Origin of the sequence: Kribbella lupini, from assembly GCF_039529595.1 — a bacterium.
Classification (GTDB): domain Bacteria; phylum Actinomycetota; class Actinomycetes; order Propionibacteriales; family Kribbellaceae; genus Kribbella; species Kribbella lupini.
Genome location: NZ_BAAANC010000001.1, coordinates 1038971 through 1093983 on the forward strand (window position 1 = coordinate 1038971; position 55013 = coordinate 1093983).

Consider the following 55013-nt stretch of genomic DNA (forward strand, 5'->3'; position numbering starts at 1 on the left):
CCGGCATTCGGGCGAGCGCTCCCGAGCTACCCGACCCGTGGGACACGCTCGAGGAAGAGGCCCGACGTAAGAAGTCGCGCCGTGGTTCGGCGGACGAAGAGCCCGATCCGTGGGATTCGCTCGAGTCCGGTACGACGTCCAGCCGGCAGGAGGCGACGTCGGAAGAAGCGGACCCGTGGGATGCCTTGGACGCTGAGTCCGCCAAGGCCAAGCCCGCGGGCGACGAGGTCGATCCCTGGGATCTGCTGGACAGCGAGAGCGCTCCGGCGAAGTCTGGCGGGCGTCGACGCCTGGGCTCGCCGAGCGACGATGAACGCACCACGAGCGGCGACGCTTACGGGGCGCGTGGCGATGAGCATGCTGTGCGTGGTGGCAATGCGGCGACCCGAAGCCGGGGTCCGGCCCGCGGCTCCTCGAACTCCACCACCGCTGCGCCCGAGGAAGTGGGAGTTGAGCCGGCGGCAGAAGTCGTCTCGACCGAGCGTGAACTTGTGAAACGCCAGGCCGCGAAGTCGGCGAACACCGGCCGTGGGGGCAAGGAAACTACGCCTGTCCCCAGCCGACCTGCGGAGGCCGGAGCCGCAGAGCGTGGGGTCGCGGAGCCGCGGTCTGCGGGAGCTGGGTCTGTGGGACGCCGACCTGCAGGCGTTGCCGCGGAGCGCGGGACTGAAGAGCGTGTGGGTCCTGAGCGGCATGTTGGCGAGCACGGGGCTGGAGGGCGTGCGGCTGCTAAGCGGCAGGTCGTTGAACGCGGAGCGGTAGAGCGCCAGGTTGGTGAGCGTGGGGCGGCGGAGCACCAGGTCGCTGAAGATCGGGCGGCAGAGCAACAGGTTGCCGAGCATGGCGGTACGGATGCTCGGAGTACGGAACCCGGCTCGTCGTCGGAGCGTGAGTCGGCTGGCCGCTCGAGTCGGAATGGGCGTTCTGGGCGGAGGCCGACTCGTGGGTTTGGCGGGCGGTCGCGGCGAGGGGCGCGGGACGGGGACGGACCGGGTTCGCCGGCGGACCCGGCGCTGGATCGGGATGCTGATCCGCATCAGGTTGCGCGGACGATCTTGTTGGACAAGCTCACGGGGCAACCGCGGACCCGGGCCGAGTTGGCCGACGTACTGGCTGATCGGGAGATCGCGGACGAGGTCGCCGACGAGGTGCTCGATCGGTTCACCGAGGTCGGGTTGATCAACGACGCGGCGTTCGCCACAGCTTGGGTTGAGTCCAGGCATCGAGGGCGCGGGCTGGGCAAGCGGGCGCTGGCGCAGGAGCTTCGCCGCCGAGGGGTGGACGACGAACTGGCTCGCGATGCCTTGGAAGAGCTTGACTCGACCCAGGAGGAAGAGACCGCGCGCGAGTTGGTGCGCAAGAAGTTGCGTTCGATGCGTTCCCTTGACCGGCAGGTCGCTATGCGCCGTCTGATCGGCATGCTTGCGCGCAAGGGGTACCCGGGTGGTTTGGCGATGACCGTCGTCAAGCAGGAACTGGCTGCCTCGGACGAGGAGCTTCCCCTCCTGAACGACTCGGGGCTCGAAGCCGAGTAGGTAGGGCACACACTGCAGTTCGGGCCATGAACTGGTGGCGACCGGCGAAAGCCGTCAAATCTGTGGGCCGGTTGGCGCGTGCGTCGGTGCCGGTGCCTGGTCGGCAGGCCGAACGGGCTGGCTATCGCGAGGGCCCTGACGCTGTGGCCGCACGACAGCCGAAACGCCTTGCAACCTGTTGCAGGCTGCAAGGTGTTCGAGTCAGTGCTGGTCAGTCGGCCTTCTTGCCGAACCGACGGCAACCTCGCGTTCTGCCTGCACGGCGACTTCGCGGTCACCCTCGTCCCTGACCTGGACACGCTCCAGAAGCATCGTCAGGCGTCGGCGTACTGCGCGAGTCGAGCCAGGAGGGGCCGAGGACCGAGCCGAGCTCCTGCACCGCGCTGACCATTCCGAGCGGGAGCTCGCGTTTGGCGGTGAGTCGTACCGGTTCAATCGGTTGTTGGCAGCAACTAGTCGCGGGGGATCACCCGCGCTCCCGAACCTGAGTTTGTCGGGGCCTGCGGCAACCGACTACTGGCTGAGTAGGGGTAGCAGCCCGAGCCGGTCACCCCCGCGATCCACGGCAGCGACCCGGCCCAATCGCGCCAACCCTACGACGCCCCACGGACAAGCCGCGCCGCCCGACCCCGCAGCCTGTGCCGAGCCATCCGTCGGTCCAGGTCGCCGACGAGAGTGCCGCTGACGGCCTGCCGGGACGGAGCCTGGGAGAAGGTGGTCGGGGTCGGCGTCCTGCATGTGGGGGAGCAGTTCGTGCGCGGGCTGGGGTGAGGTGGCGCGCTCTGTGGGGTGGCGGAGAGCAGATCGCGCGGGCGCCTGGCGTTGGGACGGTGGTCTGTGGGGAAACGCGCCGCGATCCGGCCTGAACGACGGCGGCTCGAGCTGACCGGCGGGCTGACCAGTGCGGAGGCGCACGCGCTGGCGGTGGAGCTGGCAGCGTCGACGCGGCCGACGGCCTGGAGGCCAAGCTCGTCGGGCGGCAGCGCGGCGGCTACTACCCCGGTGCTGTCCGCGGCCTGTAGCCGGCCTGAGCACCCGCGACGAACTCTTCGACACAGCCGGCCCGACGAGCGGGGCCGGCACCGACTAACCACCCGCGCCACCATTCGCACCCCCGAAGTACACGCTGCGGCGGAGCTGGTGCGGCACCGACTAACCACCCGCACCACCATTCGCACCCCCGAAGTACACGCTGCGGCGGAGCTGATGCGGCACCGACTAACCACCCGCACCACCATTCGCACCCCTCAAGCACACGCCGCGGCGGAACTGGTGCGGCTTGAGCTTGTGCTGTGTCCGGGCGTGGGGCGGGGCGCCACTGCGGAGGTTGCCGGAGCAGATTGTGCGGGCGGGTGGCCTTGGACTGCGGGGAGCGCGTCGGGATCGGGGTCGGCATTGCGGGGAGCGCGTCGGGATCGGGGTCGGCAATGCGGGGAGCGCGTGGGGATCGGGGTCGGCATTGCGCGGAGGTGGCACGCCTTGAGCGTGTGCTGCGCCTGGGCGTGGGGCGGCAGACTGCTGGGATGGGATATGTGGGGTCTTACACGTGGCAGCTTCGGCAGCAGGTGGGGAACGGGTTGTTGTTGATGCCGGGGGCTCAGGTGGTGGTGGTTGGGGTGGGGGAGCGGGTTCTGTTTCAGCGGCGGCGGGATTCGGGGTTGTGGGAGATTCCGGCGGGGGCGGCGGAGCCGGGGTCGAGTTTTCGGGGGACCGCGGCGCGGGAGTTGTTCGAGGAATCGGGGTTGCGGGTGCGGGAGGAGGATTTGGTGCCGTTCGCATCGTTGTCCGAGCCGGAGGTGCATGAGATCACGTATCCGAACGGCGATCGGATGCACTGTTTCGCGCTGTGTTTCGAGGCTCGGGTGTGGGAGGGGGAGGTGCAGGTGGAGCCGGAGGAGGTGATCGAGGCTGGGTTCTGGGCGGTGGACCAGCCGCCGGGGGAGTTGCAGCCGCAGACCGAGGTGGTGCTCGGGCTTTATCAGGCGTACCTGGCGACCGGGCGGTTCCAAGGGCGGTGAGATGCCGTTCGTTGGTACGCGGAGATGGGCGATTTTCGGCGGTTTCGGGCGGAAAATCGCAGGTCGCGGGGTGATGGAGGCGCGGGTTGCAATGCGGGGGGTGGACGGCGAGGGATGTTGACGGGTGTCGGTGACGGGTGTGTCATCCGAAGGAGAGATCGGCTTGGCGCCGGTCGTAGGCTGGGATTTTTCGTTGAGATCCGCCCCTGACACCTCTTTGGAGGGTGCAATGAACGATTTCCAGGAACAGGCGAAGAACTGGCTCCGGAACGTCGTCAAGGAGAACCCGGACAAGATCAAGGCAGGTGTGGAGAAGGCCGGCGATCTGATCGACAAGCAGACCGGCGGGAAGTACGCGGAGAAGGTCGACTCGGTCCAGCAGAAGGTCGGCAGCTACGTCGACTCGCAGTCGGGCGGAGCCGCGGGCGACCCGGCTGGGCCGGGCGACCAGGCGGGGCCGGACGGTCAGGCGGGGTCGGGCGGGGCCGCGGGCGATCAGGCTGGAGACACAGCCGGCACCCAAGCGACGACTGATCAGGCGGAAAGCCCCGCGGGCCAGACCGAAAGCCCAGCGGGCCAGGCCGACGCTCAGCCGCCGACCGGGCCGGACGACGGCGCCCCGGACGCGGCGACCCAGTCCCCGGACGGCGCCGACTCCGCGGCGGGTGACGCCGGAACGGTCGACCCGGATCCGGTCGATCCCACTGGAGACGATGAGGGCGCCGCATCCGCGGACGGCCGGGTCGTCGGTGGGCAGGCGCCTGATGTGAGTGAGAGCGACGCCAGCTCGGCCGGTTCTCGGACCGAGGGAGCCGAGACCGGAGGTACGGCGACCGGTACGGCGGACGGCGGGCTTCCCGGCCCCGGGTAACCGACGGCTCAGTACGCCGCGAGGTACGGCGACCGGCGGGCCGCCCAGCCCCAGGTAGCCAGCGGCGCTCAGCACGCCGCCGGATGCGTCGTACCCGGCGGGACAGTCCCCCGCACCCCGGCTCACGGACGGCGTACGCGCCTCCGGGCCGGGGTGCCGGCGTTTGCGGGTCGTGGTGGGAGTGTGTCCGTCTTGACCCTGTGGATAGGCGCGCTTAGCCTCGGAATCAGTAAGGGGACCGTCCACCCGGACGGTTGATGACATCGCAGAGGTCGGCCGGTTGGCCGAGGGCCGGGACGCGCGCAGGCGCGGACCGGGGATACGAGACCAGAGCTCTCCTGAGCTTGCCGGTGGCGGGCGTACTGCCCACCGCCGCATAGGAACGGACCCGGCGCTTACCGGGGAGGAACGCCATCGGCGGACAGCCGACGGCTCAATCCCGGTTGGCGCGTTCCGGCGTACCGTCTTCTGGCTTCTGGCCGCTGTGTGGTGCTCCCTTCGACCAGAGCTGGTCACGCCCGAGGCGTGACTCGATGAGGGGAGACGCCGGTGCCGCAGCTTTCGGCCGGGCCGTACGCCGTGATCTCGTACGCCGCGACGCTGACGGCGACGTCCGTCGGTCTGGTGGTCGTCGGTCTCCTCGTGGTCGGATTGCTCGCCTGGATCGGGTTGACGCTGACGCGGCGCAAGGGCGCCGAGGTGGCCGCGGCCGAGGCGAACGCGAAGCTCGAGGCCGCGACCGCGGTGGCCGAGGCGAAGTCGGTCGGCGACCGGATCCGGCGCGAGGCCGAGGACGAGGCCGCGCTGATCAAGACCCGCGCCAAGGAGTCCGAGCAGCGGACCGAGGAGGTTCGCCGTCAGGCGGAGCAGCAGGCCGAGGAGCTGCGTCGTCAGTCCGAGTTGCGGGCGAAGGAGATCGAGCAGCGCGCCGACGAGGTACGCCGGCAGTCCGAGGACCGCGCGTCGGAGATCCGGCGGGAGGCTGAGCAGCGGGCGTCCGTCGTACGGCGGGATGCCGAGACCGAGGCGCAGTCGATTCGTGACGATCTGCGCGAGCAGCGGCTCGAGATGGAACGGCGCGAGCACCGGCTGACCGAGCGGGAGGAGCGGCTCGACGAGCAGCTGCGCGGGATCGAGGAACGGCAGAACGAGCTCACGGCCCAACTCGCCGAGCTCGACCGGCAGCGCGCCGAGATCCGCGACCTCGAGGACGAGCGCAGGCGAATCCTCGAAGGCGTCGCGAACCTGACCAGCGAGCAGGCCAAGACCGAGCTGGTCGCCGCGCTCGAGGCCGAGGCGAAGCGGCACGCGCACACGATCGTTCGCGACATCGAGCGCCAGGCCCAGGACGAGGGCGAGATCAAGGCCCGCAAGATCATCACCGGTGCGGTCCAGCGGCTCGCGTCGGAGCAGACCAGCGAGTCGGTCGTCTCGGTCGTGCACCTGCCCAGCGACGACATGAAGGGCCGGATCATCGGCCGCGAGGGCCGCAACATCCGGTCGTTCGAGCAGACCACCGGCGTCAACCTGATCATCGACGACACCCCCGAGGCGGTGCTGCTGTCCTGCTTCGACCCGGTACGGCGGGAGACCGCGCGGCTGACGCTGGACTCGCTGGTGCTGGACGGCCGGATCCACCCGAGCCGGATCGAGGAGATCTACGAGCGCAGCAAGGGTGAGGTCGCCGAGCTGTGCATGCGCGCGGCCGAGGACGCGATGGCCGAGGTCGGGATCACCGACCTGCACCCGGAGCTGGTGCGGACGATGGGGTTGCTGCGCTACCGGACGTCGTACGGGCAGAACGTGCTCAAGCACCTGATCGAGTCGGCGCACATCGCGTCGATGATGGCGGCCGAGCTCGGGCTGGACCCGAAGCTGTGCAAGCGCGGCGCGTTCCTGCACGACATCGGCAAGGCGCTGACACACGAGTCGGAGGGCAGCCACGCGATCGTCGGGGCCGACCTGGCGCGCAAGTACGGCGAGAACGACGACGTCGTGCACTGCATCGAGGCGCACCACAACGAGGTCGAGGTCCGGACCGTCGAGGCCGTGCTGACCCAGGCGGCGGACGCGGTCAGCGGTGGCCGGCCGGGTGCGCGACGGGAGTCGCTCGAGGCGTACGTGCAGCGGCTCGAACGGCTCGAGGAGATCGCGATGCACCACGACGGCGTCGAGAAGGTGTTCGCGATGCAGGCCGGTCGCGAGATCCGCGTGATGGTGCTGCCGGACGCCGTCGACGACATCGCCGCCCAGGTGATGGCGCGCGACATCGCCAAGCAGGTCGAGGAGGAGCTCACCTACCCCGGCCAGATCCGCGTCACCGTCGTCCGCGAGTCACGCGCGACCGAGGTCGCCAAGTAGGAGGCCGGTCTGACAGCCGTCATTCCGACGGCGCCGCGCCGGAAATCGGGCTGCGGCAGATAGGCCGAGGTGGCTACGGTCGTGGCGTGCCCGAGATCAGACCCGCGACGCGCCAGGACGTTGACCGACTGCTCGCCGTCGCGGGATCGTCTGCTCGGCGGGCGCATCTGGAGAGTCGCTGGGTCGAGCAGGAGCGCGGCGATGCGGCGTTCCTGCTCGCGTACGACGGGAGCGGGATCGTCGGTCAGGCCAGTTTGCTGCGTACGTCGAAGTACGCGGAGGTCGTGGCGGCTCACGATCCGGCGGAGATCAACGGGTTGCACGCCTTCGTCCAGGGCGCCGGCGTCGGGTCCGCGCTGATCGCGGCGGCCGAGGACCTTGCGCGCAGCTGGCAACGGGATGCGATCGGTCTTGCGGTGGAGCTGGACAACTCGGGTGCCACGCGGTTGTACGTGCGGCTCGGCTATCGGCCCGCATCCCTCAGGGTGATCGACGAGTGGACCGAGGTGGATGCCGACGGCATCGTTCTCGTCGCGCACGCGGATCCCTGCGACTACCTGCTGAAATCCCTGGCGCCCTGAGCCGCGCCAGGCGCAGCCGAGGGTCAGGCGACGCGCGCCGGAGGACCAGTAAAGGTGTTGCAGGCGGCCGGGTCGGCAGTGTTGAAGCCGCGCAGCGACCAGTACGCGTGGTTGGTCGGACTGCCGTGCGAGCGGGTCGGGTTCCAGGCGTCGCCGCGGTTGCGCACCAGCCAGCGCCACTTCGTCAGCCAGGCACCCTTGGCGGGGAAGAAGGATCGGTCGCCGCCGAGGTAGACGCCGCTCAGGCACGAGGCCTGCAGTTCGCGGCGACGACTCTCGGTCAGCCGGCCATCAGTACTGGCGGCGTAGCTCGCGCGGCTGTAGGAGGAGCGCATGATGCCGACCAGATCCTGCACGTGATGGCCGTACTCGTGCCCGATCAGGAACGACATCCGGGTCCGGACCCACATCCGGTCGAAAGCCCGGTAGTCGGCGATGTCGGCGTTCGCATCCATGTAGATGACGTTGGCGCAGTACGCCGCCTTGTCACTCACCTGGCAGACGTTGGCCGGCTGCTGACCGGCGTGGACGACGAGCTCCGGCGGTGTGAACGGGTAGCCCGCCTTGCGAATCGCCGGCCCCCAGACCTTGTTCAGGCAGGCGACGGACTGGGTGTAGTACGCACGGACGTTGGCGACCGACGTGGGGCGGACGGCCGGCTCCTTGCACTGGGACGCGGCGATCCGGCCGACTCGGTACAGCGGGTTGAAGGTCACGTCGCGGTCGTACCGCTCGGTCACCGGGCGGGTGGTTGCGGGAGTGCTCGGCGAAGGGGAGGTCGGAGCCGGCGTCGGAGCCGGCGTTGGCGTCGGTGTGGATGAAGCCGAGGGAGAGGACGAGGGCGTCCCGGTAGCCGCCGGGTCGTGACCATCAGTACGCCGCACGACGACCACCGCGACCGCTCCGACCAGGGCGACCGCCCCGCAGACCAGAACGGCCTTGCCCCATCGATTCATGCCGGGGACTGTAGTGCGCGAACGGCTCAGCGGTGGTGTGGGTCAACTCGTGTACGACGCTCGCCAGGCCGGTGGGTCGAACGGCGAACCGTAGATCCGCGTCTCCCGGGCGATCAGCCCGTCGCGAAACTCCACGACGTTCGCCACGTAGTAGATGTCGCCACCGTAGTCCGAGCGCCCGAGAACGACGAAGTGGTCACCTTCGCCCACGATCCGCTGGATCTCGATCGACGGCGGGTTCGGGTACTCCGACTGCAGCGCCAGCATCTTGTCCCGGCCGACCAGGCGCTCACCGGATTGCGGCATCTCCAACACGTAGTCCTCGGCGCGCAGCGCGTGCTCGTCCTCGGCCGACAGCGTCACGACCCCGTCGACCGGCCACAACCCCTCCAGCACCTCGCGATTGCGATCGGTCATCGCGACCCACCCCCTTCCCGTGCTTCAGCATGCGCGTCGAACGCCGCCGTACGGAAGGGTCAGCGGCGCTCGCTCGGGTGGTCCTTGTACTCCGTCGGGGTCACGTCGATCTCGTGGTCGAGCGGGTAGGCGTGGGGCTCGGTGCTGTACTGCTCCTCGACGCGCGGCTTGATGATCGCGGTGTCGTCGTGCTCGAGGTGGTTGCGGTTCGCGACCCGGTACGACAGCCACATGCCGGCGAGGCCGGCCAGCATGATGACCACGCCGACGACGGTGAAGTCGATGGGGCCCGAGGTGTCGCGGACGGCGAACGCGATGATCGCGCCCACGGTGACCAGAAAGATTCCGACGCCGATTCGCATCCTGTGCCTCCGTCTCCTGGCCGCACGCGGCCGGTCGCTTGGGCGGGGGATGGGGTGACGTTGCGTTGTCCTTGCTCACTCCCAGTACCCATCTAGTCCAGTTGCCATGCACAACCGCCTGGGAGGGACCTGTCAACTTTAACGACTGATCGGCTGGCGGCGCGGTCCGGCGCCGCGCGTCAGGCTCGTACCGCGTCCAACTGGCGGACGACGGCTGCCGGAATGCGCAGACCGGTCGCTTTGGCGTTCGTCACGAACTGCGCCACCAGTACGTCGGCCCGTCCGGTCGTCAGCGCGACGACGTCCCGCGCCTGCGGCGGGTCGAGCCGGTGCACGGTCCCCGCGAACCCGGCCGGGACGCTGCTCACCGGTACGACGGCCGCTCCGAGTCCGGCCGCGGCCAACGCCGGCGCCGAGGTGATCTGGCGGGTGCGGATCACGGTCTCGGGCACCACCTGATGCTCGGTGAGGAGTCCGTCGAGCCAGCTGGCCAAGCCGTAGGGACCGGCGTACTGGATCAGGGGGTAGCCGTGCAGCGCGCTGATCGGGATGGGGCCCGGCGTGCTGCCGAGTGGGTCGCCGGTGGGGAAGACGACGACGAGCTCTTCGCTCGCGATCAGGTCGACGGCGCCGTCCCAGCGGGTCGGGCGCGGGCTGATCGCCACGTCGATCTCGTCGTTGGTGATCATCATGGCGAGCGCGTCGGCGCTGTTCTGCTCCTGCAGGACCAGTCGCACGCCCGGATGGCGCCGTCGCCAGGCGCGCAGCAGAGGTGCCAGCAGAGTGGCGGTCATCGAACCCGCGCAGCCGATGCGTAGCTGCCCTTCATCCAGGGCGCTGACGGCACGGCCGGCTCGCACGACGCGGTCGGCCGCCTCCAGAGCATCCTCAGCGTGGCGCAACGCTTCCCGGCCGGCGGAGGTCGGGCGGATACCGCGGGGGAGTCGTTCGAGCAGCGGGGAGCCGAGTTCGTGCTCCAGGACTGCGATCTGGTGCGAGAGCGCGGGTTGCGACAGGTGAAGCCGTGCCGCCGCGCCGGTGATCGACCCGGCCTCCACGACCGCGACGAAGCACTCGAGGGCCCGCAAGGTAGGCATAGAAGGATCCTATGGCAGGGATCAACAATCGGTCTTTGTGTGGATGGCTTCGTCCCGCCAGGGTTGAGGCATGACAACAGCGACGGAACTCAAGGGCAAGCACGTGGTGATCGTGGCGGGTGGTTCCGGGATCGGCAGACAGTTGGCGCAGGACGCCGTCGACCAGGGCGCACTGGTGACGATCACCGGGCGCAGCGCCGACGCGGTCCGGGCGGTGGCGGACTCGATCCAGGGCTCGGTGGCGACGGCGGTCGTTGATCTGGGCAACGAGGAGTCGATCGCCGAGCTGGCCACCGAACTCACGCGGCGCGATGTGGTGGTCGAGCACCTGATCTCCCTGGCCAACGCGCCGGCGAAGGGACCGGTGGAGAAGCTGGAGCGGGAGGCGATCACTCGCGCGTTCGACGCGAAGGTGATCGGTGCGCTGCTGCTGGTCAAGCACCTGCGGCCGGTGGGCTCCGTGACGCTCTTCTCCGGCATCGTCGGCTGGCGGCCGAAGCCGGGGATGGTGGTGACGGCGACGACGAACGGCGCGGTCGCCTTCCTCGGGCAAGCACTGGCCGTCGAGCTGGCTCCGGTCCGGGTCAATGCCGTGTCGCCGGGCATCGTCGACTCCGGGGCCTGGGACGGGATGGGTGCGGACCGCGACTCGTTCTTCAGCGGCGTGGCCGCGAAGAATCCGGCCCGGCGGATCGGTAGTACCCAGGACATTTCGCAGGCCGTCCTGAGTGCGATCACCAACCCGTTCCTGACCGGCACGGTCCTGCACCTCGACGGCGGCGCCCGCCTGGTGTGACATCCAGCCGACTGGCTCTCCGGCGCCGCGGACGGCTCAGCGGAAGGCGGACTGTCCGGTCAACGCCTGGCCGATCACCAGCTGGTGCACCTCCGACGTGCCCTCGTAGGTCAGTACGGACTCGAGGTTGTTGGCGTGCCGAAGTACCGGGTACTCCCCGCTGATCCCGTTCGCGGCCAGGATCGTGCGGCACTCGCGGGCGATCGCGATCGCCTCACGGACGTTGTTGAGCTTGCCGACGCTGACCTGCTCGGGCCGCAGCGAGCCCTTTTCCTTCAGCCGGCCGAGGTGGACGGCGAGCAGGACGCCCTTGTTCAGCTCGACGGCCATGTCGGCCAGCTTGGCCTGGGTCAACTGGTACGCGGACAGCGGCTTGTCGAACACCTGCCGCTCACCGGCGTACGAGACAGCGGTCTCGAGGCAGTCGCGGGCCGCGCCCATCGCGCCGAAGATGATGCCGAAGCGCGCCTCGTTCAGGCAGCCGAGCGGACCCGACAGTCCGCGCGCCTCGGGCAGCATCGCCGAGGCCGGCAGCCGGACGTCGGTCAGGATCAGCTCGGACGTCACCGACGCCCGCAGCGACAGCTTGCGGGTGATCTCCGGTGCCGAGAACCCAGCCGTCGACGTCGGTACGACGAAGCCGCGTACGCCGTCGTCGGTCCGTGCCCAGACCACCGCGACGTCGGCCACCGAGCCGTTGGTGATCCACATCTTCGACCCGTTGAGGATCCAGTCGTCGCCGTCGCGCCGTGCGTTGGTCCGCATCCCGCCGGGGTTGGACCCGAAGTCCGGCTCGGTCAGCCCGAAGCAGCCGATCGCCTCACCGGCGGCCATCCGCGGCAGCCACTCGGTCTTCTGCTCCTCGCTGCCGTACTTCCAGATCGAGTACATCGCCAACGAGCCCTGCACCGACACCAGCGACCGCATGCCCGAGTCGGCCGCCTCGATCTCCAGGCAGGCCAGCCCGTACGCGACCGGTCCCAGCCCGGCGCAGCCGTACCCGGTCAGGTGCATGCCGAGCAGGCCGAGCGCGCCGAGCTCCTTGGCCAGCTCACGCGCCGGGATCGTCGCCGACTCGAACCACTCGGGCAGCGAGGGGCGGAGGCGCTCGTCGGCGAACCGGCGAGTGGTTGCCCGGATGGCGAGCTCCTCCTCGGTGAGCAGCGAGTCGACGTCGACGAGGTCCAGGGAAACGGTCATGCCGTCAAACTATCCGCAAGCGGGCCTGTCAGTCCTTGGGGCAAACCACACATCCGACTGTGGAACGCCTCACCTCGAGGGGTGCGGGAATCCTCACTTGGAGTAGAACGGCCACCACCAGCGCCGCTTGCGCGGGTGCCGGACGGTGACCGAGCTCCACTTCGCCGAACCGGTGACGACCAGCCGGACACCGTCGCGCGTGGCCGGGCCCGTCTTGTTGTTGGCGGAGCTGCCGATGACGTCGATGTCGTCGAGGTTCACCACCCAGCCGCTCGGCACGATGATGGTCAGCGAGCTGTGCTTCAGCTCGGCGGCCACGTGCACCTCGGGCCGCCGGACGACGGCGTCGGTGAAGTCGAGTTTCATGCTCGAGTGCTCGGCGAGCGTGACCACCCGTTCGGGGACCTGCCAGGCGCCTTCCCGCTTCTGCGCGCTGTGCTTGGCCCGGATCGTCAGCTCGGCCGCGCCGGCGGGCTCGACCGGGACGAGATCGGCGGTCGCCGCGCGCAGCTCGATATCGGTCTTGGCGGCGTAGATCTGGGTCAGCCGCTCGTCCAGCTCCTGGAAGTCCAGCCGTCCGTCGCCATGGGCTTCCTGCACCACCGAGGCGGCCTGCTCCCGGTCCCGATCGGACGCGCGGCGGGCGGGCGGCGGCTGTTCCAGACTCATGAGGCCAAAGGTATCGCCGCCCGCGGTCCGCCGCGCCGGTGTTCGGCGTACCGGCGGTCACCGGTTGTCCACAGGACGTCGTACGGCGAATCGCTGGCGAGGGGGCCGACCTGAAACAATGGCGTTGTGAATCCGCGTACCGTCGTCATCCTCGGCTCGACCGGCTCCATCGGCACTCAGGCCCTGGAGCTGATCGGGCGCAACCGTGACCGGTTCCGGGTGAGTGCGCTGTCCGCGGGCGGTGGCAACGTCGACCTGCTGGCCCGGCAGGCGCTGGAGTTCGAGGTCGACGTGGTGGCGGTCGCCAAGGCGACGGTGGCCCAGGACCTGCAGCTCGCGTTCTACGCCGAAGCGCAGCGGAAGGGGTACGCGCAGGGCGAGTTCCGGATCCCGAAGATCCTGACCGGGCCGGACGCGTCCAGCGAGCTCGCCGCGCTGCCGTGCGACGTCGTACTGAACGGCATCACCGGCTCGCTCGGGCTGCGGCCGACGCTGGCCGCGCTCGACGCGGGCAACACGCTGGCCCTGGCCAACAAGGAGTCCCTGGTCATCGGTGGGCCGCTGGTCACCCGCCGAGTCAAGCCGGGGCAGATCGTGCCGGTCGACTCCGAGCACAGCGCGATCGCCCAGTGCCTGCGCGGCGGCAGCGCTGACGAGGTACGCCGGTTGGTGCTGACCGCGAGCGGTGGCCCCTTCCTCGGTCGCGCCCGGTCGGAGCTGGCCGAGGTGACGGTCGAGCAGGCGCTGGCGCACCCGAACTTCGCGATGGGCCCGGTCGTGACGATCAACTCGGCGACGCTGGTCAACAAGGGGCTGGAGCTGATCGAGGCGCACCTGCTGTTCGGCGTACCGATCGACCGGGTCGACGTCGTCGTGCACCCGCAGCAGGCGGTGCACTCGATGGTCGAGTTCACCGACGGCGCCACGATCGCGCAGGTCGGCCTGCCGACGATGACGGTGCCGATCGCGCTCGGGCTCGGCTGGCCCGACCGGATACCGGACGCGTCGCCGCCCTGGAACTTCGCCGAGGCGAGCAGCTGGGAGTTCCTGCCGCTCGACGGCGAGGCGTTCCCCTCGGTCCAGCTGGCCCGCGAGGCCGGCACCCGGGGCGGCACCGCCCCGGCGGTGTTCAACGCGGCGAACGAGGTCTGCGTCCAGGCGTTCCGGGACGGCCGGCTGCCGTTCCTGGCGATCGTCGACACCGTCGCCCGGGTGGTGACCGAACACGACGTACCCTCGTACGAGGAACTGTCCATCGACGACGTGCTCGCCGCGGACGCCTGGGCGCGGACCCGGGCCCGCGAGCTGACCGGCGGCGGCAACGACAACGGCCAGGAGACCCCACCGGCATGACCGCTCTACTGACCCTCATCGGCGTGGTTCTGTTCGTCGTGGGCATCCTCGTCTCGGTCGGCCTGCATGAGGTCGGTCACATGGTCCCGGCGAAGCTGTTCGGGATGAAGGTGACCCAGTTCTTCGTCGGCTTCGGCCGGACGATCTGGTCGGTCAAGCGCGGCGAGACCGAGTACGGGATCAAGGCGATCCCGGCCGGCGGGTTCGTCCGGATTATCGGCATGATGCCGCCGGCCAAGGGCCAGGACCCGACCAAGGTCCGCAAGGCCAACACCGGACCGATCCAGTCGATGGTCGAGAACGCCCGCTCCGCCGAATACGAGACGATCGAGCCGAGCGACGACGGCCGGCTGTTCTACCAGAAGGTGTGGTGGAAGAAGCTGATCGTGATGGCCTCCGGCCCGCTGGTCAACGTGGTGATCGCGTTCGTCCTGTTCGGCGGCCTGTTCATGCTGTACGGCGCGAACGTGGCGCAGACCACGGTCGCGACCGTGACCGACTGTGTGATCCCGGCCTCGCAGGCCTCGGCCGACCGCAAGTGCACCGACGGCGACCAGAAGTCGCCGGCCAAGGTGGCGGGCTTCCAGGTCGGCGACAAGATCGTCTCCTTCAACGGCACCACGATCGACAGCTGGGACCAGCTGACCCCGCTGATCCGGGCCAACACCGACAAGCCGGCCACGATCGTCGTCGAGCGCAACGGTGCCCGGACCGAGCTGAAGACCAACACGATCGTCAACCAGGTCCGCGACGACGCCAACTCCGACAAGTTCGTCCAGGTCGGCTTCCTCGGCGTCTCGCCGGAGCAGAAGGTCGAGCGTCAGGACTTCGGCTTCGTGGTCGACAAGATGGGCGAGCTGACGGTGGCCACCGTCAAGGCGCTCGGCAACTTCCCCGAGAAGCTGGTCGGGGTGGCCAAGTCGATCGTCGGCGGCGACCGCGACCAGGACAGCCCGATGAGCGTCGTCGGCGCCAGCCGGGTCGCCGGCGAGGTCGCGTCGAACCAGGACCTGTCGGGCGGTGCGCGGATCGCGTTCCTGGTCTCGCTGCTCGCCTCGCTGAACCTGTTCCTGGCCCTGTTCAACTTCATCCCGCTGCTGCCGCTGGACGGCGGGCACATGCTGGGCGCGATCTGGGAGGGCGTCAAGCGCGGCTTCGCCAAGCTGCTCGGCCGCCCCGACCCGGGCTACGTCGACGTCGCCAAGCTGCTGCCGATCGCGTACGTCGCGGCCAGTGTGATCGTGGTGATGGGCGTGCTGCTCGTCATCGCCGACATCGTCAACCCGATCAAGCTCTTCAACGGATAAGTCCTCAACGGTTAAAGGAAAAATGAGCATCTCCCTGGGCATGCCCGCGCTGCCTCCGCCGACCCTCGCCCCGCGCCGCAAGACCCGCCAGATCAAGGTGGGCAAGGTGCTGGTCGGTGGCGACGCGCCGGTGTCGGTGCAGTCGATGACCACGACCTTGACGTCCGACGTCAACACCACGCTGCAGCAGATCGCGGAACTGACCGCGGCCGGCTGCGACATCGTCCGGGTCGCCTGCCCGTCGCAGGACGACGCCGACGCGCTGCCGGAGATCGCCAAGCACTCGCAGATCCCGGTGATCGCCGACATCCACTTCCAGCCCAAGTACGTGTTCGCGGCGATCGAGGCCGGCTGCGCGGCGGTCCGGGTCAACCCGGGCAACATCCGCAAGTTCGACGACCAGGTCAAGGAGATCGCGGCGGCCGCCAAGGACCACGGCACCTCGATCCGGATCGGCGTGAACGCCGGCTCGCTGGACCCGCGGCTGCTGCAGAAGTACGGCAAGGCGACTCCGGAGGCGCTGGTCGAGTCCGCGGTCTGGGAGGCGTCGCTGTTCGAGGAGCACGACTTCCACGACTTCAAGATCTCGGTCAAGCACAACGACCCGGTCGTGATGGTCAAGGCCTACGAGATGCTGTCCGAGCGCGGCGACTGGCCGCTGCACCTCGGTGTGACCGAGGCCGGGCCGGCGTTCCAGGGCACGATCAAGTCGTCGGTCGCGTTCGGCGCGCTGCTGTCGAAGGGGATCGGTGACACGATCCGCGTCTCGCTGTCAGCGCCGCCGGTCGAGGAGGTCAAGGTCGGTCTGCAGATCCTGCAGTCGCTGAACCTGCGCGAGCGCAAGCTCGAGATCGTCTCCTGCCCGTCCTGCGGGCGCGCCCAGGTCGACGTGTACACGCTGGCCGAGCAGGTCACCGCCGGGCTCGAGGGCATGGAGGTGCCGCTGCGGGTCGCCGTGATGGGCTGCGTGGTGAACGGTCCGGGTGAGGCCCGCGAGGCCGACCTGGGTGTTGCCTCCGGCAACGGCAAGGGACAGATCTTCGTCAAGGGCGAGGTGATCAAGACGGTGCCCGAGTCGCAGATCGTCGAGACCCTGATCGAGGAAGCGATGCGGATCGCCGAGGAGATGGGCGAGGGCGTCGAGGGCGGCGAGCCGACGGTCACCGTCGGCTGACCAGTTGTCGATGGCGGCCGCGCAACTCGCGGCCGCGTGAGGCCGGGCGACGGTGCCGGAGGACGGACGGGCGCCGTACAGGCCCAGCTTGTCGGCGCGGGTCTTGGTGACGGTCAGGACGAAGGGGCCGGCATCTCGCGGTGAGTGGTTTCCCGCGGGCGGACGGCATCGTCTTCCCCCGGTTCGGGGGGCGGCATAGTGTGCGAAACGGCTCGCCTTCCCTGCGGCGGGCCGTTCGGAGGCACACCATGATCCGCAAGATTCTCGCCGTGCTCACGGTGGGCGCCGCTGCCTGTGCGGCCACGCTGCCCGCCGCGGCGATCAACTCCTACAACTCCAGCCCCGCGCCGGAACGCACCGAGGTCGGCGCGTTCCTGGCCCTGTGGGACACCACCGGTGACGCGGTGCCGGACCGGTTCGACTGGGTCTGCAGCGGGACGATGGTCGATGACGACACCTACCTGACCGCCGCGCACTGCACCGACGACTGGCCCGCGGGCACGCGGTTCTACGTGTCGCTCGACCAGGACGTCCAGTCCCGGCTGGACCAGGCCGCCGCGGCCGGACTGACCCCGGCGCAGACCGCGGCCGCCTTCGTCGCCGGTGGGCACGCGGTCGAAGGCGACCCTCACCAGGACGCCGCCTACCCCGGCACCTCAGCCGACGCCCACGACATCGGCGTGATCGACTTCGCCGACCGGCAGACCACACCGGCCGACGTCTGGTCCTTCACCCCGGCCACGCTGCCGACGGCCGGCCAGTTGAGCGCCCTCGGCAGTCGTGCGCTCGACGCGGCGCCCTGGCTCGCTGTCGGCTACGGCACCCAGGAAGCGGTCCGCGGCCCGGGTGGCCACACGCATCCCGGTGGCGGCGTACGCCTCAAGGCTCCGGAGGGCTTCAACGCCCTGAACAAGACCTGGGTGCGGCTCGCGATGACCGCCCCGCAGGGCAACGGCGGTGCCTGCTACGGCGACTCGGGCGGCCCGAACTTCGTGACGCTGAACGGCCGCCTGGTGCTCGCCGCCACGACGATCACCGGCGACACCCCCTGCTACGCCACCAACGTCGCGTACCGGCTCGACACCGTGTCGGCCCGGACCTTCCTGGCGCTGTACGTGAACCTGCCCTGACCTGAAGCCGTCAGCGAAGTTGTCGCGAAGGTGCCACCGTCCCGGCGGTGGCACCTTTCGTCGTCCGGCGCCAGTACGCTTCCGCCTGTGACTCGGTACCTGGTGGTCAGTGCAATCGCGGGTGAGGCGAAGTACGTGCCCGAGGGGATTCCGGTCGTGCTGACCGGGGTCGGCAAGACGGCGGCCGCGGTCGCCACCGCGAAGGCACTCGCGGCGACGGACACCACCGAGCTCGTCGTGCTCAACGTCGGTACGACGGGCGCGCTGCGCGACGGGCTGGCCGGGCTGTTTCTGCCCAGCGAGGTGATCAACCACGACGTCAACGCCGACGCGGTCCGGGCGATCGGCCTGGACCCGAAGGAGTCGCTGCCGATCGAGGGCGGCGACGGGACGGTGCTGGCGTCCGGCGATGTCTTCGTGACCGATCCCGTGGTCCGGGATCGGCTGGCCGAGCGGGCTCACCTGGTCGACATGGAGGCGTACGGCGTCGCGTACGCGTGCCGGGAGTTCGGCGTACCGGTGCGGTTGGTGAAGTACGTGTCGGACTCTGCTGACGACAGCGCGCTGGACTGGCCTGCTCAGGTCGATGCGGCCGCCAAGGTGCTGGCCGAGTGGGTTCGGCAGGAGACCGGGATCAGCTAGTCCGGTTGGCCGGTGGTGATGTCGCGGCCTGTCGTGGTCTGCCAGTACAGGACCTGGCGGCCGGAGCGGCGGCGGTGGAGCAGGCCCGCGTCGGACAGGACGCGCAGGTGGTCGGCGACGCTGGCCAGGGACAGACCGGTGGTTGCGACCAGCGACGTCGTACTGACCGGGGTCGCTGCTTCGACGAGGATTCGGGCGCGGTTGCGGCCGAGGAGGCGGACGAGCGGTTCGGCCAGGGGCTGGACGGCGGCGAAGATGCCGCTGACCGGGTAGGTGATCGCGAACTGGTCGGGCAGGCGCCAGGTGACGCTGGAGCGCAGGGCGTGGGTGGCGATGAACATCAGGTCGTGCCCGCGGACGTCGGTCGGCGGGAAGTTCGTGCGGTTGACCTGAAGGCGGCCGTCGCCGAGCCAGCGGATGTCGGGGCCGAGGCCCTCCAGTACGCCGGACCAACCGCGCGCGCTGAGGCTCGACGTACGGGAGACGATGTCGGCCTGGAGGACGCGGTACCGGCGAGGCCAGTCGGGTTCGATGGTTGTCGTCCAGATCCAGCGCAGCAGGCCGGCCACCTCGGCGGCGAGGTTGTGGCCCTCGGCAACCAAGGACGGAAGCGCGCGGAGGTCGTCGGGTGAGAGGGCGGCCGGAGCCGAAATGCCGGTGGGCGCGGGTGAGGCCGCGCCGTGGCCGTCGGCGGGCGAGAGCGCGTCGCGCGCGGCGCCTGGATCGGGCGACCGGCGCGAGGTGTCGTCGCCAGCGGAGGGCATGCGGGCTCCGCGCACCGCCCCGGAGTCGGCTGACACCCGGGCGTTGCGGATGGTGCCGGCGAAGTTGGACTCGTCGGGGGAGCGGGTGACCAGCAGGTCGGCGCGGATGTGGTCGTCGGAGAGGGCAGCGAGCGGGGCGATCTCCTCCTCGAAGGTGAGGTCGGGCGCCAGCGGCGGGACGGTCAGGAAGTCGGCGGTCCAGCGAGGGCCGAACGATGCGTCGAGAATGGCGGCTCCCAGCGGGTGAGCGGCCAGTTCGGCCTGCCAGCCGGGGAGGTGCAGGTCGCGCCACGCTCGGTACCAGGGCTGGGAGGGCTGCCGGAGCATCTTCAGGGCCGAGACCGTCTCGGTCAGCTGGGAGGTGCCGAAGCGGGCGTTGACCAGGACGTCGGCGTCGACGAGGAACTCGGACAACGAGTGCACCTCCTCCCGACTGCTGGATCCGTGACGTTTCGGCTCCAGGCGAAACTGTAGGCGGCCGGCCGCCGTACGGCGAGGGTTTGAGCATGAGCACCTACCGCGAGATCTTCCGCCGCTCCGAGTTCCGCAGCCTGTGGCTCAGCAGTGCGCTGGGCAACGCGTCGTCGACGATGACGAGCCTGACCCTGGCGATCGTGGTGAACGACCAGACAGGGTCGGCGCTGCTGACCGCGTTCGTGATGTTCGGCCCGTCGCTGGCGCAGGTGGTCGGTGCGTCGACGCTGATGTCGGCCGCCGACACCGCCCGCCCACGGCGGATCCTGGTCTTGCTCGCCGCGCTCTCGACGGCAGCCGTCGCCGCCCAGGCCGCCTTCGATCTCTCCTCGGCCGCCCGGGTGATCCTCACCCTGGCCGTGGCCTACGGCCTGAGCATCGGCGCCGGCGTGCGGTGGGGCCTGCTGAACGAGGTGGTCGCGCCGGACCAGTTCGTCCTCGGCCGCTCGGCGATGAACCTCTCCGTCGGCGCCATGCAGATCGCCGGCTTCGGCGCGGCCGGACTGCTGCTCCAGGTGCTCAACCCCAACCAGGTGTTCTGGCTGGCGACAGCCTTCGCCGCGCTGGCCATCCCGGTCCTCCGCTACGGGTTGGAGGACCGCGCGCCGCGTCGGATGGCCCGGACGACTCTGCGCGAGACCTGGCGCGGCAATCGCGTTCTGCTCCAGCGGCCGAGCACCCGTCCGCTGCTGCTTGCGCTGTGCATCCCCAACGGGCTGATCGTCGGCTGCGAGGCCCTGTTCGTCCCGTACGCCGGTGCGGGTGCGGGGCTGCTCCTGGCCGCAGGTGCCGCCGGCATGATGACCGGCGACCTGGTGGTCGGCCGCTTCCTCAACCGGAACTCACGCCGGACGGTCAGCGCGTACCTGCGCTTCCTGCTCGCCGTGCCGTTCCTGGGCTTCGCCTTTCACCTGCCGCTCGGCGTACTGGCTGCGCTCGTTGCCGTGGCCTGCACCGGGTACGGCGCTTCACTGGCTCAGCAGGAACTGCTGACCGACGCGACTCCCGTCGAGCTGCGCGGCCAGGTGCTGGGCCTGGAGTCGGCTCTGCGGATGACCACCTTCGGCGTGACCGCTGTCATCGCAGGTGCCACCGCGGACCTGATCGGCCCGGCCCCAGCGATGGCCGGCCTCGCCGTACTGTCGCTGCTCGCTTCGGCAGCGCTCACGCGCCCGCTGGCGAAGGTGGCCCGGCAGTCAGCAGATGCTCAAGCACCTTCGTCTCCCGCACCAGCCACCGCATGACGCCGACGCCTCGCTCCTGCACGGCTCGGTTGGCCTGCAGGGCGTCGGCCACGGTGATCCAGCGGGGAGTCAGCTCGAGCTCCGCCTCGTAGCCCTCCAGCTGCTGCTCGGCGAAGCCCGAAGCAGGAGCCGAGCAGTAGAAGTAGTGCGAGGTCATCTTGAACACCCGGTACTCCGGCTCGATCGCCCGCAGGTACTCGACCGTGCTGCCGAAGGACAGCCCGACCTCGACATCAGCCAGCCCGCACTCCTCGACGTACTCGCGCTGCAACGCCGCCGCCTGGTCCTCGCCCGCCTCCACCCCGCCACCGGGGAACTTGTAGTCCCCGTGCCGCGACCCGAGCATCAGCAGCTCGTCCCCGCGAAACAGCGCACCCCGTACGGCGGTGCGCTGCAGGGTCCGCCCGGTCAGGTCCAGGTCCGGGTCGTGCCGAAAGCTCCCGAGCATCATGCGGACCATTCTGATGGCCTTGGCAACCGTAGGCTTGACCTTGACCCCAGGGGCAGGGTTTAGCGTCGGGGACGAGGAGGCGGGATGCAGATCGGGGATCTGGCGGCCGAGGCCGGTGTGACGGTCAAGGCGGTGCGGTACTACGAGTCGCAGGGACTGCTGAAGCCCGAGCGGGAGCCGAACGGCTACCGCCGCTACAGCGCGGAGGACGTCGTGATCGTCCGCGAGGTGAAGGCGTTGCTGAGTCTCGGGCTGACCGCGGAGCAGACCTACCCGTTCATCGAGTGCCTGCGGGCCGGCAACGACCGGGCCGACGTGTGCCCGGCGTCGCTGTCGGCGTACCGGCTGCGGATCGCGGAGGTGGACCGGCGGATCGCCGAGCTGACCGACCTGCGCGGCAAGCTCACCGGACTCCTCGCCGATGCCGAGAACTGGAGAAGGAGATCGCATGCCCCTGCAGACAGTTGATCAAGGCAACTTCGACGAGGTGGTCCTCGGGGCCGACCGGCCCGTGCTGGTGGACTTCTGGGCGCAGTGGTGCCCGCCGTGCCACCAGATCGTGCCGGTCCTGGAGCAGATCGCCGTCGAGCGTGCCGACCGGCTCAGCGTGGTCAAGCTCAACGCCGACGAGAACCCGGAGATCCCGGCGCGCTACCGGGTGATGGCGATGCCGACGCTGATGCTGTTCCACCGCGGCGAACTCATCTGGTCCGTCGTCGGCGCCCGCCCGAAGGCGTGGCTGCTGAAGAACCTGGACGACGCCCTGCTCACCACGGTCTGAGAACCCGCGGCCCCCAGTCGGGGGCCGCGGCCTCATCCGTGCATCTTGCAGACCTCGACCAGTACGCCGTGCGGCCCCGCGACGTACGCGCTGGTGCTGCCCCAGTCGGTCTCCATCGGCTCCAGCACCACCTTGCCGCCCCGCGCGCGGATCCCTTCGATGTCCGTCGCGACGTCCTCGGACTCGAACTGCAGGAGCGTCCCGCCGAGCGCTCCGTAGTCGTCGATCAGCGCGCCGCGGTGCAGCGAGACGACGACGTCGCCGGCGTCGACCTCGGCGTACCCCTCTCCGGCGTTGCCGCGGACCGGCAGGCCGAGCACGTTCGCGAAGAAGTCCGCGATCTCCTGGTTCTTCTCGTTGGTGTCGGTGAGCAGGCTCAGGTGGTTCAGGTGCAACGACATTGCCGTCCTCCTCGTTAGCTTGCTAGCATCCTAACCATGCCCGAGGATGCTGCCAAGAAGGCGCAGTTCAACGTCTACCTGCCGCCCGAGCTGATTCGCCGGGTCAAGCACAAGGCGATCGACGAGGGGGCCAGCCTGTCCGCGCTGGTCGAGCAGGCGCTGGCGGAGTACCTGGCCAAGCACGGGGAGGCGCGAGGATGAACGACGTGGTGATCCGGCCGTTGCGGTTCACGGCGGACGTGCAGGCGATGCGGCAGTTCCTGGAGACGCTCGGTCTGGCGCCGCGCGTCGAGGGGGAGCAGGGTAGCTGGGTGGACATGGTGGCCGGCGACGGGATGGTCGCGCTGCACGACGCCGCGTCGTCGTCGACCGGCGGCAAGCACGGCGACACCCGGCTGTCGTTCGAGGCCGAGGACATCGACCGGCTCAGGGACCGATTGGTTGCCGCAGGCCACGAAGATGCGACGACCTGGGACGAGGCGTACGGCCGGGTCCTGTCGGTCACCGCGCCCGGCGGGCTGGTGATCTGGATCGACGAGCGCTCCGAGGACCTGTACGGCTACAAGCTCCACCGGACGCCGCCGGACCCCCGGCTGACGGTCGCACCGCACCTTTCCGGCGCGACGCCTGACTGGACGCCGTTCCTGGAGTTCCTCGGCGTCCGTCAGCCGGTCGCCCTCGACCAGGCCGGCGACTTCGCCGTCCGGCTCGACTTCCGGACGACCGAGACGCTGACCGGCGTCGCCGCTCGCCTGCAGGCCGCCGGCTACTCCGCCGAGCTCGACGGCACGACCATCCACATCACCGACCCCGACGGTCAGCCGGTCCGGGTGCACGGATGACCGCCGACGCCGGTACGCCGGTGCGCCTGCGCGACGATCCGGACTTCCGGCGCTACTGGCTCGGCCGGGTGCTGTCGACAGCCGGGTCGATGGTGACGGCGATCGCGTTGCCGGTGCTCGTCTACCGGTTGAGCGGATCGCCGCTGCTGACCGCGTTGGTTACCGCCCTCGAGGCGGCGCCGTACCTGCTGGCGGGTTTGTTCGCGGGCGCGCTGGCCGATCGGTGGAACCGCCAACGGGTGATGGTCGCGGCGGATCTGGTCAACGCCGGGCTGATCGGTTCCGTGCCGATCGCTTACTGGCTTGGCGGGCTGACGGTCGCGCAGGTCCTGGTGGTCGCGTTCCTGGTCCAGGGCGTCGCGACGTTCTTCGACGGCGCCAACTTCGGCGCGCTCCCGGTCCTGGTCGGCCGCGCCCAGGTCGCGCAGGCGAACGCGGCGGTCTGGTCGGCGTCCAGCCTGATCGAGCTGCTCGTACCGGCGCTGGTCGGGCTCGCGCTCGCGGTGATCAACCCGGCGACCCTGCTCGCGCTGGACGCGTTGAGTTTCGCCGCGTCGGCGTTGGCGATCCGCGGCATCGTCCGCGCGATGTCGGAGCAGCGGGCGGGACGTCCACCGCTGCGGCCGCGCGTGGTCTTCGCCGACATCGCCGAGGGTGTGCGCTACCTGGTCCGGCATCCCGGCGTGCGGACCATGACGATCATCGGCAGCATCCAGTCGTTCGCCGGCGGCGGCTTCATGGCGCTGATGGTGGTCTGGACCGATCGCGTCCTGCACATCGGTACGTCGGGTCTGCGCTTCGGTCTCGTGTACGGCGCGTGGGGGATCGGCGCGCTCGCGGCCGCGTCCGGTCTGCCGCGACTGCTGCGCAGGATGCAGCCCGCCGGCATCACGTTGTACGCGTTGCCGGCCTCGGCCGCGCTCGGGGTGGTGACGCCGTTGATGCCGACGTGGCCGCTGGCCGCGATCGCCTTGCTGGTCTGGGGTTCGGCGTACGTGCTGGTGATCGTCAACTCGATCTCGTACCGACAGCAGGTCACCCCCGAACACCTGCTCGGCCGGGTCAACACCGCCGGCCGGATGCTGTCGTGGGGAGTCGGCTGGACGCTCGGCTCGGTCGCCGGTGGTGTGCTCGGCAGCCACCTCGGTGTGCGGACCGGAATGCTGGTGCTCGGCGTCTTCGCGTTCACCGGCGTACTGGTCGCTTGGACCTCGCCCCTGCGTCGCCTCGCATCCGAAGCCGACCCGGCGAAAGCCTGAATCGACCCGCTACACGCCAGAACGGCCGTGATCAGCTAGGTTCTCCGCGTGGGCGTACGGGTTCTGGGTCCTCGCGACCTCTCAGCGGCGAGGGCCGTCATCGCCCGCGACCCTGTCGTGAACGTGTTCGTGGACAGCCTCGTGCAGGCGTCCGGGCTGGATCCGCGCCGCGGCGCGGAGGTCTGGGGGTACGTCGAGAAGGGCGTGCTCGAGTCGTTGTGCCACGCCGGCGGCAACATGGTCCCGGTCGGCGCGAGCGAGGCCGCGCTGCGCGCGTTCGCGGCGTACGCGCTGCGTCGTGGGCGCACGTGTTTCCAGATCCTGGGACCGGCCGTCGCGGTCGACCAGTTGTGGACCGCGCTCGAACCGCACTGGGGCCCGGCGCGCGAGATCCGTGGCGAGCAGCCGTTCATGGTGATCGAAGGACCGCCGCAGGTCGAGCCCGATCCGCTGGTCCGCCCGGTCGAACCGGTCGACCTGGGCATCCTCTACCCGGCCTGCGTGGCGATGTACACCGAAGAGGTCGGCGTCCCGCCGCAGACCGGGCCCGACGGCACGTTCTACCGGTCGCGCGTCGCCGAGCTGATCCGTGCCGGGCGCGCGTTCGCGCGGATCGAGGACGGCAAGGTCGTGTTCAAGGCCGAGGTCGGGTCGGTCGGGACCGGCGTGTGCCAGATCCAGGGCGTCTGGGTCGATCCGGAGCGTCGTGGTCAGGGGCTGGCCGCGCCCGGCATGGCCGCCGTGGTCGAGCTGGCCCGCCAGATCGCGCCGGTGGTGACGCTGTACGTGAACGCGTTCAACACGCCCGCGCGGGCGGCGTACGAGCGGGTGGGCTTCCGCACCGTCGAGACCTTCGCGACCATCCTGTTCTGAGGCTGAGCGCTCGCTGTGATGGTACGGCGACCGTGGGTGAGGTTTGCTGTTCCGAACCGCCCCGCCCCGCGGAAGGAAACCCATGCGGAAAATCGCTGTCCCCCTGGCCTGCCTGGCCCTCGCTGCCGCCGCCGTCGTCGTCGCCCCTTCGGGCAGCGCAGCGCCGCCGGTGGCCGCACCTGAACCGGCGTACTACTCGCTCAAGCTTCCGGCCGGTACGACGGTCGCCGGACTGATTCGTGACGGCTACGACATCAGCCACGGTCACGGCTCGCGCCCGGTCGTCGTCGCGACTCCCACCGAGGTGGCGCGCTTGCGCGATCGCGGGGTCGAGCTCGGCAAGATCGGTGACGTCTACCAACCGGTCGACCGTGGTGTCGACGCCGCGGGGACGTTCTACGGCGGCTACCACACGTCGACCGGGCACGAGGAGCACAACGCGGCCGTCGCCTCGGCGCACCCGGACCTGGTCAAGCTGTACGACATCGGCGACTCGTGGAAGAAGACGAAGGGCCAGGGTGGTCACGACATCCAGGCGCTGTGCATCACCAAGCTCGTGGCCGGCGACTGCGCGTTGAGCAGCACCGGCAAGAAGCCCAAGTTCGTGCTGCACGCGCAGATCCACGCGCGAGAACTGTCGACCGGCGAGCTGGCGTACAGGTGGATCGACCAGCTGGTGTCGTCGTACGGCAAGGACGCGGAGATCACCAGGCTGATGGACACGCGAGAGCTGTGGGTGGTGCCGATGGCCAACCCGGACGGCGTCGACGTGGTCGCGTCCTCGCCGAGCCGGCCGGTGCTGCAGCGCAAGAACGTGAACAACGCCGTGGGTGGATGTCCCGCCTCGTCGGCCGGGGTCGACCTGAACCGGAACTCGGGCTTCCAGTGGGACCCGCAGGAAGGCGGGCCGTGCGACGAGACCTACCCGGGGGCGAAGGCGGAGTCCGAGCCGGAGACGGCCGCGATCCAGGGGCTGCTGGACCGGTTGTTCCGTGACACCAAGGGCGACGTGGGCTCGCCGGCTGATGCGGACACGACCGGGGTGTTCCTGTCGCTGCACAGTTACGGCAACGACATCCTCGCGCCGTACGGGTACACCAACACGGCCGCGCCGAACCGGGCCGCGCTGGTTGCCCTGGGCAAGAAGATGGGCGCGTTCAACGGGTACCCGGTGTCGACCGGGGACGGCGGGGTCGGGTACTTCGCGCCGGGCGCGACCGACGACTGGCTGTACGGGACGCGCGGCGTGCCGTCGTACACGTTCGAGGTCGGCGCCGGGTCGGGGGCGTGCAGCGGGTTCTTCCCGGCGTACTCGTGCATGGACTCGACGTTCTGGCCGAAGAACAAGGGCGCCTTCCTGTACGCCGCGAAGGCGGCGGCCACGCCGTACGGGACGCTGCCGTAGTTTTTACTGGCAGGTAATAAGGTGGTGCTCATGAGTCGACGGAGCAGGAGCACCACCGGGCTGGCGGGCATGTTCGCGGTGATGGGCGTGCTGCACTTCGTCAGGCCGACACCGTTCGAACGGATCGTCCCGAAGGCGTTGCCGGCCAAGAAGGAGCTGGTCTACGCCTCCGGGGTGGCCGAGCTGGCCTGCGCCGCGGGGTTGCTCCACCCGCGGACGCGGCGGGCCGCCGGACTGGCCAGTGCGGCGCTGCTGGCAGCTGTTTTCCCGGCCAACGTGCAGATGGCGCTGGACGTCAACCGCAAGGGATCCGGGCACGCCAAGGCGATCGCTTTCGGGCGGTTGCCGCTGCAGGTTCCGCTGATCCGGGCCGCGCTGAAGGCGTCCCGGGAGAGTCGTTGAGGGAGGCCTGGGGATAACTGGTCGGACGGAATGCGCCGGACGGATATCCTCCTTGGTGTCCGAAGTTTCTGTCCTACTGGTCATTGCCTGGAGATTCCCGTGATTCTGCGTATGTCGTCGTTGTTCCTCCGCACCCTTCGCGAGGACCCGGCGGACGCGGAGGTCCCGAGCCACAAGCTGCTCGTCCGCGCCGGCTACATCCGCCGCACCGCGCCCGGGATGTACACCTGGCTGCCGCTGGGCCTGCGGGTGCTGCGCAACGTCGAGAAGATCGTCCGTGAGGAGATGGACGCGATCGGCGCGCAGGAACTGGTCTTCCCGGCGCTGCTGCCGCGCGAGCCCTACGAGGCGACCGGCCGCTGGACCGAGTACGGGCCGAACCTGTTCCGGCTGAAGGACCGCAAGGGCGCCGACATGCTGCTCGGGCCGACGCACGAGGAAATGTTCACGCTGGCGGTGAAGGACCTCTACTCGTCGTACAAGGACCTGCCGCTGTCGATCTACCAGATCCAGAACAAGTACCGCGACGAGGCGCGGCCGCGGGCCGGCGTGCTGCGCGGGCGTGAGTTCGTGATGAAGGACTCCTACTCCTTCGACATCGACCAAGCCGGGCTGCAGGCGTCGTACGACCTGCACCGCAAGGCCTACATCGCGATCTTCGACCGGCTCGGGTTCGACTACGTGATCGTGCAGGCGATGTCCGGCGCGATGGGCGGGTCGGCCTCGGAGGAGTTCCTGGCGATCGCGGAGAACGGCGAGGACACCTTCGTCCGCTCCCCGGGTGGGTACGCGGCGAACGTCGAGGCCGTCGTCGTGCCGCAGACCGCGCCGGTGGACTTCTCGGCCGTGCCGGCCGCCGAGGTCGTCGACACCCCGGACACGCCGACCATCGACACGCTGGTCGACGCGCTGAACGCGAAGCACCCGCGGACCGACGGCCGGGAGTGGACGGCCGCCGACACGCTGAAGAACGTCCTGGTGATGCTGGTGCACCCCGACGGGACCCGCGAGCCGCTGGCGATCGGCGTACCGGGCGACCGGGCGATCGACGAGAAGCGGCTCGGCGCGCAGGTCGAGCCGGCGGAGGTGGTCGCGTTCGAGGACACCGACTTCGCCAAGAACCCGGCGCTGGCCAAGGGGTACATCGGTCCGGGCGTGCTCGGCAAGGAGAACACCTCCGGCATCCGGTACCTGCTCGACCCGCGGGTCGGCGAGGGCTCGGCGTGGGTGACGGGCGCGGACAAGTCCGGCTACCACGTCATCAACCTGGTGCACGGCCGCGACTTCACCGCCGACGGCACGATCCAGGCCGCCGAGGTCCGCGACGGCGACGAGGCTCCGGACGGTTCGGGCCCGCTGTCGACCGCGCGCGGCATCGAGATGGGACACATCTTCCAGCTCGGCCAGAAGTACGCCGAGGCGCTCGACCTCAAGGTGCTCGACCAGAACGGCAAGCTCGTCACGGTCACCATGGGCTCGTACGGCGTCGGCGTCACCCGCGCCGTCGCCGCGATCGCCGAGGGCAACCACGACGAGCTCGGCCTGATCTGGCCCCGCGAGATCGCGCCGGCCGACGTCCACCTGGTCGCCACCGGCAAGGACGCCGAGGTCTTCACCAAGGCCGCCGAAATCGCCGCCGCCCTGGAGGCGCAGGGCCTCACGGTCCTGTACGACGACCGCGAGAAGGTGTCGCCCGGCGTGAAGTTCAAGGACGCCGAACTCTTGGGCGTCCCCACCATCGCCGTGGTCGGCAAGGGCCTCGCCGACGGCACCATCGAGGTCAAGGACCGCCGCTCGGGCGAGCGCGCGGACGTCCCGGTGGACGAGGTCGTCGCGCACCTGGTCGAGGCTGTCCGCAGCTAGTTCTGGTTCGTCTGTCAGCAGCCCCTCGCTGGTTCCAGCGAGGGGCTGCTGCGTTTCCTGGAGAACAAATGGGCGAAGGCGATGGGCTCCGGTCGAGTGATGCGGGTCGCGCCGGCCGCTTCGGGTCGGGGCATTCGGGCGGTGCCGGTTGCCTCGGGTCGGGTGATTCGGATGGCGCGGGTCGTCCCGGGTCGGAGGGTGGGGATGGCGCGGGTCGTCCCGGGTCGGAGGGCGCCGGTGGTGCTGGTCGCCCCGGGGCGGAGGTGGCGGGTGGCGTGGGTAGCCTCCGGCCGGGTGATGCTGGTGGCGCCGATCGCTTCGGGCCGGATGGTCCGGGTGGCACCAGCCGTCTGCAACTCGGTGACGCGGGTGAGGCGCAGGTCGACTGCACCTTCTGCGGGATTGTTGCGGGGCGGCTTCCGGCGCGGGTGGTGTACGAGGACGATTCCGCGGTCGCGTTCCTCGACATCCGTCCGCTGCGCCGCGGTCACACGCTGGTCGTGCCACGTGCTCACGTCGTCGACCTGACCGCCGAAGAGGCAGGGCAGGCCGTCGCTGCGGTTGGGCCCGTCCTCCAGCAGACCACCCGACTGCTGATCGACCGCCTTCCTGCTGACGGCGTCAGCCTCCTCCAGGCCAACGGATCGGCTGCTGGGCAGGAGGTCCTGCACCTGCACTTCCACCTCGTTCCACGGTGGGCGGGCGATTGTCCCCTGAACAACTGGACCCCAGCCGCGGACGCCAGCGTCTCACTGGACGACTTGCACCTGCAGCTGGCTCCGCCGGGTTCCTGACCGGTCGGCGACTGCGCGTCGGCCACTGCCCCGGACGCGATGCCGGCCGCTTTCGCCGTGTCCGGGCCTCCGCCGTCGCCTCCAGCCCGAGCGCGCCCGGCTGCAGCGACGGGTTCGTGGTGGGTAACGAGTCCCCGCCCGACTTGCACAAGCCGCTCATCGAGCCGCCGCCGGACCGCTCGCCGACGGGCACCACTGTCCAAGTCGGCGACACGCCGGAAGAAAGGGCTCTACGACGGCGTGTCGCGTGGGTTGGACAGTGGTGCGCGTCGGTGCCGGGCAGGTGGGCCGGGACTGGTGGCCCGGAACTGGTGGCCGGGGATTGGTGGGCCGGGACTGGTGGCCGGGGATGGTGGGCCGGGACTGGTGGCCGGGGATTGGTGGGCCGGGACTGGTGGCCCGGGACGGCTGTCAGGGGCGGACCCAGACCGTCCAGCGTTCCAGGCGCTGGTAGGCGAGGCGTTCGTAGACGGGTTGGCCGGCGTCGCTGGCGGTGAGGGCGGCCGGCTGGGTGCGGTGGTGGATGGTGGCCGCCCAGGTGATTGCGGCGCCGGCGCCTCGGCCTCGGGCTTGGGGGAGGACTGCGACGTTCTCGACGACGGTGAGGCCGTGGGCCGTGTGGGCCACCGAGGTGGCGAGCGGGCTGGTGCCGTCGTACGCGACCCAGACAGCGGTGTCGTCGGCGAGGAAGGTCGGGGAGTAGAGCGAGCCGGGTTCGTAGGGCTGGAGCTCGGGTAGCGGGTAGCCCTCGATCAGGACTCGTTCGGCGTCGACGAGGGTGGATTCGTCGGTGGCCCGGCGGATCTCCAGGTCGGTGGCCGGCGGAGTGATCGGCGTACCGGGGAAGCGCATCATCAGCGGGGGATGGCCGGCCAGGGCCAGGCCGTACGGCGTGAGATCGCCGGTCGGCCAGGCGCTGACGAACAGGTAGGGCACGTCGCGGGGGAGCTCGCGGTCGACGGACGCGATGACCTCGGCGGGGTCGACCGGCTGTTTCGGGATGATCCAGTTGGTGATCGGGCCGCGGTCGCCGAGGATGCCTCCGGCCCAGGTGTCGCCGTCGTACCAGGGTTGGCCGGCCCGTCTCGCCGGAGCGACGGCCCAGGACGCGTGGGCAAGGACTGCCTGGCGGACGAGCGAGTCAGCGGCGGGCACGTCAGGCTCCCAGCCGGTGCTGAGGTGCTCGTCCTGCGGCGGCAGGATCGATGAACTCATCCGCACTCACTCCTCAACCACTCGAACCAGCACCCGGACATCCGCACTCCGCACCTTCACCCGCACCCAGCACCGTGCTTGCTCGCGCCCGCAGCTGCACCGCGGCTGTCTCTGCCGCGACACGCAGTCGCCGCTTCGGGTCCGCAGTCGCTGTCTCTGACTGTCGCACGGCTCGCACAGAAAAGATCCGAAGTTCTTTCGTCGGGTGATGTCGAGGATCGGCCGGTCGCTGCGATCAGGGGGTGTGGCGCCCATCAGGGGGTGCCCGGTGAACGGAATGGGTGGGAACACCATGACTGGAACTTCGGCAGGGCGGTTCGGGATCGACGGGCTGCGGGAGGTCGTGAAGGGTGAGGTGCTGACCGACGGGGACCCGGCGTACGCGGTGTCGAGCAGGACGCTCACCGTGCAAGGGCATCCGGCGGTGGTGGTTCGGTGTGCTGGGGCTGACGACATCGCGGCGGCGCTGCGGTATGCGCGCGAGCATCAGTTGCCGGTGGCCGTGCGGAGTGGTGGGCACCATCCGGCTGGGTTCGGGACCAATGACGGGGGAGTGGTGATCGACGTCGGGCTGCTGGACGAGGTGACGGTGGTGCCGGAGGAGGACGGCCGGCGGACGGTTCGGGTCGGGACCGGGGCTACGTGGGGGCGGGTTGCTGGGGAGCTGGCGAGTTCAGGGCTGGCGATTTCGTCGGGGGATACCGCCGCGGTTGGTGTGGGTGGATTGCTCGGGGGCGGTGGGATCGGGTGGATGGTGCGGCGGCTCGGGCTGGCGCTCGACAGTGTGGTGGGGGCCGAGGTGGTGACCGCCGATGGTGTTGCTCGCCGGGTCGACGCGGTGAACGAGCCGGAGCTGTTCTGGGGTGTTCGGGGTGCCGCTGGGAGTTTGGGCGTCGTGGCGTCGTACGACGTGGTGGCGGTTCATCAGCCGACGGTGCTGTTCGGGAATCTGTTGTTCCCGTCGGCGCAGCTGGAGCAGGTCGTGAGCGGCTGGGCGGCGTACATGGCGAACGCGCCCGTCGAGCTGTCGTCGTCGGTGCAGTTGCCGCCGACGATGTTCGCGGAGGGGCAGGCGCCGGTCGCGGTCATGGTGTGCGTCTCGGGTGATCTCGTGGACGCCGAGCGGTTGCTCGCGCCGCTGCGTGCGCTGGGCACGGTCATCACCGAAACCGTGGCGGAGATCCCGTACGGCGACATCCTGACGACCGAGCAGATGCCGCCGGAGTGGACGCCGCGGATGCGGAACGGGCTGTTCGACCGGTGGGTGCCGGAGCTGGTCGAGCGGCTGGCCGACGCGCGGCGCCGGATGCCGGCGATGGCGGTCGACGTTCGCGCGCTGAGTGGGGCGTTCGGGGCGGTCGCTCCGGAGGCGACGGCGTTCGGGCGCCGCGACGCCCGGTTCATGGTGAACACGGTGCTGCTCGGGTCGACGGCGATGCACGGCGGGCAGGTCGACGGGTTCGACAGCCTGTGGGAGGGGCTGCAGCCGGAAGGGGCCTATGGCAACTTCCTCTCGCACCCGACGGCCGAGGACCTGGACCGGTGTTTCCCGAAGTCGCACCGGGACCGGTTGGCGGCGCTGAAGCAGGAGGTCGACCCGACCGAGGTGTTCAGTACGGCGCTGACCGTCCCGCCGGCCGGGCGGATCAGCTGAGGCGGGCGATGCGGTCGCGCAGGTAGTTCTGCTCGGCGGTGTTGCGGGTGCGGTCGAGGGCCGCCTCGTACTGCGCGCGGGCGGCGTCGTACCGGCCGGCGAGTTCGTGGAGGTGGGCAAGGACCGACAGGCGGCGGTGGTGGTCGCCGAGGTGGCGGTCGTCGGCGAGCGCGTCGACGATCGCGATCCCGGCGTCCGGGCCGTCGGTCATCGCCACCGCGACGGCCTGGCCGAGGCGGACCATCGGGCCGGGGTCGATCTCGGCGAGGATGCGGTACAGGCCGGCGATCTGTTCCCAGTCGGTCGATTCGACCGAGTCGGCCTCGCTGTGGACCGCGGCGATAGCGGCTTCCAGCTGGTACGGGCCGACGCGGCCGGATTGCAGGGCGGCCTCGACGAGGGCGGTGCCTTCGGCGATCTCCGCGGTGTACCAGCGGGTGCGGTCCTGGCGGTCGGCCGGGACGAGGTCGCCGCCGGGACCGGTCCGGGCGTCGCGGCGGGCGTGGGTGAGGATCATCAGGGCGAGCAGCCCGGCGACCTCCCCGGTCGGCGCGGTGGGGTGGTGGTGAGCTGGCGCCGCATCCGGCGGGTGGTGGGATGCCGACGCCGCATCCGCCGGGTCGCGGTGAGCCGGCGCAACCGCCGGGTCCTGGTGAGCCGGCGCCGCATCTGCCGGGCGGTGGTGGTGAGCCGGCACCGGCACCGCCGGGCGGTGGTGAGCCGGCACCGGCACCGCCGAGCGGTGGTGAGCCGGCGCCGCATCCGCCGGGTGCCGCGGGCGGGGCCCAAGTGAGGCGTGCAGCATGCGCGTGATCCGGAGGGCCTCGACCGCGAGGTCGAGTCGCTGCAGCTGGTCGCCGGAGCTGGCGGTGTGGCCTTCGTTGAAGATCAGGTAGAGGACCTGCAGTACGGCGCGCAGACGTTCGTCGTACTCGGCGCCGGTCGGTAGTTCGAACCTGGCACCGGACTCCTTGATCAGGCGCTTCGCGCGACTGATGCGCTGGGCCACCGTCGACTCGGCGACGAGGAGAGCCGCGGCGACTTCGGCGGTGGTCAGGCCGCCGACCGAGCGCAGGGTGAGCGCGATCTGGGACGCGGGAGTCAGGGTCGGGTGGCAGCACAGGACGAGCAGTCGGAGCGTGTCGTCGGTGTCCTCGGTCGAGTCGGCCTCGGCCGGGGTGCGCAGGAAGTCGTTGACCTCGCGCTGCCGCCGGGCGTTGTCGCGGCGCCAGCCGTCCATCAGCCGACGGGTCGCGACGCTGATCAGCCAGCCGACCGGTTGCTCCGGTACGCCGTGCTCGCGCCACTGCGTCGAGGCGGCGAGCAACGCCTCCTGGACGGCGTCCTCGCACTGGTCGAACACGCCGTACCGCCGGACCAGCGTTGCCAACGCCTTCGGCGCCCCGGCCCGAATCGCCGCCTCGAGCTCCCCGTCGGGTGTGGGGAAGTGGACGGCGGCCCTGGGCTCCTGGTCGGGCGTGGTCGATCTGCTGGCGCCGGACGCCAAGCCCTCCTCGGGGGTGGGTGCGCTGGCCCGGGCTGCCGGCTCGCGGGTAATCGAGCCAGTGGCGTCGCACGCCGCGCCCGCATCCGCGCCCGGCGTGCTGGCCTGAGCTCCCCGCACGTGCGCGTCGTCTGCGATCACGAGCGCGAGCTCACTCGCCCGGGTCCAACCGGGCGAGGCCGTCCTCGTCCAGGTCTCGAACCGGCCGGACCTCGATGCGCTGGACGGCGGCGTACGGCACCTCGGCGGCGATCTCCAGGGCCCGCTCGATCGACGGGACCTCCACCACCAGCGCGCCGGCCAGGAACTCCTTGGTCTCCAGGAACGGGCGGTCGGAGATCACCGGTGTGCCGGCGACGGTCTGCACGGTCTTGGACTCCGACGGGGGCTGCAGGGCGAGGATCTGCACCAGCTCGCCGTTCGCACGCAGCCGGCCGATGCGGTCGACCAGGTCGTCGCCGCCGATCAGCGCGCGGCGCTGGTCGGGCGTCAGGCCTTCCAGGGCTTCGGGGTTGTTGTGGATCAGCAGCAGGAACTTCACCACCCCATTGTCCAGAGTCGAGCGGTTCACGTCCGCTGGTTTTGTGGAGCCGGTCACGTCCAACCCGGTAAGGGTTCTCACGTACTACGTCCTTACCTGATCATGGAGCCGTGAGTGCATTCCGGGGGCGTCGTGCCTGATATCTCCTTGTGGACCGTCGTGTTCCTGGTGGTCGCGGCCTTCTCGGCCGGCTGGATCGACGCGGTGGTCGGCGGTGGCGGGCTGATCCAGCTCCCCGCGATGCTGCTCGGTCTGCCGAACGCCTCGCCCGCGCAGATCCTGTCGACCAACAAGATCTCCTCGCTGTGCGGTACGGCGACCAGCGCGGTCACGTTCGGCGTGAAGGTCCGCCCGGACCGGCGGACCGTGATCCCGTTGACGATCCTGGCCGGACTCGGCGCGGCCGCCGGGGCGTTGGTGGCGACGAAGATCCCGATGAGCTGGTTCAAGCCGATCGTGCTCGTGCTGCTGATCGGTGTCGCGATCTACACCGCGCTGAAGCCGTCGCTCGGCGCGCGGACCGCGCTGCGCTGGGACGGCCGCAACCACTACGTCGCCGCCGGCACGGTCGGGCTGATGATCGGCTTCTACGACGGCGCGGTCGGGCCCGGCACCGGTTCGTTCCTGATCTTCGCGCTGGTCGGCCTGCTCGGCTACAACTTCCTCCAGGCCAGCGCGAAGGCGAAGATCGCGAACGTCGCCACCAACCTCGGCGCGATCGCCGTGTTCGCCGCGCACGGCGCGCCGCTGTGGGGACTGGGCCTGACGATGGGCGCCGCGAACATGGTCGGCGGCTTGCTCGGAGCCCGTACGGCGGTCGCCCGCGGCAGCAAGTTCGTCCGCATCATCTTCCTGGTCGTGGTCAGCGCCCTGATCCTCCGCCTCGGCTACGATGTCTTTGCCTGAGGCAACAACCCGGCAAGGCCGCAAAGCGTTTGCCCGGGGCCACCGCCTGCCCCCACACTGAGCAGGCACCGCCGGATCAGCAGCGGAACCGGAGATCTCCGGAGCCGTCCTGCGCGTTGTACCCGGCAGCCGCTTTGCAACGGACCAAGAGATCTGTCCCGGGTTCACGCTGTCCCGGCCCAACGCTCTGCAGGCCCGGCTGCTCGTCACGAGCCGGTACCTCCGCCACGGTCCGGGGTGACCCCGGGACAGATCGTCCGCCGCAACGGCCGACCCAGCGACCGACGACCGGCGAGAGGAAGTGGACGATGGCGAAGATCACCGTGCAGACGCACGAGCAGGTTCTGGTGTACCGGGACGGTGTCTTCGAGTCCCGGCTCGAGCCCGGTCGTCACACCGTGCGCCAGGTCCGTCGCACCCGGCAGGAGCGGATCGACCGGCGCGTCCGGCAGCTGTCGGTCTCCGGCCAGGAGATCTTCACCGCGGACGGCGTGACCGTGCGCGTCACCGCCATCGCGCGTTGGCAGGTCACCGACGCCCGCGCGTTCGTCGAGAAGGCGGAGAACCCCGAGGACCTGCTGCACGTCGCACTGCAGCTGGAGATTCGGGACGCCGTCGGACGCCACGAGCTGGACGAGCTGCTCCGCCCCGAAGGCCGCGACGCCGTCGCGGCCGCGCTCGCCGGAGCGGCTACGCCACAGGCGGATGCCGCGGCGCCGGCGCTCGTCCGTACGGACGCGCCCGATGAGGGCACGGACGCGCCCGATCACGCCAGCGGCGCGCGCGTTCAGGGCACGAACGCACCCGAGCACGGCGCGAGCGCGCCCGGTGGTCTCCGGGCAACGGCCGTCGAGTTCGGGATCACCGTGCTCGACGTCGCCGTCCGCGACCTCGGCGTCGTCGGCGAGCTCCGGAGCGCCCTCGCCGAGACCGCGATCGAGAAGCAGCGCGGTCGCGCGGCCCTCGAGCGCGCCCGCGGCGAGGCGGCCGCGCTGCGTTCATTGGCGAACTCGGCCAAGCTGCTCGACGACCACCCGGCCCTCGCGACGCTGCGTCTGGTCCAGGCCGCGGCCGAGTCCGGCGCCACCGTCGTACTGACTCCGGATGGACTACCGTCTCGGGCATGAAGGTCCTGTACGACGGCCCGGTGCACGTCTCCTACTTCCAGATCTACGTGATGTCCGGCGGGACGTTCGCGAGCGATCCGGCGGAGTCGAACCAGGGCCAGGCCAACGGACTGTGCGGGGCCGCGTTGCCGGGAACCCTGTTCCTGACCACCGGCCTGCACACCGGACGGACCCACTTCACGATCGAGTTGCACACGACTGAACCGCCCCTGGACGACACGTGGGAGGAGATCGTCGAGGCGTCGTTCCGCCCGGTCGAGCAGGAGATCGCGCTGGTCGAGTGGGCGGGCGAGGCGGTCCACCACCTCGACCTGCCGGTCGACGACTACCGCGTCCGCTACTGCGCGACCGGGATGGACGCGGCCGCGGAGGCCGACACGGTGAAGGACGACGAGCCGCCGATCGACCGGTACCTGCTCCAGTTCTGGCCGGCGACGCCGCAGCCCGACGCGATCCTCAAGCAGACCGCCGAGGTCGCCGAGTACTGGCACCACGCCTGGAAGGACTAGAGCCATGGTCGACTACGACGATCGCCTGCACAGCGTGTACGCCGCCGGCCGGGCCGTCGACCAGGCGACCGTCGACGCCTGGATGCGCGCGTACGCCGACGTCGTCCGGCCCGAGCGCCCGCTGACGGTCCTCGACCTCGGCTCGGGGACCGGCCGCTTCACCGGGGCGCTCGCGGAGACGTTCGGCGGACCGGCGTACGGCGTGGAGCCGTCGGCACGGATGCGCGAGCAGGCGCCGGCGCATCCGGAGGTGACCTACCTCGAAGGATCCGCGGAGGCGATCCCGCTGCCGGACGCGTCGTGCGACGTGGCGCTGCTGTTCCTGTCCTTCCACCACTTCGCCGACCAGCAGCAGGCGTTCCACGAACTGCACCGCGTCCTGCGGCCCGGGGGAGTCGTGCTGCTGCGCAGCCAGTTCGCCGACCGGATGCCCGAGCTGCCTTGGTACCGGTACTTCCCGTCGGCCCCGGCCGCGGACGCCGCGATGTACCGGACGGTCGGGGAGACCGAGCGGATGGCGCGCGCCGCGAACCTCGTCCCGGACGCGGAGGTGCTCGTGGTCGAGGCCGAGCAGCAGCGCACCCTCGAGACGCTGTACGAGCGGGTGAGCACGAGAGCGCTGTCGACGTTCGAGCACCTGCCGGCCGACGAGATCGAGGCCGGCTTCGAAGAGTTCCGCCGCGACGCCGATGCGGAGCCGGACCGGCCGACACCGGTGATCCCGGCAACGGTGATGGTGCTCCGCCGGGTCGCCTGACGCTGCCAGGACCGGGCGGGGGCCTTGCCCGTTCGTGCAGATCCTGTACTGCGTAACGGTTCCCCGACCTAGGGTCGCGACATGACGACAATCTTCGACGGGCGGATGGGCCTGACGTTCGGCCAGATCTACCTGATGACCGGTGGGGTGGACTGGCCCGATGTCGACGACGCTCGGCGCGGTCAGGTCAACGGCCTCTGCGGCGGTGCCCAGTCCGGGCGGCTACTGCTGATCACCGGCCTGCACACCGGCGAGGTCGGGCTCCGGGTCGAGCGGCTCGACGAGGAACCGGCGCTGGACGACACCTGGGAGGAGATCGTCGAGGTCTCCTTCGAGCCGGTCGGCCCCGAGTTGGTGCTGCACGGGCTGGATGCCGGGATGTACGTGTCGACCGAACTGCCCGTGGTCAGCTACCGGGCCCGCTACAGCGCGGCCGACATGGACAAGGGCAAAGAGGTCGACGTGGTCAGCGCAGACGAGCCCGTCGTCGACCGCTACCTGCTCCAGCTGTGGCCCGCCGAACCGGCGCCCGACGTGATCCGCAAGCAGACCTCAGCCACCGCCTCCTACTGGCACCAAGAGCACTAGGAGTACTAGGAGCACTAGACGTCCCAGTGCACCTTCACCGCCGACGGCTTGCGGAAGACCAGCCCGCGCGGCGGAGGCGACGACGGCGCAAGCCGCAATCCGGGCAGTGCCAAGGCGGCCCGCAACGCCGTGAGAGCCTCGAGCCGGGCCAAGTGCATGCCGAGGCAGATGTGCGGACCACTGGCCCAGGCCAGATGCCGCCGGGCGTTCGTACGCCGTACGTCGAACTCGTCGGGCGACGGGAAGACCGAAGGATCGCGTCCCGCGCCGGCCAGCGAGACGGTGACCAGGTCACCACGGCGGATCGAGCAGCCGGCCAGCTCGACGTCCTGAGTCGCGTACCGGTCGACCACCGCCGCCGCGGGCTCGAGGCGCAGCGACTCCTCCAGCGCGTTCGGCAGCAGCGACGGATCGGCCAGCACCGCGTCGAGCTGCGACGGGGACGTCAGCAGGTGCCACAGGCAGTTCGTGATCATGCCCTCGGTGGTCTCGATCCCGCCGAACATCAGCACCGCCGCGTTCGCCACCACCTCGTCGACGCCGAGCCCGGCGCGGGCCGCCTCGGCGACCAGCGAGTCCGACGATTCGATGCCCGAGGCAACGTGCGCGTGCAGCCGCCCGAACGCCTCGGCGCCAGCGGCGGTCACCCGCCGCCCGGCCGCGACGCCGGTCACCGAGTCCGAGATCGCCTCGTACCAGCCCAGCACCGTGTCCGACGAGGCCGGCGGCAGCCCGAGCGAGTAGGCGACCACGGCCACCGACAGCGGCCCCGCGAGCGCACGGCGGAGATCTGCCGAGCCGTCCGCAGCGAAAGCCGCGACCAGCGAGTCAACCGTCTCCGTGACCGGCCCGGTGAACCGCGCTCGCGTCTCCGCCAGCCCGAAGGCGTGCTCGAACGGTGCCCGGTGCGCCGTGTGCGCGGCGCCGTCCAGCGACAGCATCGAGGGCCCGACGACCTGCGCGGTGGAGAACCGCGGATCGTCGACGGTGAACGTCGCGGGATCCCGCATCACCCGCATGGCGAGCTCGCGTCCGCTCACCACCCAGCCGCCGAGCGCGTCCACCCAGCCCACGGGCCGCACCGCCGCCAGCGCCGCGTGCGGCGACTCTTCCAACTCCGCCAAGGTGACCATCGACCACGATGTTACGAGGCAGACCACACGCCGTACTGGTATTGCTGAGACAGATCGGATCTCAACGACTCAGCGGGGCAGTGGGTTACGAAACCAGAACCTCGGGCATCTAGGGTGTGGCCCATGTCTGAGAACCTGGTGCTGCTGCCTGCCGTCGACGTGGCGGACGGGCAGGCGGTTCGGCTGGTGCAGGGCGCGGCCGGCAGCGAGACCTCGTACGGCGACCCGCTGGCCGCCGCGATGGCGTGGCAGGAGGCCGGCGCGGACTGGATCCACCTGGTCGACCTCGACGCCGCGTTCGGCCGCGGCAGCAACCGCGAGCTGCTCGCCGACGTCACCGCCCAGCTGGACGTCCAGGTGGAGCTGTCGGGCGGGATCCGCGACGACGACTCCCTGGAGGCCGCGCTGGCGACCGGGGCCCGCCGGGTCAACATCGGCACCGCCGCCCTGGAGAACCCGGAGTGGTGCGACCGCATCATCAGCCAGTACGGCGACCGGGTCGCGATCGGCCTGGACGTCCGCGGCCGCACGCTCGCCGCGCGGGGCTGGACCAAGGAGGGCGGCGATCTCTACGAGGTGCTCGACCGCCTGGAGAAGGCCGGCTGCGAGCGGTACGTCGTCACCGACGTGACCAAGGACGGCATGCTCCAGGGCCCGAACCTGGACCTCTACCGCGACCTGTGCGCGCGCACCGCCAAGCCGATCGTCGCCTCCGGCGGCGTCTCCAGCCTGGACGACCTCAAGGCACTCAGCACCCTGGTCAAGGACGGCGTCGAGGGCGTCATCGTCGGCAAGGCCCTGTACGCCGGCGCGTTCACCCTGACCGAGGCACTCGAACTCACCCGTGGAGGCGACAAGTGAGGCTTGCCGACAAGCTGGACGGCAAGAAGGTCCTGGTCACCGGTGTGACCGGGTTCGTCGGTGAGGCGCTGCTGCACCGCATCATCGGTGAGCTGCCGGGCACCACGGTGGTCGCGATCATCCGGCCGAAGGGCTCGCTCAAGGGCACCGACCGGATGGCCCAGCTGCTGAAGAAGGACATCTTCAAGCCGTTCTACGGCGAGGGCACCCCGTACGCCGACGCCGAGGCGCTGTCCGCGGCCCGCGTCCAGGTGGTCGAGGGCGACCTGGCCGACGTCCCGGAGCTGCCGAACGATCTCGACATCGTCGTGCACTGCGCGGGCGACGTCAGCTTCGACCCGCCGATCCACGAGGCGTTCACCACCAACGTGCTCGGCACCAAGAGCCTGCTGGAGCGGATCGACCAGAGCCGCGCCGTCGACGGCCACTCGATCCACTACGTGCACATCTCCACGGCGTACACCGCCGGCCGTCGTCGCGGCGCGATTCCGGAGGCTCCGGTCGAGCACAGCGTCGACTGGCGCAGCGAGGCCGCGGCCGGCATGGAGATGAAGTCCCGGATCGAGGGCATGTCGCGCTCGGCCGCGATGCTGACCAAGTTCCGCAAGGACTCCGAGAAGCTGCACCGCCGCGCCGGCCACCTGACCGCGGCCGCCGACACCGAGCGCCGCCGGACCGAGTGGGTCGCCAAGAAGCTGGTCGAGACCGGCACCGAGCGGGCCCGCAGCCTCGGCTGGACCGACTGCTACACCTTCACCAAGGCGCTCGGCGAGCGGGTGGTCGAGGAGTTCGCGTCGAAGTTCCCGACCTCGATCGTTCGCCCGGCCATCATCGAGTCCGCGCTCCAGAGCCCGCACCCGGGCTGGATCGAGGGCTTCAAGATGGCCGAGCCGCTGATCCTGGCCTACGGCCGCGGCGAGCTGCCGGAGTTCCCGGCCAGCCCCGACTCGGTGGTCGAGATCATCCCGGTCGACCACGTGGTCGGCGCGATCTGCGCGGTGATGGCGACCGAGCCCGAGCTGTCGAAGCCGGAGTACTACCACGTCAGCTCCGGCGCCCGGAACCCGCTGACCTTCGAGCAGCTGTACGCCGGCGTCCGCGCCTACTTCTCCAAGCACCCGTTCGACCTGGGCGAGCGCGGCGCGGTCCGGCTGCCGGTCTGGAAGTTCCCCGGCGGCGACTCGGTCGAGAGTATGCTGCGCTACGGCGAGAAGGCGCACTCGATCGCCGACCGGATCATCACCACGGTTCCGCGCAGCGAGCGCGTCCGCAAGTACGCCCGCGAGCTGGACGTGCAGAAGCGCCGGCTCGACTTCCTGCGCCGCTACATGGACCTGTACTCGGAGTACGCGCAGGCCGAGCTGCAGTTCATCGACGACAACGTGCTCGCCCTGCACCACGCGCTGGAGGGTGACGACCAGGAGAAGTTCGCCTGCGACACCTCGGTCGTCGACTGGCAGTACTACCTGCAGGAGCTGCACTGCCCGAGCGTGACCGAGTCGATGCGCCGGCTGGACGTCGTACGGAAGAAGCGCAACAAGGCCCTGGCCGAGAACGCCGGTGTCCTGAAGAAGGTGCAGCCCTCGGAGGACGCCGAGATCATCGCGGCCTTCGACATGGACGGCACGCTGCTCTCGTCGAACGTGATCGAGACCTACCTGTGGATGCGGCTGCCCGAGCTGGACAGCCACCAGCGGGTCGGTGAGATCGGCGCGATGCTGCGCAAGCTGCCGAAGCTGATCTCGGCCGAGCGCAAGGACCGCGGCACGTTCCTGCGGACCATCTACCGCCGCTACGAGGGCGCCGACCTGGAAGAGCTGAACCGGATCGTCGACGAGGTGCTGGCCGAGCACGTGCTGGAGCGGCTCAGCGGCGACGCCGTACGGCGGATCCGCGAGCACCGCGCGGCCGGGCACAAGACGATCCTGATCACCGGCGCCGTCCGGCCGCTGACCCGGCCGCTGGAGCCGCTGTTCGACGAGATCGTCGCGGCCGAGCTGGCCGTCGACGACCGCGGCCGCTGCACCGGGTACCTGTCCGGCCCGCCGCTGGTCGGCGAGTCCCGGGCGGCCTGGATCAAGCACCGCGCCCGCGGCACGAACATCGACCTGTCCAGGTCCTACGCGTACGCCGACAGCCACTCCGACCTGCCGATGCTGACCACGGTCGGCAACCCGGTCGCCGTCTCGCCGGACGTCTCGCTGTTCCGGGCCGCCCGGGCCGCGCGCTGGCAGATCGTCGACTGGAAGACACCCACCACGTCCTCGCGTCTGGAGATCCCTGGGGTGAACGCCCGATGATGCTGGCCCTGGAGATGTACCGCTCGCCGGCCAAGTACCTGGCCGCGAAGGCGGTCGGCAGCCGGATCCCCGGTGTGCTCACCGGCCCGGCGGCGCCGCTGCGCCTGGTCACGATCAACGAGCCGAAGGCCGACCGCGACGGCTGGGCCCGGATCCGGCCGATCCTGTCCGGCATCTGCGGCTCCGACCTCGGCATGGTCACCGGCCACACCAAGCTGTACTTCTCGGCGCTGGTGTCGATGCCGTTCGTGCCCGGTCACGAGATCGTCGGCGAGCTGCTGGACGACTGCGAGGACCTGCCCAAGGGCACCCGCGTGGTGATGGACTCGGTGCTGACCTGCGCCGCCCGCGGGGTCGAGCCCTGCGAGAGCTGCGTGTCGGGCCGCACCAACCGCTGCGACCGGATCACCGTCGGCCACGTCGCGCCGGGGCTGCAGACCGGGTTCTGCCAGGACACCGGTGGCGGCTGGGGCAACGTGATGGTCGCCCACCGCAGCCAGCTGTACGCCGTACCGGACGGTCTGTCCGACGAGCGCGCCGTACTGACCGAGCCGCTCGCGGGTGCCGTGCACACCGCGCTGCGCGCCAAGGTCGAGCCGGGTCAGTCGGTCCTGGTCAGCGGCGCCGGAGCGGTCGGGCTGTTCGCGACCCTCGCGCTGCGCGAGCTGACGCAGGCCGGCCGGATCACGGTCGTCGCCAAGCACGCCAAGCAGCGTGAGCTCGCGAAGGCCTTCGGCGCGAGCGACGTGGTCGCTCCCGACGAGGTCTTCCGGGGGGTCCGCCGGGCGACCGGCGCCTTCCGGCTGAAGCCGGAGCTGAATGCCAAGGAGTTCCTGCTCGGCGGCGTCGACATCGCCGTCGACGCGGTCGGCAGCAAGGACTCGATCGACACCGTGCTGCGGGTCACCAAGGCCGGTGGCCGGGTGGTCCTGGCCGGGATGCCGTCCACGGGTGCGGACCTGTCGCCGGTGTGGTTCCGCGAGCTGGAGCTGACCGGCACGTACGCGTCCTCGCGGGAGGAGCCGAACGACCGGCCCGCCTTCGAGACCGCGCTGGAGATCGCCGCCAAGGCACCGCTGGACGGCGTGGTCGGCGCGCGGTACCCGCTCTACCGGTGGCGCGAGGCGTTGGACCACGCCCAGTCCGCCGGCCGCCTGGGCACCGTGAAGGTGGCCTTCGATGTGAGGGCCTCATGACGGCTCCGCTGCTGAACGTACGACGAGAGAGGTTCTGACATGTCTCGGCCAGGGTTTGTGCTTGAGGTGGACGACCGGACGCCGCCGCTGCTCGTGCACAACGGTGAGGGCTTCCTGCTGGAGCGTTTTCCGCTCGGCACCCGGGTGGTGTACCCGCCGGAGGCGCTGCCGCCGGTGCGCGACGTCGAGGAAGCGATCCAGAACGCGCTGCTGCACCCGCTGGAGTCCGAGCCGCTGCCGGAGCTGCTGCGGCCGGGGATGCGGCTGACGATCGCGTTCGACGACATCTCGCTGCCGCTGCCGCCGATGAAGAAGCCGGACATCCGCCAGCGGATCATCGAGGCTGTGCTGACGATGGCCGCCGACGCCGGCGTCGACGACGTCGAGCTGATCTCGGCCAACGCGCTGCACCGCCGGCTCACCCCGAACGAGCTGCGCGACATCGTCGGCGAGCGGGTCTTCCGGTCGTTCTTCCCCGACGGCAAGCTGTACAACTTCGACGCCGAGGACACCGAGAACCTGACCCACCTGGGCCAGACCCGGCACGGCGAGGACGTCGAGATCTCCAAGCGGGCCGCCGAGTCCGACCTGCTGGTCTACGTGAATGTGAACCTGGTGGCGATGGACGGCGGCCACAAGTCGACGTCGATCGGGCTGGCGTCGTACAAGTCGCTGAAGCACCACCACAACAGCCACACGATGATCCACTCGCGGTCGTTCATGGACCACAAGGCCTCGAAGATGCACCACTCGGCCTGGCGGATGGGCGAGATCCTCACCCAGCACGTCAAGGTCTTCCAGATCGAGACCACGCTGAACAACGACATCTTCGGCGGTCCGCTGGAGTTCCTGCAGAAGCGCGAGTGGGAGTGGTCGATCAAGGACCAGGCCGCGATGCTCGGCGCCAAGCGCGGCCTCGCGCTGGCCCCGGCCAAGGCCCGGCGCAAGATCTTCCAGGACGTCCGGGCCAACTACGGACTGACCGGGATCCACGCCGGCAAGATCGAGCCGGTGCACGACAAGACCATCGAGAACGTGCACAAGCAGCACCTGGTCGAGGTGCAGGGCCAGTCCGACGTCGCGATCATGGGCGTGCCGTTCGTCGGCCCGTACAACGTGAACTCGGTGATGAACCCGATCCTGGCCGCCTGCATGGGGCTGGGTTACTACTTCAACTCCTACCGGGGCAACCCGATCGTCCGCAAGGACGGCGCGGTGATCCTGTACCACCCGGTCGACTACGAGTTCAGCCAGCTGCACCACCCGTCGTACGTGGACTTCTTCGAGGAGGTGCTGTCGGAGTCGACCGACCCGGCCACCATCGAGGCGAAGTTCGAGAAGCAGTACGCCGAGGACCCGTGGTACATCCACCTGTACCGGACGTCGTACGCCTACCACGGCGTGCACCCGTTCTACATGTGGTACTGGATCAGCCACGCCCTCGACCACTGCGGCGACATCGTCTGGGTCGGCGCGAACCGCAAGACCGTCGAGCGGATGGGCTTCCGGTCCGCCTCGACGCTGCAGGACGCGCTGGAGATGGTCAGCCACTCGGTCGGCCGGTCGCCGTCGATCACCTACCTGCACAACCCGCCGCACCTGCTCGCGGACGTTCGCTGATGGGGACGAACCTGGTGAAGTTCGGGCGGGACACCGCCCGCGACGTCAAGCAGGTCGCGCGCGGCTGGCGGTGGGGACGGCGGACCCAGGTCCCGCGCTCGGCCGAGCCGTACGTGATCCCGAAGGAGTCCACGGTCTTCCCGACCCGGTGGGCCCGGACGCCGGCCGCGATCGCCGTTCGTGAGGTGCTGCAGAAGGGCGCGCTCAACTCGGTCCTGCGGTTCGAGGTGAACCCGCAGGTCAGCGGCCTGGACTCGCTGCTCAAGCTGGACGGCCCGGCGCTGATCGTGGCCAACCACTCGTCGCACCTGGACACCCCGCTGGTGCTCTGCACGCTGCCCGACGCGATGCGCCGCAAGACCGCCGTCGCGGCGGCCGCGGACTACTTCTTCGACACCTGGTGGCGGGCGACCGCGTCGGCGATCGTGTTCAACACGTTCCCGATCGAGCGCCGCGGCGGCAAGCTCAGCGCGACGCCGGGCGACCTGCTCGCCGACGGGTGGAACGTGGTGGTCTTCCCCGAGGGCACCCGCTCGCCCGACGGCTGGATGGAACGCTTCCGGATGGGTGCGGCGTACCTGGCCGTCGAGCACAACGTGCCGATCGTCCCGGTCGGCATCAAGGGCTCGTTCGCCGCGATGCCGCGCGGCCGCGGCTGGCCGGTGCCCGGACGCCCGACCGTCGCCGTCCGGTACGGCGACCCGCTGCACGCCAAGCCGGGGGAGAGCGCCCGCGAGTTCGCGCCGCGCATCTCCGCCGCCGTGTCGGCGCTGCTCGACGAGGAGTCGACCACCTGGTACGAGGCCCGTCGTCGCGTCGCGACCGGCGCGTCTCCGTCCCAGTCCGGCCCGGACGCCGCGCGCTGGCGCCGCGTGTGGGAGTCGACCACCCCCGTCAAGGCATCCACGAGCAAACGCCGAGCCTGGAAGTGAGTCGTTCGGTCCACCGGCCGCGGTTCTCCGCGGCCGGTGCGCCGTTCTGGATCCTGGCCGGGGTCTACGTCGCCATCGGCGCGTTGCTGTGCTGGTCGTTGAGCACCTGGGCGATCAGCGGCGTCGCCGCCGTACTGGCGTTCGCCGCCTGGCTGCTGCTGATCGCGGTGGCGGTGAGGGTGATCTTCGCCCGGACGTCGCTGGTCGTCGACGACGAGGCGGTGACCTCGATCAGCGCCGTGGGCACCTCCACGACGCTGCGGCGGGACGAACTCGTCCGGGTGGTCTCGATCGGTCGTCTGCGCGGATCGCTCCCCGGTGGCGTCCTGCTGGCGCTCGCGCGGGACGGGCGACGGATCGGTGCGGCCGAGTGGTTGTGGGGCTCGCAGACCGGCGATGCGCTGGCCCGCGCGCTGGCGGGCGACCAGGTACCGCTGGAGCAGCGGCCCACGATGGGACCTGTGGACCTGGTCCGCGAGTTCGGTGTGGATCCGGCGGTTCGTCGCCGACCGGTCGCGTATGCGGTGACGATGCTGGTGAGTGCGGGCGCGGGGATTCTGATCGCCTGGCCCCTGGTGGACCGGTTGCTCTGAGCCGGACCGGCCTTGGCCTCGTACGGGCTGCTTGTTCCGGGTCGGATGCGGTCGGTGCTGGACGTGCTCGCTAGCCTTGTCCCCGTGAGCCTTGCCGTGCGTGTGATTCCCTGTCTGGACGTTGATGCCGGGCGGGTGGTCAAGGGTGTCAACTTCGTCAACCTGCGCGACGCCGGCGACCCGGTCGAGATGGCCAAGCTGTACGACGGGGAGGGCGCCGACGAGCTGACCTTCCTCGACATCACCGCGTCGTCGGGGTCGCGCGAGACGACGTACGACGTGGTCGGGCGGACGGCCGAGCAGGTGTTCATCCCGCTGACCGTCGGTGGCGGCGTACGCGAGGCCGCGGACGTCGACCGGCTGCTGCGGGCCGGCGCGGACAAGGTGGGCATCAACACCGGCGCGATCAACCGGCCGGCGGTGATCGAGGAGATCGCGCACCGGTTCGGCAACCAGGTGCTCGTGCTGTCGCTCGACGTCCGGCGGTCGGCCGAGCAGCCGAGCGGGTTCGAGGTCACCACGCACGGCGGGCGCAAGTCGGCCGGGCTGGACGCGATCGAGTGGGCCCGCAAGGGCGCCGAGCTCGGCGCCGGGGAGATCCTGCTGAACTCGATGGATGCCGACGGCACCAAACAGGGCTTCGACCTGGAGCTGATCCGCGCGGTCCGCGCGGTGGTCGACGTTCCCCTGATCGCCAGCGGGGGAGCGGGGGCGCCCGAGCACTTCCCGCCCGCCGTCGAGGCCGGCGCCGACGCGCTGCTCGCCGCGAGCGTGTTCCACTTCGGCGACCTGCGGATCGCCGACGTCAAGAAGGCCCTCCGCGACGCCGGCATCGTGGTCCGGTGAACGAAATGGTCGCCCAGCGCCCCGAACCGAAAGCCGGCCCGACGCCCGTCCGCGGTACCGCATCCAGCGCGAGCTCGGCCGCCGCCTCCGGCGTGAGCCCGGGCGCTGCCTCCGGCGTGAGCCCGACCGCCGCCTCCGGTGCGAGTCCTCTCGCGGGTTCTGGTGCCGGCCCGACCGCGGGCCGGGCGACCGGGCGCCCGCCGGAGCTGATTGCCGATGTCGAGCAGGAGTTGTCGATCCTGCTCCGCCGGGCGCGCTCCGCCCAGATGTTGCTGGCTCGCCGGGTGCACCCGGAGATGGACGCGGCCGGCTACGCGCTGATCTCGCAGATCGACCTGGGGACGGCGGGCGGCGGCGCCGGCGTACGGGCTTCTGATGTCGCCCAGGCTCTCGGTCTCGACAAGTCGACGGTGAGCCGGGGGCTGTCCCAGCTCGAGACCCTTGGTCTGATCGAGCGCATCGGCGACCCCGACGACGGACGTGCCCGTCTGCTGCGGATGACGACGGCCGGCGCCGAGCGGTACGACGCGATGCGGGCCCAGCGCCAGGCCGAGTTCCGCGCGATCCTCGACCGCTGGGACAGCGCCGACCTCACCGACCTGGCCCGCCTCCTCGGCCGCCTGAACACCGACCTGAGCTGAGCCGCGCGGCCCCGTGAATCCCGACCTCCGGCTGGGCCGACTGCCGGCCTCAGCAGCCGCCTCCATCTGATCTGGCTCACCCTCCGTAATCGGTTCACCTCTTTCCGCACAGATGGTTGTGGAAACCAACCAATTACCTATATAGTTGGGTTATGCAACTAGCCCACCAAGCCCTGGTCCCGGGGGTTGAACGGGACACTCCGGCGCAGGACGTCCTCGAGGGCGTCAGCTCCCTGATCCGCGCCGTGCGCTGTATCGAGCACCGGCAGCTGTGGCCCGACGCCGGGTTGCGGCGGGCCGACGCGAGCGTGCTGAAGGTCCTGGCCAAGGACGGCGAGCAGCGCGGCGGAGAGATCGCGACCAAGCTCGGCGTCGACGCGTCCGTCGTGAGCCGCCAGCTGACCGCGCTCGAAGCCGACGGCCTGGTGAGCCGTCGGCCCGATCCCGCCGACGCCAGGGTCTCCCTGGTCGCGCTGTCGCCGTCCGGGCGTGAGCGCCTCGAGGCCCTGTACGCCAACTACACCCGCCAGCTGCGCTCGGCCCTGGCCGACTGGAACGACGACGACATGGCTGCCGCCGCCGAGGTCCTGCACCGGGTGGCCGGCGCGGTCACCGCGGCTTCCACGTCCGTGAGGCGTCCCACCACTTCGACTGGAGAACGATGACTGTCACCGAGACCCGGCCGGCCCCTGCCGCGCCGGAACTCACCCACCGCGAGATCCTGGAGATCCTGGTCGGGCTGCTCGCCGCGCTGTTCACGGCGATGCTCAGCTCGACGATCGTCAGCAACGCCCTGCCGACGATCACCGCGGCCCTCCAGGGCAGCCAGACGCAGTACACCTGGGTCCTGACCGCGAGCCTGCTCGCGACGACGGTGTCCACCCCGATCTGGGGCAAGCTGTCGGACCTGATGAGCAAGAAGCTGCTGGTGCAGCTGGCGATCTCGTTGTTCGTGGTCGGCTCCGCACTGGCCGGCATGGCGCACAACATGTCGTTCCTGATCGGCGCCCGCGTCCTGCAGGGCCTGGCGATGGGTGGTCTGATGGCCCTCGCGCAGGCGATCATCGGCGCGGCGATCCCGCCCCGCAACCGCGGCCGGTACTCCGGCTACATGGGCGCGGTGATGGCGGTCGCGACCGTCAGCGGTCCGCTCATCGGTGGCGTCATCGTCGACACCAGCTGGCTCGGCTGGCGCTGGTGCTTCTACGTCTGCGTCCCGCTGGCCGTGGTCAGCCTGGTGGTGCTGCAGAAGTACCTGCACCTGCCGGTGATCAAGCGCCGCGTGCAGATGGACTACCTCGGCGCGGTCCTGATCAGCGCGGCCGCGAGCCTGCCGCTGATCTGGGTGACCTTCGCCGGTCACGACTTCGGCTGGATCTCCTGGCAGTCGGCGCTGTTCGTCGGTGGCACGGTCCTGTTCGGCGTCCTCGCGGTCGTCGTCGAGAACCGGGCGGCCGAGCCGCTGGTCCCGCTCAAGGTCGTCCGGGAGCGGACCACCGCGCTGGCGATCGTGGCCAGCCTGTCGGTCGGTGTCGCGATGTTCGGCAGCGCGCTGTTCCTCGGCCAGTACTTCCAGATCGCCCGCGGGTACAGCCCGACCGAGGCCGGTCTGCTGACCATCCCGATGATGCTCGGGTCGTTCATCGGCTCGGTGGGTTCGGGCCAGATGATCACCCGGTACGGCAAGTGGAAGCGGTACCTGATCGCCGGCGGCGTGCTGCTGGTGGCCGGCCTGGCCGTGCTCGGCACGATCGACCACACCAGCCCGTACTGGTACGTCGGTCTCGGCATGCTGTCGATGGGCATCGGTATGGGCATGATGATGCAGAACCTGGTGCTCGCGGTGCAGAACACCGTCGACGTCAGCCAGATCGGCGCCTCCAGCGCGTCAGTCTCGTTCTTCCGCAGCCTCGGCGGCGCGGTCGGCGTCTCGGTCCTCGGCGCGGTCCTCGCGACCCGGGTCAAGGACCTGCTGATCGCCGGCGTCCTGCACGGTCCGGGCGGCGCTGCCGCGGCAGGCAAGCTCCAGGACGGCGGTGGCACCAGCCTCCTCGACGTCAACCACCTGCCGCCGCAGCTCGCCGAGCTCGTCCGGCAGTCGTACGGCGACGCCACCGGTCGCATCTTCCTGATCGCCGCCGCGTGCGCGGTGGTCAGCCTGATCGCGGTCTTCTTCATCAAGGAGGTCCCACTGCGGACCACCGTCGCCAAGCTCGACGAGCCGATCGAACTGGACTAGCTACGGACCTCACCTGCAGCCACCAGAACCCCCTCTGGTGGCTGCAGGTCGTCCAGGGTCTTGGTGGTGATGATGGGCGACCGCAGCAGCCAGAGCACCGACAACGCCCCGCCGACGGCCGAGATGATCAACGTCTCCCGGACTCCGATCCAGGTCCCGAGCGCACCGCCGATGACCGCGCCGAGCGGCCGTACGCCGTAGTTGATGCTGGCGAAGGCGCCGACGACGCGGCTGCGCATGTGGTCGTGCATGACGGCGGCCTGCAGCGAGTTGAGCGGGACGTCGAAGCACATCACCGCGAACGACCCGACGAACTCGGCCGCGGCCAGTACGCCGGCCCTGGCCCAGAGCGGACCGCCGCCGAAGGCGAGGATGCCGATCGAGGCCGGGAAGACGACCGCGGCGATCGCGATCAGCCGACCGGCGCCCAGCCAGCGCGACAGGGGAGCGGCGGCGATCGCGCCGAGCAGTCCGCCGGATGCTCCGATCCCGAACGCGAGACCGATCGCCCCGGCGGACAGTCCGAGGTTCCGGCTGGCGAACAGCACGAGCAGCGCCATCCCGATCATGTTGAAGAAGTTCACCGTCGTCGCGCACGCGAGGCTGCTGCGCAGGTACGGGTGCCGCATCAGGTACCCCATGCCTTCGCCCGCCCGCCGCCACAGGGACTCGGTCGTCTCGTCGGCCGCGCCCGGTTCGACCTTCAGCCGCGACACCTGGATCGCCGAGAACAGGAACGAGAACGCGTCCACGACGATCGCCACCGGCGCGGTCAGCCACTGCACCAGCGCGCCGCCGACCGCCGGCCCGGCCATGAACGAGAACGACCGCGTCGCCGAGAGCTTGCTGTTCGCCTCCAGGTACTGCGGCCGCGGCACCACCCGGACGAAGAACGCCGCGTTGGCGGTGTTGAACACGACGTGCGCCGTACCGGCCAGGATCGCGATCGCGTACAGCTGGCCGAGCGTCAGCACGTCCAGCCAGTACGCCGCCGGCAGCGACAGCAGGATGACGGTCCGGCTCAGGTCGGCCGCGATCATCAGCGGCCGCTTGTCCCGGTGCTGGTCGACCCAGGTCCCGATGAACAGCGACAGCAGGTTGGGCAGCCAGACCGCGGCGGTCAGAAGCCCGGTCTGGAAGGCGTTCGCGTCGAGCAGGGTGACGGCGATCAGCGGGAGCGCGAGCTCGCTGACCCGGTCGCCGAACTCGGAGACGGCCTGCGCCGACCACAACATCCGGAACTGCCGGTCCCGCAGCAGACTGCCGGCGGACAAGGACTTCATCGGGCCTCACTCGGTTCGGGTCAGCCGGGCCGGCTGAATCAGGGCAGGGTGAATCAGGGCAGGGTGAATCAGGGCAGGGCGCAGCGTCCCGGCGCGCGACAGGCGCTGCGGGCGGTGCGGGGGCCCGCAGCTGGTGCGGGCGTCGGGACGGTGAGGTGCGGTGCGGTCGAAGGTCAGCTGTCGGTTGCTTCGGGCAACAACATGCGCAGGTGCCGGACCGGACGGGCTTCCGCGGGCGCACCCGCCGGGCCACGCCGGACGTACGGCGCGATCAGGTCCTCGATGGCGTTCTCCAGGGCTTCGAGCTCGTCCTGGGTGACGTGCAGCAGGGTGTTCGACCCGCCGCCGGCCCGGTTCCACTCCGGGTCGAGCGTCGGTTCGGTCTCGGCCAGCCAGTGCTGGGCCGCCTCGAGCGCCTGGTTCATCATCTCGGCGCGCAGCAGTCGTCCGGCCTCGGCGCCCTCGGGGGTGTCCGGCATCTCGTACCGGAACCCGCGGGCGACCGCTTGCCACCAGCGCTGCCGCCGGTCCGCGACGCCGTCCGGAGGCGGTCCGTCGGTGACCAGGCCGAAGCCGGCCAGGTGCCGCAGGTGCCAACTCGTCACCGACGGCGAGGCGCCGACGTGCTCGGACAGCTGGGTCGCGGTCGCCGGGCCGTTCTTCTGCAGGTAGCTCAGCGCCGCGAGGCGGACGGGATGCGCCAGCGCCCGCATGGCCTGCGGGTCGGTGACCTCGAAGTCGCCGTACGGATTTCTGAGAGACATGTTTCGAGAGTAATCTCTCACATCTCGCTGATGCAAGAGCCCGGAAAAAGATGGAACCTGATCCGGTGGCAGCGCGTGTTAGCGGTGTGAGGCACAACGAGACCGATCCGAACGCGGAGGTCGCGGCGCTCTACGCCCGGACCTGGCCGCGGCTGATCGGTGTCCTGGTGTCGATCGGCGGATCGCGCCCGGACGCCGAGGAGGTCGCGCAGGACGCGTACGTGAAACTGCTCGGCCGCTGGGACAGCATCCGCCGGTACGACGATCCGGAGGCCTGGGTCCGCGCGGTCGCCGTCCGGACCCTGATCAGCAGGCTCCGGCGGCAGCAGGTCGCGCAGAAGGCCTCCGCCAAGTTGCTCGGCAGAACAGGAGAGGTCCGTGAACCGGACGGGGACGCACTCGACGTGGCGGCGGCGCTGGCCCGGATCCCACCGGCCCAGCGGGCAGTGGTGGTGCTGCACCACGTGATGGATCTACCGGTCGACCAGATCGCCGACGAACTCCAAGTGCCGCCGGGCACCGTCAAGTCCCGGCTGGCCAGGGCCCGCCAGGCCCTGGCCCCGCTGCTCGCCGTTCAGGAGGAGGTGCCCCATGGCTGAGCTGAGGACCGAGCTGCTCGTCGAGTACGTCGACGAGCAGACCCCCGAGCAGGCCCCGCCCTTCACCGGCGTCGAGCGGGGAGCCCGCCGGCGCAAGCGGCAGCGCAACCTGCTGGCCGTCGCGACTGTGGTGGCAGTCGCGACGGTCGCCACGGTGGTGACCCAGGACGTCCAGCGCGGCGCCGAGCCGTCCGCCCCGGTCGGTACGCCGACGACCTCCGTGCTGGACGACGGGCCGCCGCCGGCCCAGTTCAAGTTCGGTAACACCCTGATGCTGCTGCAGAAGGAGATTCCGGTGACGGCTGTGCGGCCGCTGCCGGGATCGCCTTCGGTGCTGCAGGTCGAGGCTCCTCGGTCCAGTGGGTCAGGAGAGGGGTGCTACCCGCACACCATGGTTCGCATCCTCGATCAGGACGCGACCAAGGTCCGGATCGCGGCGTACCGCTACGTGGTGGCGCCGGACGAGCCGGCCGGCGGAGAGTGCTTCAAGTCCCAGGCCGGTCCGGTCAAGGTCGAGCTCGACCTGAGGACCGCGATCGGTACCCGCCGCATCGTCGCCGGCACCACCGGCGAACGGGTGCTACTGAACTGACGGCCTCGCCGGGGCGGACCGCGACCGCCCCGGCGAGGCCGTCGACCTTCGCTGACCGCCCGACGCCTGCGGTCAGACGAGGTGGAGCCGCTTCTCCCAGATGTGGGTGACGACGATCGGGTGCATGCCGACGGACACGTAGAGGCCGAGCGCGGGCGTCGGGTTGTTGGTGTCGACGTGCAGCGTCGTGCCGGCGCGACCGGCGGCCGCGTCACGGGCGAACTGGTCGCGGAGGAGGTACTTGGCCAGCCCCCGACCGCGCGCGGACTCCAGTACGCCGAGCCGGCCGATGTAGTTGCAGTTGTCGCTGCTCAGGAAGTGATCGCTGCACTCGCGGACGCCGACCGCCTCGCCGTCCAGCTCCGCCACGGTCAGCTGCGACCAGTCGAACGCCGACCGCGATTCCCGCGACGCCACCCACTCGTCGTACGGGCGGGGGACCGCGCCGGGCTGGGTCGCGAAGGACTCGGCGATCACCTGGTGGGCGGCGCGTCTGGTCGCGTCGTTCGGCGCGCCGACCTGCAGCTTCACGCCTACGGGTGGTTCCGGTGCGGGCGTCGGGCCGGTGTGGTCGATGCGCATCAGGTGGAT

The 55013-nt window shown here is 70.3% G+C and carries 56 protein-coding genes (2 of these 56 running past the window's edge); 40 read left to right on the forward strand and 16 right to left on the reverse strand.

Annotated elements, in window-relative coordinates:
* The 5 genes from ABD235_RS39895 to ABD235_RS04725 form a co-directional block, all read left to right on the forward strand.
* Positions 1–1535, forward strand: the 3' portion of a protein-coding gene (locus tag ABD235_RS39895) for a RecX family transcriptional regulator (protein WP_425553071.1). 388 nt of this gene lie to the left of the window's left edge; only the last 1535 of its 1923 coding nucleotides appear in the window; the start codon falls outside the window, past its left edge; its stop codon occupies positions 1533–1535.
* 1523 nt (positions 1536–3058) lie between these two features.
* Positions 3059–3553: an NUDIX domain-containing protein gene (locus ABD235_RS04710; protein ID WP_344169892.1), complete on the forward strand. Its 495-nt coding sequence runs from the start codon at positions 3059–3061 to the stop codon at positions 3551–3553.
* A 229-nt stretch (positions 3554–3782) separates the two neighbouring features.
* The gene (locus ABD235_RS04715; protein WP_344169896.1) at positions 3783–4424 is read left to right on the forward strand and encodes an Rv0909 family putative TA system antitoxin; all 642 of its coding nucleotides are present in this window, start codon (positions 3783–3785) and stop codon (positions 4422–4424) included.
* Positions 4425–4973: 549 nt separating this feature from the next.
* Positions 4974–6785, forward strand: coding sequence for a ribonuclease Y (rny, locus tag ABD235_RS04720; protein ID WP_344169899.1), 1812 nt, complete (start codon positions 4974–4976; stop codon positions 6783–6785).
* A gap of 86 nt (positions 6786–6871) precedes the next feature.
* Positions 6872–7366: a GNAT family N-acetyltransferase gene (locus ABD235_RS04725; RefSeq protein ID WP_344169902.1), complete on the forward strand. Its 495-nt coding sequence runs from the start codon at positions 6872–6874 to the stop codon at positions 7364–7366.
* A gap of 23 nt (positions 7367–7389) precedes the next feature.
* On the opposite strand, the gene ABD235_RS04730 is transcribed toward ABD235_RS04725, so the two are convergent.
* From ABD235_RS04730 to ABD235_RS04745, 4 genes are all read right to left on the reverse strand, one after another.
* A complete protein-coding gene (locus ABD235_RS04730; protein ID WP_344169905.1) occupies positions 7390–8322 on the reverse strand; it encodes a neutral zinc metallopeptidase in 933 nt (310 codons plus the stop codon).
* A gap of 42 nt (positions 8323–8364) precedes the next feature.
* Complete coding sequence (locus ABD235_RS04735; protein WP_344169907.1) at positions 8365–8739, reverse strand: nuclear transport factor 2 family protein; 375 nt, start codon at positions 8737–8739, stop codon at positions 8365–8367.
* 59 nt (positions 8740–8798) lie between these two features.
* Positions 8799–9101: a DUF6458 family protein gene (locus ABD235_RS04740; protein ID WP_344169910.1), complete on the reverse strand. Its 303-nt coding sequence runs from the start codon at positions 9099–9101 to the stop codon at positions 8799–8801.
* Positions 9102–9280: 179 nt separating this feature from the next.
* Complete coding sequence (locus ABD235_RS04745; protein ID WP_344169913.1) at positions 9281–10198, reverse strand: LysR family transcriptional regulator; 918 nt, start codon at positions 10196–10198, stop codon at positions 9281–9283.
* Between the two features lie 70 nt (positions 10199–10268).
* Here ABD235_RS04745 and ABD235_RS04750 point away from each other — a divergent pair, with 70 nt between their 5' ends.
* Positions 10269–10994, forward strand: a complete 726-nt coding sequence (locus ABD235_RS04750; RefSeq protein WP_344169915.1) for an SDR family oxidoreductase — start codon at positions 10269–10271, stop codon at positions 10992–10994.
* 36 nt (positions 10995–11030) lie between these two features.
* Here ABD235_RS04750 and ABD235_RS04755 read toward each other — a convergent pair whose 3' ends face one another.
* Together ABD235_RS04755 and ABD235_RS04760 are read right to left on the reverse strand one after the other, a co-directional pair.
* The gene (locus tag ABD235_RS04755; RefSeq protein ID WP_344169918.1) at positions 11031–12194 is read right to left on the reverse strand and encodes an acyl-CoA dehydrogenase family protein; all 1164 of its coding nucleotides are present in this window, start codon (positions 12192–12194) and stop codon (positions 11031–11033) included.
* 93 nt (positions 12195–12287) lie between these two features.
* A complete protein-coding gene (locus ABD235_RS04760) occupies positions 12288–12863 on the reverse strand; it encodes a DUF1707 SHOCT-like domain-containing protein (protein ID WP_344169920.1) in 576 nt (191 codons plus the stop codon).
* Between the two features lie 126 nt (positions 12864–12989).
* Here ABD235_RS04760 and dxr point away from each other — a divergent pair, with 126 nt between their 5' ends.
* The 5 genes from dxr to ABD235_RS04785 all read left to right on the forward strand — a co-directional run bounded on the left by dxr (position 12990) and on the right by ABD235_RS04785 (position 18469).
* Positions 12990–14216, forward strand: a complete 1227-nt coding sequence (gene dxr / locus ABD235_RS04765) for a 1-deoxy-D-xylulose-5-phosphate reductoisomerase (protein WP_344169922.1) — start codon at positions 12990–12992, stop codon at positions 14214–14216.
* A complete protein-coding gene (locus tag ABD235_RS04770; RefSeq protein ID WP_344169925.1) occupies positions 14213–15523 on the forward strand; it encodes a M50 family metallopeptidase in 1311 nt (436 codons plus the stop codon). The genes dxr and ABD235_RS04770 overlap by 4 nt, the downstream gene beginning before the upstream one ends.
* Positions 15524–15545: 22 nt before the next feature.
* Entirely contained in the window at positions 15546–16697 is a 1152-nt protein-coding gene (gene ispG / locus ABD235_RS04775) for a flavodoxin-dependent (E)-4-hydroxy-3-methylbut-2-enyl-diphosphate synthase (RefSeq protein WP_344169928.1), read from the forward strand.
* 248 nt (positions 16698–16945) lie between these two features.
* A complete protein-coding gene (locus ABD235_RS04780) occupies positions 16946–17827 on the forward strand; it encodes a trypsin-like serine protease (protein WP_344169931.1) in 882 nt (293 codons plus the stop codon).
* An 87-nt stretch (positions 17828–17914) separates the two neighbouring features.
* Positions 17915–18469 (forward strand): nucleosidase, encoded by a 555-nt coding sequence (locus ABD235_RS04785; RefSeq protein WP_344169934.1) that lies wholly within the window; start codon positions 17915–17917, stop codon positions 18467–18469.
* On the opposite strand, the gene ABD235_RS04790 is transcribed toward ABD235_RS04785, so the two are convergent.
* Positions 18466–19647, reverse strand: coding sequence for an ArsR/SmtB family transcription factor (locus ABD235_RS04790; RefSeq protein ID WP_344169936.1), 1182 nt, complete (start codon positions 19645–19647; stop codon positions 18466–18468). The two genes, ABD235_RS04785 and ABD235_RS04790, sit on opposite strands and share 4 nt — an antisense overlap.
* Positions 19648–19739: 92 nt before the next feature.
* Here ABD235_RS04790 and ABD235_RS04795 point away from each other — a divergent pair, with 92 nt between their 5' ends.
* Positions 19740–20951: an MFS transporter gene (locus ABD235_RS04795; protein ID WP_344169939.1), complete on the forward strand. Its 1212-nt coding sequence runs from the start codon at positions 19740–19742 to the stop codon at positions 20949–20951.
* Here the strand turns inward: ABD235_RS04795 and ABD235_RS04800 are convergent.
* Positions 20872–21402 (reverse strand): NUDIX domain-containing protein, encoded by a 531-nt coding sequence (locus ABD235_RS04800; protein ID WP_344169942.1) that lies wholly within the window; start codon positions 21400–21402, stop codon positions 20872–20874. The genes ABD235_RS04795 and ABD235_RS04800 overlap by 80 nt on opposite strands.
* A gap of 84 nt (positions 21403–21486) precedes the next feature.
* Between ABD235_RS04800 and ABD235_RS04805 the strand changes: the two genes are divergently transcribed.
* Positions 21487–21870: a MerR family transcriptional regulator gene (locus ABD235_RS04805; protein ID WP_344169945.1), complete on the forward strand. Its 384-nt coding sequence runs from the start codon at positions 21487–21489 to the stop codon at positions 21868–21870.
* Positions 21851–22183, forward strand: coding sequence for a thioredoxin (gene trxA / locus ABD235_RS04810; RefSeq protein ID WP_344169948.1), 333 nt, complete (start codon positions 21851–21853; stop codon positions 22181–22183). Before ABD235_RS04805 ends, trxA begins: the two co-directional genes overlap by 20 nt.
* A gap of 32 nt (positions 22184–22215) precedes the next feature.
* On the opposite strand, the gene ABD235_RS04815 is transcribed toward trxA, so the two are convergent.
* Entirely contained in the window at positions 22216–22584 is a 369-nt protein-coding gene (locus tag ABD235_RS04815) for a VOC family protein (protein WP_344169951.1), read from the reverse strand.
* 36 nt (positions 22585–22620) lie between these two features.
* Here ABD235_RS04815 and ABD235_RS04820 point away from each other — a divergent pair, with 36 nt between their 5' ends.
* The 8 genes from ABD235_RS04820 (at position 22621) to ABD235_RS04855 (ending at position 30022) form a co-directional block, all read left to right on the forward strand.
* Positions 22621–22785 carry a ribbon-helix-helix domain-containing protein gene (locus ABD235_RS04820; RefSeq protein WP_344169954.1) on the forward strand — a complete coding sequence of 55 codons (165 nt, stop codon included), beginning with the start codon at positions 22621–22623 and terminating at the stop codon, positions 22783–22785.
* On the forward strand, positions 22782–23426 hold the full coding sequence (locus ABD235_RS04825; protein ID WP_344169957.1) for a VOC family protein: 645 nt from the start codon (positions 22782–22784) through the stop codon (positions 23424–23426). Before ABD235_RS04820 ends, ABD235_RS04825 begins: the two co-directional genes overlap by 4 nt.
* Positions 23423–24685, forward strand: coding sequence for an MFS transporter (locus ABD235_RS04830; RefSeq protein ID WP_344169960.1), 1263 nt, complete (start codon positions 23423–23425; stop codon positions 24683–24685). The genes ABD235_RS04825 and ABD235_RS04830 overlap by 4 nt, the downstream gene beginning before the upstream one ends.
* A 48-nt stretch (positions 24686–24733) precedes the next feature.
* Positions 24734–25558 carry a GNAT family N-acetyltransferase gene (locus tag ABD235_RS04835; RefSeq protein ID WP_344169963.1) on the forward strand — a complete coding sequence of 275 codons (825 nt, stop codon included), beginning with the start codon at positions 24734–24736 and terminating at the stop codon, positions 25556–25558.
* An 82-nt stretch (positions 25559–25640) separates the two neighbouring features.
* Entirely contained in the window at positions 25641–26963 is a 1323-nt protein-coding gene (locus tag ABD235_RS04840) for a M14 family zinc carboxypeptidase (protein WP_344169966.1), read from the forward strand.
* A gap of 30 nt (positions 26964–26993) precedes the next feature.
* Positions 26994–27365: a DoxX family protein gene (locus tag ABD235_RS04845; protein WP_344169969.1), complete on the forward strand. Its 372-nt coding sequence runs from the start codon at positions 26994–26996 to the stop codon at positions 27363–27365.
* A gap of 99 nt (positions 27366–27464) precedes the next feature.
* Positions 27465–29228, forward strand: a complete 1764-nt coding sequence (locus ABD235_RS04850) for a proline--tRNA ligase (protein ID WP_344169972.1) — start codon at positions 27465–27467, stop codon at positions 29226–29228.
* A 275-nt stretch (positions 29229–29503) separates the two neighbouring features.
* On the forward strand, positions 29504–30022 hold the full coding sequence (locus tag ABD235_RS04855; protein WP_344169975.1) for an HIT family protein: 519 nt from the start codon (positions 29504–29506) through the stop codon (positions 30020–30022).
* Positions 30023–30433: 411 nt separating this feature from the next.
* On the opposite strand, the gene ABD235_RS04860 is transcribed toward ABD235_RS04855, so the two are convergent.
* Positions 30434–31237 (reverse strand): GNAT family N-acetyltransferase, encoded by an 804-nt coding sequence (locus ABD235_RS04860; RefSeq protein WP_344169978.1) that lies wholly within the window; start codon positions 31235–31237, stop codon positions 30434–30436.
* Between the two features lie 292 nt (positions 31238–31529).
* Between ABD235_RS04860 and ABD235_RS04865 the strand changes: the two genes are divergently transcribed.
* The gene (locus ABD235_RS04865) at positions 31530–32891 is read left to right on the forward strand and encodes an FAD-binding oxidoreductase (RefSeq protein WP_344169981.1); all 1362 of its coding nucleotides are present in this window, start codon (positions 31530–31532) and stop codon (positions 32889–32891) included.
* On the opposite strand, the gene ABD235_RS04870 is transcribed toward ABD235_RS04865, so the two are convergent.
* The gene (locus ABD235_RS04870) at positions 32884–34536 is read right to left on the reverse strand and encodes an RNA polymerase sigma factor (RefSeq protein WP_344169984.1); all 1653 of its coding nucleotides are present in this window, start codon (positions 34534–34536) and stop codon (positions 32884–32886) included. The two genes, ABD235_RS04865 and ABD235_RS04870, sit on opposite strands and share 8 nt — an antisense overlap.
* A gap of 10 nt (positions 34537–34546) precedes the next feature.
* Positions 34547–34936, reverse strand: coding sequence for a YciI family protein (locus ABD235_RS04875; protein ID WP_344169987.1), 390 nt, complete (start codon positions 34934–34936; stop codon positions 34547–34549).
* Between the two features lie 114 nt (positions 34937–35050).
* Between ABD235_RS04875 and ABD235_RS04880 the strand changes: the two genes are divergently transcribed.
* From ABD235_RS04880 to ABD235_RS04900, 5 genes are all read left to right on the forward strand, one after another.
* The gene (locus ABD235_RS04880; RefSeq protein WP_344169990.1) at positions 35051–35842 is read left to right on the forward strand and encodes a sulfite exporter TauE/SafE family protein; all 792 of its coding nucleotides are present in this window, start codon (positions 35051–35053) and stop codon (positions 35840–35842) included.
* 308 nt (positions 35843–36150) lie between these two features.
* Positions 36151–36969 carry a slipin family protein gene (locus ABD235_RS04885; RefSeq protein WP_344169993.1) on the forward strand — a complete coding sequence of 273 codons (819 nt, stop codon included), beginning with the start codon at positions 36151–36153 and terminating at the stop codon, positions 36967–36969.
* Entirely contained in the window at positions 36966–37478 is a 513-nt protein-coding gene (locus ABD235_RS04890; protein ID WP_344169996.1) for a hypothetical protein, read from the forward strand. The genes ABD235_RS04885 and ABD235_RS04890 overlap by 4 nt, the downstream gene beginning before the upstream one ends.
* Before the next feature lie 4 nt (positions 37479–37482).
* Positions 37483–38235 (forward strand): class I SAM-dependent methyltransferase, encoded by a 753-nt coding sequence (locus ABD235_RS04895; protein WP_344169999.1) that lies wholly within the window; start codon positions 37483–37485, stop codon positions 38233–38235.
* An 81-nt stretch (positions 38236–38316) separates the two neighbouring features.
* Positions 38317–38823, forward strand: a complete 507-nt coding sequence (locus ABD235_RS04900) for a hypothetical protein (protein ID WP_344170001.1) — start codon at positions 38317–38319, stop codon at positions 38821–38823.
* A 14-nt stretch (positions 38824–38837) separates the two neighbouring features.
* On the opposite strand, the gene ABD235_RS04905 is transcribed toward ABD235_RS04900, so the two are convergent.
* On the reverse strand, positions 38838–39956 hold the full coding sequence (locus ABD235_RS04905) for a cytochrome P450 (RefSeq protein WP_344170004.1): 1119 nt from the start codon (positions 39954–39956) through the stop codon (positions 38838–38840).
* A gap of 123 nt (positions 39957–40079) precedes the next feature.
* Between ABD235_RS04905 and priA the strand changes: the two genes are divergently transcribed.
* From priA to ABD235_RS04955, 10 genes are all read left to right on the forward strand, one after another.
* Positions 40080–40817, forward strand: coding sequence for a bifunctional 1-(5-phosphoribosyl)-5-((5-phosphoribosylamino)methylideneamino)imidazole-4-carboxamide isomerase/phosphoribosylanthranilate isomerase PriA (priA, locus tag ABD235_RS04910; RefSeq protein WP_344170007.1), 738 nt, complete (start codon positions 40080–40082; stop codon positions 40815–40817).
* The gene (locus tag ABD235_RS04915; protein ID WP_344170010.1) at positions 40814–43117 is read left to right on the forward strand and encodes an HAD-IB family hydrolase; all 2304 of its coding nucleotides are present in this window, start codon (positions 40814–40816) and stop codon (positions 43115–43117) included. Before priA ends, ABD235_RS04915 begins: the two co-directional genes overlap by 4 nt.
* Positions 43114–44313, forward strand: coding sequence for a zinc-dependent alcohol dehydrogenase (locus ABD235_RS04920; RefSeq protein WP_344170012.1), 1200 nt, complete (start codon positions 43114–43116; stop codon positions 44311–44313). The genes ABD235_RS04915 and ABD235_RS04920 overlap by 4 nt, the downstream gene beginning before the upstream one ends.
* Before the next feature lie 66 nt (positions 44314–44379).
* The gene (gene larAH, locus ABD235_RS04925) at positions 44380–45933 is read left to right on the forward strand and encodes an NPN-dependent hydroxyacid isomerase, LarAH14/15/16 family (protein ID WP_344170014.1); all 1554 of its coding nucleotides are present in this window, start codon (positions 44380–44382) and stop codon (positions 45931–45933) included.
* Entirely contained in the window at positions 45933–46865 is a 933-nt protein-coding gene (locus tag ABD235_RS04930; RefSeq protein WP_344170017.1) for a lysophospholipid acyltransferase family protein, read from the forward strand. The genes larAH and ABD235_RS04930 overlap by 1 nt, the downstream gene beginning before the upstream one ends.
* The gene (locus ABD235_RS04935) at positions 46862–47458 is read left to right on the forward strand and encodes a hypothetical protein (RefSeq protein WP_344170019.1); all 597 of its coding nucleotides are present in this window, start codon (positions 46862–46864) and stop codon (positions 47456–47458) included. Before ABD235_RS04930 ends, ABD235_RS04935 begins: the two co-directional genes overlap by 4 nt.
* 84 nt (positions 47459–47542) lie before the next feature.
* Entirely contained in the window at positions 47543–48304 is a 762-nt protein-coding gene (gene hisF, locus ABD235_RS04940; protein ID WP_344170022.1) for an imidazole glycerol phosphate synthase subunit HisF, read from the forward strand.
* A gap of 5 nt (positions 48305–48309) precedes the next feature.
* The gene (locus ABD235_RS04945; protein ID WP_344173656.1) at positions 48310–48945 is read left to right on the forward strand and encodes a MarR family winged helix-turn-helix transcriptional regulator; all 636 of its coding nucleotides are present in this window, start codon (positions 48310–48312) and stop codon (positions 48943–48945) included.
* Between the two features lie 152 nt (positions 48946–49097).
* Positions 49098–49610 (forward strand): MarR family winged helix-turn-helix transcriptional regulator, encoded by a 513-nt coding sequence (locus ABD235_RS04950; protein ID WP_344170025.1) that lies wholly within the window; start codon positions 49098–49100, stop codon positions 49608–49610.
* The gene (locus ABD235_RS04955) at positions 49607–51184 is read left to right on the forward strand and encodes an MFS transporter (RefSeq protein WP_344170028.1); all 1578 of its coding nucleotides are present in this window, start codon (positions 49607–49609) and stop codon (positions 51182–51184) included. Before ABD235_RS04950 ends, ABD235_RS04955 begins: the two co-directional genes overlap by 4 nt.
* On the opposite strand, the gene ABD235_RS04960 is transcribed toward ABD235_RS04955, so the two are convergent.
* Together ABD235_RS04960 and ABD235_RS04965 are read right to left on the reverse strand one after the other, a co-directional pair.
* On the reverse strand, positions 51181–52467 hold the full coding sequence (locus tag ABD235_RS04960; protein WP_344170031.1) for an MFS transporter: 1287 nt from the start codon (positions 52465–52467) through the stop codon (positions 51181–51183). The genes ABD235_RS04955 and ABD235_RS04960 overlap by 4 nt on opposite strands.
* Before the next feature lie 173 nt (positions 52468–52640).
* On the reverse strand, positions 52641–53231 hold the full coding sequence (locus tag ABD235_RS04965; RefSeq protein ID WP_344170034.1) for an ArsR family transcriptional regulator: 591 nt from the start codon (positions 53229–53231) through the stop codon (positions 52641–52643).
* Positions 53232–53296: 65 nt separating this feature from the next.
* Between ABD235_RS04965 and ABD235_RS04970 the strand changes: the two genes are divergently transcribed.
* Both ABD235_RS04970 and ABD235_RS04975 read left to right on the forward strand, forming a co-directional pair.
* Positions 53297–53830: an RNA polymerase sigma factor gene (locus ABD235_RS04970; RefSeq protein ID WP_344170037.1), complete on the forward strand. Its 534-nt coding sequence runs from the start codon at positions 53297–53299 to the stop codon at positions 53828–53830.
* Positions 53823–54422: a hypothetical protein gene (locus ABD235_RS04975; protein ID WP_344170040.1), complete on the forward strand. Its 600-nt coding sequence runs from the start codon at positions 53823–53825 to the stop codon at positions 54420–54422. The genes ABD235_RS04970 and ABD235_RS04975 overlap by 8 nt, the downstream gene beginning before the upstream one ends.
* Positions 54423–54494: 72 nt before the next feature.
* On the opposite strand, the gene ABD235_RS04980 is transcribed toward ABD235_RS04975, so the two are convergent.
* Positions 54495–55013 carry the 3' portion of a GNAT family N-acetyltransferase gene (locus ABD235_RS04980; RefSeq protein WP_344170043.1) on the reverse strand. Its footprint extends 435 nt past the window's final position, so the window shows 519 of its 954 coding nt (coding positions 436–954); its start codon lies beyond the right edge, outside the window; its stop codon occupies positions 54495–54497.

What these genes read in the sequence shown, in the direction of transcription:
- ABD235_RS04710 (WP_344169892.1), top strand. Translation starts at nt 3,059, where the DNA reads ATGGGATATGTGGGGTCTTACACGTGGCAGCTTCGGCAGCAGGTGGGG.
- ABD235_RS04715 (WP_344169896.1), top strand. Translation starts at nt 3,783, where the DNA reads ATGAACGATTTCCAGGAACAGGCGAAGAACTGGCTCCGGAACGTCGTC.
- ABD235_RS04730 (WP_344169905.1), bottom strand. Translation starts at nt 8,322, where the DNA reads ATGAATCGATGGGGCAAGGCCGTTCTGGTCTGCGGGGCGGTCGCCCTG.
- ABD235_RS04735 (WP_344169907.1), bottom strand. Translation starts at nt 8,739, where the DNA reads ATGACCGATCGCAATCGCGAGGTGCTGGAGGGGTTGTGGCCGGTCGAC.
- ABD235_RS04740 (WP_344169910.1), bottom strand. Translation starts at nt 9,101, where the DNA reads ATGCGAATCGGCGTCGGAATCTTTCTGGTCACCGTGGGCGCGATCATC.
- ABD235_RS04745 (WP_344169913.1), bottom strand. Translation starts at nt 10,198, where the DNA reads ATGCCTACCTTGCGGGCCCTCGAGTGCTTCGTCGCGGTCGTGGAGGCC.
- ABD235_RS04750 (WP_344169915.1), top strand. Translation starts at nt 10,269, where the DNA reads ATGACAACAGCGACGGAACTCAAGGGCAAGCACGTGGTGATCGTGGCG.
- ABD235_RS04755 (WP_344169918.1), bottom strand. Translation starts at nt 12,194, where the DNA reads ATGACCGTTTCCCTGGACCTCGTCGACGTCGACTCGCTGCTCACCGAG.
- ABD235_RS04760 (WP_344169920.1), bottom strand. Translation starts at nt 12,863, where the DNA reads ATGAGTCTGGAACAGCCGCCGCCCGCCCGCCGCGCGTCCGATCGGGAC.
- ABD235_RS04770 (WP_344169925.1), top strand. Translation starts at nt 14,213, where the DNA reads ATGACCGCTCTACTGACCCTCATCGGCGTGGTTCTGTTCGTCGTGGGC.
- ispG (WP_344169928.1), top strand. Translation starts at nt 15,546, where the DNA reads ATGAGCATCTCCCTGGGCATGCCCGCGCTGCCTCCGCCGACCCTCGCC.
- ABD235_RS04780 (WP_344169931.1), top strand. Translation starts at nt 16,946, where the DNA reads ATGATCCGCAAGATTCTCGCCGTGCTCACGGTGGGCGCCGCTGCCTGT.
- ABD235_RS04795 (WP_344169939.1), top strand. Translation starts at nt 19,740, where the DNA reads ATGAGCACCTACCGCGAGATCTTCCGCCGCTCCGAGTTCCGCAGCCTG.
- ABD235_RS04800 (WP_344169942.1), bottom strand. Translation starts at nt 21,402, where the DNA reads ATGATGCTCGGGAGCTTTCGGCACGACCCGGACCTGGACCTGACCGGG.
- ABD235_RS04805 (WP_344169945.1), top strand. Translation starts at nt 21,487, where the DNA reads ATGCAGATCGGGGATCTGGCGGCCGAGGCCGGTGTGACGGTCAAGGCG.
- trxA (WP_344169948.1), top strand. Translation starts at nt 21,851, where the DNA reads ATGCCCCTGCAGACAGTTGATCAAGGCAACTTCGACGAGGTGGTCCTC.
- ABD235_RS04815 (WP_344169951.1), bottom strand. Translation starts at nt 22,584, where the DNA reads ATGTCGTTGCACCTGAACCACCTGAGCCTGCTCACCGACACCAACGAG.
- ABD235_RS04820 (WP_344169954.1), top strand. Translation starts at nt 22,621, where the DNA reads ATGCCCGAGGATGCTGCCAAGAAGGCGCAGTTCAACGTCTACCTGCCG.
- ABD235_RS04825 (WP_344169957.1), top strand. Translation starts at nt 22,782, where the DNA reads ATGAACGACGTGGTGATCCGGCCGTTGCGGTTCACGGCGGACGTGCAG.
- ABD235_RS04830 (WP_344169960.1), top strand. Translation starts at nt 23,423, where the DNA reads ATGACCGCCGACGCCGGTACGCCGGTGCGCCTGCGCGACGATCCGGAC.
- ABD235_RS04840 (WP_344169966.1), top strand. Translation starts at nt 25,641, where the DNA reads ATGCGGAAAATCGCTGTCCCCCTGGCCTGCCTGGCCCTCGCTGCCGCC.
- ABD235_RS04845 (WP_344169969.1), top strand. Translation starts at nt 26,994, where the DNA reads ATGAGTCGACGGAGCAGGAGCACCACCGGGCTGGCGGGCATGTTCGCG.
- ABD235_RS04860 (WP_344169978.1), bottom strand. Translation starts at nt 31,237, where the DNA reads ATGAGTTCATCGATCCTGCCGCCGCAGGACGAGCACCTCAGCACCGGC.
- ABD235_RS04865 (WP_344169981.1), top strand. Translation starts at nt 31,530, where the DNA reads ATGACTGGAACTTCGGCAGGGCGGTTCGGGATCGACGGGCTGCGGGAG.
- ABD235_RS04885 (WP_344169993.1), top strand. Translation starts at nt 36,151, where the DNA reads ATGGCGAAGATCACCGTGCAGACGCACGAGCAGGTTCTGGTGTACCGG.
- ABD235_RS04890 (WP_344169996.1), top strand. Translation starts at nt 36,966, where the DNA reads ATGAAGGTCCTGTACGACGGCCCGGTGCACGTCTCCTACTTCCAGATC.
- ABD235_RS04895 (WP_344169999.1), top strand. Translation starts at nt 37,483, where the DNA reads ATGGTCGACTACGACGATCGCCTGCACAGCGTGTACGCCGCCGGCCGG.
- ABD235_RS04900 (WP_344170001.1), top strand. Translation starts at nt 38,317, where the DNA reads ATGACGACAATCTTCGACGGGCGGATGGGCCTGACGTTCGGCCAGATC.
- ABD235_RS04905 (WP_344170004.1), bottom strand. Translation starts at nt 39,956, where the DNA reads ATGGTCACCTTGGCGGAGTTGGAAGAGTCGCCGCACGCGGCGCTGGCG.
- priA (WP_344170007.1), top strand. Translation starts at nt 40,080, where the DNA reads ATGTCTGAGAACCTGGTGCTGCTGCCTGCCGTCGACGTGGCGGACGGG.
- ABD235_RS04920 (WP_344170012.1), top strand. Translation starts at nt 43,114, where the DNA reads ATGATGCTGGCCCTGGAGATGTACCGCTCGCCGGCCAAGTACCTGGCC.
- ABD235_RS04930 (WP_344170017.1), top strand. Translation starts at nt 45,933, where the DNA reads ATGGGGACGAACCTGGTGAAGTTCGGGCGGGACACCGCCCGCGACGTC.
- ABD235_RS04945 (WP_344173656.1), top strand. Translation starts at nt 48,310, where the DNA reads ATGGTCGCCCAGCGCCCCGAACCGAAAGCCGGCCCGACGCCCGTCCGC.
- ABD235_RS04950 (WP_344170025.1), top strand. Translation starts at nt 49,098, where the DNA reads ATGCAACTAGCCCACCAAGCCCTGGTCCCGGGGGTTGAACGGGACACT.
- ABD235_RS04955 (WP_344170028.1), top strand. Translation starts at nt 49,607, where the DNA reads ATGACTGTCACCGAGACCCGGCCGGCCCCTGCCGCGCCGGAACTCACC.
- ABD235_RS04960 (WP_344170031.1), bottom strand. Translation starts at nt 52,467, where the DNA reads ATGAAGTCCTTGTCCGCCGGCAGTCTGCTGCGGGACCGGCAGTTCCGG.
- ABD235_RS04965 (WP_344170034.1), bottom strand. Translation starts at nt 53,231, where the DNA reads ATGTCTCTCAGAAATCCGTACGGCGACTTCGAGGTCACCGACCCGCAG.
- ABD235_RS04975 (WP_344170040.1), top strand. Translation starts at nt 53,823, where the DNA reads ATGGCTGAGCTGAGGACCGAGCTGCTCGTCGAGTACGTCGACGAGCAG.